Genomic DNA, 55,854 nt, shown 5'->3' with positions numbered 1-55,854 from the left:
ATCACCTGCCGCTCCGAATACGTCTCCAACTACGTCGCCTTCCTGCAGATGAAGGACCGCGCCGGCATCGAGATCGACGTCGTACCGGACGACGAGCACGGCCAGATCGACGTCGCCGTCCTTGAGAACATGGTCGCGCCGAAGACCCGGTTGATCGCCATCACCCACGTGCCGACCCAGGGCGGGCTGGTCAATCCGGCCGCGGCCGTCGGCGACGTCGCCCGCCGCTTCGGCATTCCGTACCTGCTCGATGCCTGCCAGTCGGTCGGCCAGCTCGATGTGAACGTCAAGGAAATCGGCTGCACCATGCTGTCGGCGACCGGGCGGAAGTACCTCCGCGGCCCGCGCGGCACCGGCTTCCTCTGGGTCGACCGTTCCGCGATCCCGGAGCTTGAGCCGCCCTTCGTCGATCTCGCCGCCGCCGACTGGCTCGACGCGGAGAGCTTCGAATGGAAGCCGGACGCAAAGCGTTTCGAGAACTGGGAGCGCTACGTCGCCGGCCAGATCGCCCTCGGCGTCGCTGCCCGCTATGCCGCAAAACTCGGCATGGGGGCGATCGAGGCGCGGGTGAAGATGCTGGCCGATACGCTCCGGCGCGAGCTTGAAAACATCCCCGGCGTGTCGGTGCACGACCTCGGCGCCGAGAAATGTGGCATCGTCACCTTCCTGAAGGCGGGCGAGGCGCCGGCCGACACCCGCCAGCGGCTGTCGAAGCGCTCGATCAACGTCACCCACAGCCAGGCCCGCTCCGCCCAACTGGACCTGCCGCGCCGAGGGTTCGATGCCCTCGTGCGCGCCTCGGTCCATTATTACAATACGGAAGCAGAGATCGAGGCGTTCTGCCGCGCGGTGCGGGACGATTGATCCGGGAAGGGGGCTTGGCGGTCCAGCAGATGTTGGGGGCATGGTCGAGTTCTTTTGGATCCACTTGCGCTTGCCACACCCTCGGTCGTCACCCCGGCCCCCGAGCCGGGGCCTATTGCCCATCTCAACGCGGTATGCCGTCGGTTCGCGAGAGAGGGCATATGCTCCGGGTTCGGCCGCGCCAAGGCCTGATGCGGGCTACTGCGTCGAGAGGGGCAACGGATCCCGGCTCTCCGCTGCGCTCCGGCCGGGATGACGGTGGTTGGCTGGTTGCTTGAGAACTGCAACGCCATTGCGGGCGGAGCGACGCTGTCTAGAGTGGCGTTGCGTAGTGCGCATAGGGAGGCATCTCGGGATATGAACATCGCGACCCTTGATACGCCCGTCGGCCGCCTCGGTGTGGCGGAGGAGGACGGCCGGATCACGCGCGTCATCTGGGATGCAGAAGCGCAAGGAAAACGCACAGCCGTTCTGGAAGAAGCCCTGCGCCAGCTCGCCGGGTATTTCGAGGGCCGGCGGACGGCGTTCGACCTGCCGCTGGCTCCGGCCGGCAACGCCTTTCAGCAGCAGGTCTATTCGGCAATGCGCGCCATTCCCTTCGGCGAAACCCGCAGCTACGGGGACATCGCCAGGGACCTCGGCGTGGCCGCACAGCCCGTCGGCCAGGCCTGCGGGTCCAATCCGATACCGGTCATCATTCCCTGCCACCGCGTCGTCGGCAGCCATGGCCTCGGCGGATTCTCCGGGGCGGGCGGCGTGGAGACGAAAATCCGGCTTCTGAAGCTGGAAGGCGCCTATTCGCTGCTGCTCTAGGGCAAGCGCCCCTATCGCTCGCAGCCGGCCAGCGTTTCCTCAATGAGGTGGTCGACGACGGCCTCCAGCGCCTCCTGGGTGCTGGCGCCGGCCTCGATGGCGCCGTTGTAGACGGCGAGCTGGCGGTCGGCCGAGGTGCCGTCGGCGATGATCGCGCGGGCGTGCTCGACAGAGGCAAGGCACCCGAAATGCTCGGCGTCCTCGCGGGTCAGCTCCAGGATTTCATCGAGAAGATCGGAAAACGGCACGCAACATCCGCGCCCGAAATCGACCAGTTCGCCGGTGATGCCGTCGCGCTGGGCGAGCCACCGGTTCTGGTCGATGAGAAAGCCCGGATATTGCCGCCAACGCTGGTTCTTGCCCTTCAGCCGCCACAGCATCCGGGTCAGGCACCGGAACAGGGCGGCGATGGCGAGTGCGTCGTCGAGCCGCGTGCAGACGTCGCTGACCCGCATTTCCAGCGTCGGGAATCGCGCGGAGGGGCGCAGGTCCCACCAGATCTTGGTCGCGTCCTCGATCAAGCCGGCCTCGACCAGGATGTCGACGGTGCGGTGGAATTCGCTCGGACTGGCGAAGGTGTCCGGCAGGCCCGTACGCGGCAGTTCGTTGAAGACGGAGAGCCGGTAGGACCGCAGCCCCGTGTCGCGGCCGCGCCAGAACGGCGACGAGGTCGACAGCGCCAGCAGGTGCGGCAGGAAATAGGTGAGTTGCGACATCAGGTCGATGCGCAGCGCCTCGTCCTCGACCCCGACATGGACATGCATGCCGCAGATCAGCAGCCGCCGCGCCACCACCTGCATGGTCTTGGCCAGTTCGTTGTAGCGCTCCTTGTCGGTGTGGGACTGCTGGTCCCATTCCGCGAAAGGGTGAGTCGAGGCGGCAATCGGGGCCAGACCGAACTCCGCCGCGTTCTCCGCGATCATCCGCCGCAGGCGCGAAAGTTCACGCCTGGCGTCTTTCATCGTCTCGCAGACGGGCGTTCCGATCTCGATCTGGCAGCGCAGGAACTCCGGACTGACGGCGCCGGGGCGTGAATCCTGGCACGCCTTCAGCAGATCGGCGGGCGGATCGCTGGCCAGAGCCCGCGTTTTGCGGTCGACGAGGAGGTACTCCTCCTCGATTCCGACGGTGAAGCTGGGCTCGGACGACGTCATGCTCGCCATGGTGCAACAAACGGCAGCCTGCCGCCACCACGAATTTGCCCGCATATCCCGTTGAAGCGACGGGCGAATTCCGGATCGCCGCAGGCATGGCATATCGGCGCCCGCGGGATCTGTTGCGGCGGCTGCGAGGCGCGCGGGCTCACATCGGTGGACGGCACGGCTACAGCCCAGGGTTAAGCAGGAAACGGGCCAGTTATGGCAAGAAATGACTGCGACATATGAACACTTTCTAGAACCATTATGAAATCGAAATACATAGCTGAAGTAGATGTTTATGGAGTTTATTCGAACGTTTCTAAGGTGTCAATGCGGTCCCTCAATGCGTTCAGTTCGGAAGGGTTCTAATATCACACCGTCCGCAAGCGTATGCGAATTCGCAACCAAACAAGGAGACGACAATGTTCGGGAAAGCCACGGGGCTGTGCGCGGTATTTGCCGCCACCATGCTCGCAGCAGGCTCGGTAGCTCTGGCAGACGATGCTCTGCTGAATGAGGCCAAGGAGTATTTCAAGCCGATTCCGTCGGTAGTACCTGCGGTCAAGGACAACGCCGTCACCCATGAGAAGGTCGAGCTGGGCAAGATGCTCTTCTTCGATCCGCGGCTCTCCTCCTCGGGCCTGATCTCGTGCAACACCTGCCACAATCTCGGCATGGGCGGTGACGACAACCTGGAGACCTCGATCGGCCATGGCTGGCAGAAGGGCCCGCGCAACGCGCCGACCGTTCTCAACGCCGTCTTCAACATCGCCCAGTTCTGGGACGGCCGCGCCGAAGACCTGAAGGCCCAGGCCAAGGGCCCGGTCCAGGCCGGCGTCGAGATGGCCTCCACGCCGAAGCGCGTCGAGACCACCCTGAAGAGCCTGCCGGAATATGTCGAGCGCTTCACCCGCGCCTTCCCGGGCGAGGCCGATCCGGTCAACTTCGACAACATGGCCAAGGCCATCGAGGCCTTCGAGGCGACCCTGATCACCCCCGCCTCGCGCTTCGACCAGTTCCTGGAAGGCAATGTCGCCGTCCTCAACGATGAGGAGAAGGAAGGCCTCCAGCTCTTCATGTCCAAGGGCTGCGCCTCCTGCCACAACGGCGTCAATGTCGGCGGCGACGGTTACTATCCGTTCGGCGTCGTGGAGAAGCCGGGCGCCGACATCCTGCCGGCCAACGACAAGGGTCGCTTTGCCGTGACCCAGACGGCGGACGAGGAATACGTCTTCCGCGCCGGCCCGCTGCGCAACATCGCCCTGACCGCTCCGTACTTCCATTCCGGCATGGTCTGGGATCTGGAACAGGCCGTCGCCATCATGGGCACCGCCCAGCTCGGCGAAGATCTGTCCCCGGAAGAAACCAAGGCCATCACCGCGTTCCTGAAGACGCTGACCGGCGAAATGCCGACGGTGACCTATCCGGTCCTGCCGGTGGAAACCGCCGACACGCCGCGTCCAGAAGCCATGATCGCCAAGTAAGGAGTTGATGAGACCGCGCCCGGGACAGTCTCCGGTCCCGGGCGCACCCCGGTCCTCCCTCCGGCGCCCGCGCCTCCCCACCCGCTCGGCCGGAAGGAGACACCCAAGGGCCCGCACGCTTTTCCAAGGCGTGCGGGCCCGTTTTTTTGTCGCGTCGGCCACCACGCCGCGGTTTCTTGCAATTGTCGGCACGACAAAAAAGGGATATCAATGAAATTACAATCAAAAATTGTAGATGGCGTGACCGCCTCGGCAGGGCCGGGCGGCGCGGATCCGAAACGCAGGCACCTGCTTTGGGAGGCAAACACCATGGCCGAGGGCCGCAGCGCATCCATGCCCTGGAAGAGGATCGATCTGTCCGAGGCCGATCTGGCGACGGCGACGGCGTTCTGTTCGCTGGCACCGTTCGGGTATTCGGAGGTCTGGCCGGGCGACGTCCCGGGCACCTGGTTCTTGATGGTTTCAGGCGTCATGCCGTGCAAGAACATGGTGATCCAGCTCCGACCGATGGTGTACGTCCAGCCGCCGGACTACTGGGCGATCGAGGTCGTGGGGTGTGTCGAAGACGGCTGCCTGGAGATGCCGGTGACCTACGCCATCTGGATCGACGTTACCGACTACCGCGGCACGGACGGCATCGAGGTCGTCGGCGCCAACGGCACGCAGAAGCTGGATATCCCCGGCTAGCCGCGGCGGCGCGCCCACCCCGCATCGAGCCGATGCGCCGCCCCCCGCCAGCCGGGCCGGCGCGCGCGTCGGACATGGTTGCGGCATCCGAAACCGGACAGTAGGGTGCACCGCCCATTGCTGGCGGCGTTCGCCATGCTTCCTGGGACGCAGACCGCGCCGGCGATCGAATGGTCGCATCGCGGTGCGCGCCTGCCACCGACCTGTTCTGCCGGGACATCCTGAATGACGACCGATACCTTCCGCGACACCGCGCGCGGCATGCTGGCGATGGCCGGCTCGGCGGCGCTGGTCGGCGTCACGACGCTGATCGCCAAGGTGCTCGGCGTCGGCGAGCCCGGCATCGCCGGCCTCCATCCCTTGCAGGTCAGCGCCGGCCGCTTCGCCTTCGCGCTGCTGGCGCTCCTCGTCGTCATCGCGCTCCGCCCGTCCGCACGGCCCGACTTCGTCGGCGCCCGCTGGCGCTGGCATGTCGGCCGCTCGCTGTGCGGCTGGCTCGGCATCACCTCGATGTTCGCCGCCGCCGCCCGCATGCCGCTGGCCGAGGCAACGGCCATCAGCTTCCTCAGCCCGCTCGTCACCATGGCGCTCGCGGTCCTGCTCCTGAAGGAGAGTTCGGAGATCCGCAAATGGGCCGGCGCAGCGCTCTCCATGGCCGGGGCGCTGATCCTGCTGCAGCCGGGCACCGAGGCGTTTCGGCCGTCCGCCTTCCTGGCGCTCGCCGCCGCCGCCTTCATGGGGACGGAGGCGATCTTCATCAAGCGCCTCAGCGGCAGCGAGCCGCCCTTGCGCATTCTCCTCATCAACAACGCCATCGGCGCCACCGTCTCGGCGCTCGCCGCGGCAACGGTCTGGACCGCGCCAGCGCCCTCCCAATGGATGCTGCTCGCCGCCCTCGGCACCGTCATGGTGTCGGCCCAGGCGCTGTTCATCCAGGCCATGCGGCTCGGCGATGCCAGCCTCGTGATACCGGTTTTTTACATGGTGCTCGTGTTCGCCGCGGTCTATGATTTCCTGCTCTTCGGCGTCGGCCTCAGCCTGACTGCGCTCGTTGGCGCGGCGCTGATCGTCGCCGGGGCACTCTTCATTGCGCTGACGACACCGTCGGCGGCGCATCGACGGCGGGTCTAGGGTCCGCTCGATCGACACGGGTGCGAAAGACGCTGGCGCGGCGGCGAATGCCGGCGCCGGACAAGGGCGTTTTCGCCCCGCAGGTGTGGCCAAAGGAGGTCCGCCTGTGTATAACCGCGCGGCGCGACGAAATGCCGTTCCGAAGGAAAAAACGGCCCCCGCGCGCATTCCGATCAATTCATTCGGACGGACCTTGAGATGAATACCCAGTGGAGCCCTGCAAGTTGGCGCGAAAAACCGGTCCAGCAGATGCCGGACTATGCGGACAAGGAGAGCCTTGCCGAGGTCGAGAAGCTTCTGTCGACCTTTCCGCCGCTGGTTTTTGCAGGTGAGGCCCGCAAACTGAAGGCGGCACTCGCTCAGGTCGCCAGTGGCCACGGTTTCCTGCTCCAGGGCGGCGATTGCGCCGAAAGCTTCGCCGAACACCATGCCGACGGGATTCGCGACTTCTTCCGCGTCTTCCTGCAGATGGCGGTCGTGCTCACCTATGCCGCCGCCTCGCCGGTGGTGAAGGTCGGCCGCATCGCCGGCCAGTTCGCCAAGCCCCGCTCCGCCGCCTTCGAGACCCAGGGCGAGCTGGAGCTGCCGAGCTATCGCGGCGACATCGTCAACGACATCGCCTTCGACGCGGACTCCCGCGAGCCCGATCCGCGGCGCATGGTCATGGCCTACCGCCAGGCGGCGGCGACGCTGAACCTCTTGCGCGCCTTCGCCCAGGGCGGCTATGCCAATCTCGACCACGTGCACCAGTGGACGCTGGGCTTCGTCAAGGGCAGCCCGCAGTCGAGCCGCTACCAGGTGATCGCCGACCGCATCACCGAGACGCTGGCCTTCATGCGCGCCTGCGGCGTCGATCCGGACAGCACCGCGCAGCTCCGCTCCACCGACCTGTTCACCAGCCACGAGGCCCTTCTTCTTGGCTACGAGCAGGCGCTGACCCGGATCGATTCCACCAGCGGCGAGTACTACGCCACGTCCGGCCACATGATCTGGATCGGCGACCGCACCCGCCAGATCGACCACGCCCATATCGAGTTCGCCCGCGGCGTGAAGAACCCGATCGGCCTGAAATGCGGGCCCTCGCTCGACCCGGAGGACCTGATCCGGCTGATCGACGTCCTCAACCCGGCCAACGAGCCGGGCCGGCTGACGCTGATCTCGCGCTTCGGCGCCGACAAGGTGTTCGACCACCTGCCGCAGCTCATCCGCGCCGTGGAGCGCGAGGGCCGCAAGGTGCTGTGGTCCTGCGATCCGATGCACGGCAACACGGTGAAGGCCAATTCCGGCTTCAAGACGCGGCCGTTCGACCGTGTGCTGGCCGAGGTGGAGAACTTCTTCGCCGTCCACCGCGCCGAAGGCACCCACGCCGGCGGTATCCACATCGAGATGACCGGCTCCAACGTGACGGAGTGCACGGGCGGTGCCAAGGCGATCTCCGACGACGACCTGTCGGCCCGCTACCACACCCATTGCGACCCGCGGCTGAATGCCGACCAGGCGCTGGAGCTGGCCTTCCTGATCGCGGAGAATTTGAAGCGCGAGCGCGACACCCATCCGGAGCGCCACATCGCGGCCCAATAGGCGTGCACTCCGAACGGCATTGACGACTTTCCGGTCTGAACGCTCGGAGGATATGGGTAAGACGGCCCTTCCGCTGGCACCATCCGTCGCGGTCAATGCCATTCGACTAAAAGAGGGCGCGGTCCTGACGATCGCGCCCTTTGTCTCGTCACGAAGGGGGATACGGACATGGACACCACGGACAAGCGCACCGGCTCGTGCCTGTGCGGTGCCGTCACCTACGAGATCGCCGGCCCGGCGCGCCAGGTTGTCGCCTGCCACTGCAGCCAGTGCCGCAAGCAGTCCGGCCACTACGTCTCGGCGACGCAGGTCCCGATGGACGCCCTGACGATTACCGGCGCCGAAAACCTCACCTGGTATTCGGCGTCGGACACGGCCCGGCGCGGCTTCTGCCGGACCTGCGGCTCGCAGCTCTTCTGGGAGCCGGCGGGCGGCGAGACCATGTCGGTCTTTGCCGGCACCCTCGATGCCCCGACCGGGCTTTCGACGGTCGCCCACATCTTCGTTGCCGACAAGGGCGACTACTACGAGATCGGCGACGGCCTGCCGCAATATGACGTGACCATTGACGCCGACGAGCGGGCCGCGATGACCACTCCGACCGGTCGGGACGGGGAGGGCGGCCCTTCCCGGTGAACGATGTTTTCACATCCCGGGGTTTGGTAGAAGGCCGGGCTGCATCCTATCTGAAGGCGGAACGCTTCCATTGATCCCATGAGGATTCTGCCATGGCCCGCCAGTTGCCGCTTTTCATTTCCCACGGCGCCCCCGACCTGGTGCTGCGCGACACCCCCGCCCGCGACCACCTGAAGGCTCTTGCCGAGAGCCTGCCGCGGCCGCGCGCCATCGTCTCCGTCTCGGCCCATTTCGAGACCCGCCGGCCCGCCGTCGTCGTCGACGATGCGCCGGGCATGATCTACGACTTCGGCGGCTTCGATGCGCGGCTCTACGAGATGGTCTATCCGGCCCCGGGCGACCCGGCGCTCGCGAGCGACATCGCCGGACGCCTTGCCGCCGCGGGCCTGCCCGTCGATCAGGTCCGCGACCGCGGCTACGACCATGGCACCTGGGTGCCCCTGAAGCTGCTCTTCCCGGACGCCGACGTGCCGGTCGTCCAGCTCTCCGTGCAGCCCTACGAGGACCCGGCCCACCACCTCGCCATGGGTCGGGCGCTGGCCCCGCTCGCCGACGAGGACGTCCTTGTCGTCGGCACCGGCGCGCTCACCCACAATCTGCGCGAGGCGTTCCGGCACGGCCGCGACGATCTCGGCGGGCCGGCCCATGACTGGGTCAAGGGCTTCGCCGACTGGTTCGCCGACCGCCTTGCTGCCGGTGCCGTCGACGACCTCCTCGACTACCGGGAAAAGGCGCCCTTCGCGCTGCAGAACCACCCGACCGACGAGCATCTGTTGCCGATCTTCGTTGCCCTCGGCGCTGCGGGTCCGGACGTCATCGGCCGCCGCATCCATTCCTCCGCGCAGTACGGCGCCCTCGCCATGGACTGCTTTGCCTTCGGCACCGCTGCGGAAACGGCCGGCATTTCGACCGAAGTTGAATCGATTTGTTAACCATATGAATCGGCGCCTCAGGAGCGGGCGGCAAGGGATTCAAACGACTCGCCTTTTCGCCCGCTCTTGAATCACTTTCTGAAGGTTTTGGCGGCGTAAAACCGGCGTTTTGCGCCGCCTTCTTGAATCAGTTCTTCAAGGGGCCGGGCCCGCGTTGAATCGATTTGTGAACCAATTGAATCAGCGTCTCATGGTGCCGCTCGCGCCTGAATCGGATTGTGAGCCCGTTGACTCACTTCCTCACCAACGGTCCCCGACGCGACTGGCTTGATTGCCTTTTCGCCAGCCAGACACCCTCCCGTCACTCCGGCCTTGAGCCGGGGCCTATTGCCCCTATCCACGCGGTATGCCGCCGGCTGGGATTCTTCGTTTTTTGCGTGGAGTGGCGTCCTACCCTGAACGGCGACGGACTACCGTTTCGAGACGGGCATTGGATACCGGGTCTCCGCTTCGCTCCGCCCGGCATGACGACGGAGTCTTGCGCTGGTGTGAGCAACGACGAGCCCGCAGGGCTCGCAAGGGCAACCGCCCGCCGGCCGGTCAGGCCGCCCCCGCGGAGGCCAGCGAGCGTAGGGAGCGCTCGGCCGTGAGCGCAAAACCAAACCGCGACTGATCACCGCCCGCTAACGGCCATGAGCCCGCCACGCCACGCACCCACCCCCGAATCCCATTGTCCCGTCCCGCGCCCCGCGCTAAACGGGGACCATGACCCAACCGATCACCGACACCTTCCGCTTAGCGCTCGCCCAGCTCAATCCGACCGTCGGCGACATCGCCGGCAATGCGGCGAAGGCGCGGGCCGCGCGCGCCGAGGCGGCGGCCATGGGCGCCGACATGGTGCTCTATACCGAGCTGTTCATTGCCGGCTATCCGCCGGAGGACCTGGTGCTGAAGCCGGCCTTCATCGAGGCCTGCGAGGCGGCGGTGCGGGACCTTGCCAAGGACACCGCCGACGGCGGTCCGGCGATGCTGATCGGCTCGCCCTGGCGCGACGAGGGCGGCCTCTACAACGCCGTCTGCCTGCTTGACGAGGGCAGGGTGGTCACCACCCGCTACAAGGTCGACCTGCCGAACTACGGCGTCTTCGACGAAAAGCGCGTCTTTGCCGCCGGGGGCCTGCCGGGGCCGATCGAATTCCGCGGCCTCTCGCTCGGCGTGCCGATCTGCGAGGACGTGTGGACCGACGAGGTCTGCGAGTGCCTGATGGAGACCGGCGCGGAAATGCTGCTGGTCCCGAACGGCTCGCCCTACTGGCACGAAAAGACCGACCTGCGCCTGCAGGTGATCGTCGCCCGGGTCGTCGAGACCGGCCTGCCGCTGGTCTATCTCAACCAGATCTGCGGCCAGGACGAGCTGATCTTCGACGGGGCCTCCTTCGGCCTCCATGCCGACCGCTCGCTCGCCTTCCAGATGCCGGACTTCGAGGAGGTCGTCGCGCTCACCGTCTGGAAGAAGGATGGGGACGCTCCCTGGCGCTGCGTGGAGGGGCCGATGGACCCGCTCCTCGACCGCGCCGCCTCCGACTGGAACGCCTGCGTCCTCGGCCTTCGCGACTATGTGGAAAAGAACGGCTTTCCCGGCGTCGTCCTCGGCCTTTCCGGCGGCATCGATTCCGCCGTCTGCGCCGCAATGGCCGTCGATGCCCTGGGGCCGGACCGCGTCCACTGCATCATGATGCCCTACCGCTATACCTCGTCGGAAAGCCTCGACGATGCGGCGGCCTGCGCCGAGGCCCTCGGTGTGCGCTACGACATCGTGCCGATCGCCGAGCCGGTGGAAGGGTTTTCCGACGCCCTGTCGGCGCTCTTTGCCGGCCGCGATCCGGACGTGACGGAGGAGAACATCCAGTCGCGCACCCGCGGTACGCTCCTGATGGCCGTCTCCAACAAGTTCGGCTCCATGGTGGTGACCACCGGCAACAAGTCGGAGGTCTCGGTCGGCTACGCCACGCTCTACGGCGACATGAATGGCGGCTTCAATCCGGTCAAGGACCTCTACAAGACCGAGGTGTTCCGCCTTGCCGCCTGGCGCAATGAGTACCTTCCGAAGGGCGCGCTCGGGCCGGCGGGCGAGGTGATCCCGAAGAATATCATCACCAAGGTGCCGACGGCGGAGCTGCGCGAGAACCAGACCGACCAGGATTCCCTGCCGCCCTATGAGGTGCTCGACGACATCCTGCAGTCGCTCGTGGAAAACGAAATGCCGGTAAACGACATCGTCGCAAGGGGCCACGACCGCGACCTCGTCCACCGCGTCGAGCACCTGCTCTATGTCGCCGAGTACAAGCGCCGCCAGGCGGCGCCGGGCGTCAAGGTGACAAGGAAGCATTTCGGCCGCGACCGCCGCTATCCGATCACCAACCGGTTCCGCGACCGCAACGGCGCGACGGCCAAAGGCCCGAAAGCCACGTCATGAGCGCTACCGTCCGCTTCGCGCCGTCGCCGACCGGCCATATCCATATCGGCAATGCCCGCACCGCCCTCATCAACTGGCTGGAGGCGGTCAGGACCAACGGCACCTTCCTCCTGCGCTTCGACGACACCGACAAGGAGCGCTCCCGGCCCGAATTCGCCGAGGCGATCGAGACGGACCTGCGCTGGCTCGGCATCGCGCCGCACCGGACCATCCGCCAGTCCGAGCGGCTTGCCACCTATGACGCCGCCGCGGAAAAGCTGAAGGCGGCGGGCCTCATCTATCCCTGCTACGAGACGCCGGAGGAGCTTGAGCGCCGCCGGCGCCTGCGCCGGGCGCAGGGCAAGCCGCCGGTCTATGACCGCGCCGCCCTGAAGCTGACGGACGCCGAAAAGGCGGCGCTGGAAGCGGAGGGGCGCAAGCCCCACTGGCGCTTCCTCTTACCGAACTACGACGGCGATCCGGCCGAGATCGCCCGCCGGGACATTGCCTGGGACGATCTCTGCCGCGGTCCCCAGAGCGTCGACATCGGCTCGCTCTCCGACCCGGTGCTGATCCGCGAGGACGGCAGCTATCTCTACACGCTGCCCTCCATCGTCGACGACATCGACTGCGGCGTGACGGAGGTCCTGCGCGGCGACGACCACATCACCAACACGGCGGTGCAGCTCTGCCTGTTCGAGGCGCTGGGCGCGACCCCGCCGCGCTTCGGCCACCACAATTTGCTCACGACGGCAAGCGGGGAGGGGCTGTCGAAGCGCCTCGGCTCCCTCTCCATCGGCGCGCTCCGCGAGGCCGGCTACGAGCCGCTGGCGGTCGCCGCCCACGCCGTCCTCATCGGCACCTCCCATGCGGTTGCTCCGGTGGCATCCCTCGACGAGCTTGCCGGCATCTTCGACCTGGACGGCATCTCGCGGGCGCCGGCCCGCTTCGATCCGGAGGAGCTGAAAAGCCTCAACGCCCGCATGCTGCACGGCCTCGACTATGCGGAGGTCTCCGACCGGCTCGCCATTCTCGGCATCACCGAAGGCGAACCCTTCTGGGACGCGGTGCGCGGCAATCTGGAGGTCTTTTCAGATGTTGCGGACTGGCGGCAGGTGGTGGATGGCGGCATCGATCCGGTCGTCGCCGAAGAGGATCACCCGTTCCTGAGCGACGCGCTGGACCTGCTGCCGGAAGAGCCGTGGGACGAGACGACCTGGAAGCAATGGACGTCGGCACTGAAAGAAAAAACCGGACGCAAGGGCAAGCCGCTTTTCATGCCGCTGCGGCTGGCGCTCACCGGCCTCGATCACGGCCCGGAGCTTGCCCGGCTCTTGCCGCTCATTGGTCGGCGAAAAACGATGTCCCGACTTGGCGGACCCGCTTGACGGGGGCAGCCTCCGCCTCGTCCGCTTTGCCGGCCTTCAGCTCTTCGGCGCGCTGTGCCAGCACATCCGTGAAGCCGCCCTCAAGATTGAAGATCGTGTCCGGGTCGGTGTCCTGAGGCAGTTTCGGGTCGGGTACGCGGGCGGTCTTCACCGCCGGCAGGCTTTCGCGGAAGATGCTCTCGTCCGGGCCCTGGAAGGATTCGCCGGAAAGGGTAATCTCGCGCAGCCCCGTGCCGTCGCCATGGACCGGGATCTTCTTCAGCGTGCTGGTGATCTGGCCGCAGGTGCATTCCGGCTTGAAGCTGTCGCGATAGGCAAAGGCGGTCGGCAGCTCGGTGTAGGGCTCGCCGTCGACCGAGATCATGTCTTCCGATTCCTCGCCCGGATTGCGGTGCACATAGAGCCGGACATCGGCCGACGGGCACATCGCCGCGCAGACCGCCTGGTCGCGGGCGAATTTTTCCTGGGTGGTGCGGAAGCTGATCGGGAAGTAGTAGCCGTCGCAGGTGCGCACGCAGAGGGTCCGGTAGTTGCCGTAGAACCCCGGCAGGTAGCGCCGCTGGCCGAAGGACTCGCCGTCGGCGTTTTCGTCCTCGAACGTCCAGCGGTCGGTGACCCGGTCCGTGCCCGCCTGCCAGCGCCCGCTCCGTTCGTCCTCAAGCCGCACGGCGCGGACCCTCGCCGAAGAGCGCTCGTTCCGCTGGCCGCCGAAGAGGAGGCCGAGGAGACCGCGTCTGCGTGGCTCGGACGAGGACACCCGCAAGCGGCCGTCGTCGCCGGCACGGGCCTCGCGCGTTGCCGCCCGGCCGCAACCGATGCGGCGCATCTTGGCGCGAATGCGCGCCGTCTTGCGGCCGCCGCCGCCACTGGCATGGCGATCGCGTCCGCGTTCCAGCTTGGCGAGATTGGCTTCCATGCGGTCGATCTTGACCATCAGCGCGTTGCAGCCCGCCTGCGGCTGGCCGAACAGGCTGCCGGTGCAGCGGCCGCGCCGTGCCTGGGAGCGCGCGCGCTTCAGCGCCTGGCGCTGCTTGCCGACGGCCCGGTTCCACTTGTCGAATTTGCGCGACTGGCCGCGCGCGCCGGCCGCTTCCGCCCGGGCGAGCTGGGCTTCCAGCCGGGCGCAACTGGCGCGCTGGGCCGCCGCCTCGGACGACAGCGCGCCGAGCGCCGTTGCGGCGACGACGCCTGCAAGCAGAAAGGCCAGTGGCCGGTCGATCGACATATTCCGGGTCCCGTCCCGAACGCGTTACTTCATACCCACGGGCGGCCGTTCGGTCGCGATCGTCCCCTAGTCGGGAAAGACACAAAAACGCGCCGGATCCTACCCCAGGGTCCGTCGCATGCCGTCCGGCAACGCCACGCCATTGGACAATTCGGCCAATGTCGATGGGGGAAGTATGCCGGCAGCGGGGCCGGCGCGCAATTAAAGGCGGAAAACGCGGTAAACCGTTCTTTACGGGCACCGTATACCGCGGCTACTCGGCATCGGGCTGGACGTCCGGATGGGCGGCCTTGAAGGCTTCGATGTCGGCGCAGCGCTTGTCGATCGCGACGATCTTCGGAAAGGCGTCGAGCGGGACCTTGAACCGCCGCGCATTGAAGACCTGCGGCACCAGATAGAGGTCGGCCATGCCGGGCGCCTCGCCGAAGCAGAAGGGCGCCTCACCGAGAAGCTGCTCGATGGCGGAAAATCCCTGGTGGACCCAGTGCGCGTACCAGGTCGTCACGGCGTCCTGGTCCTGGCCGAACGGGCCCTTCAGATAGGCAAGGGTCGAGCTGTTGTTGAGCGGATGGATGTCGCAGCCGATGATCGCGGCTATCGCCCGGCATTTCGCCCGGGTCTCGGCGTCGGTGGGCAGCAGCGGCGGCTCCGGATAGCGCTCGTCCAGATATTCCAGGATCGCCAGCGACTGGATCAGGCACGTACCGTCGTCCAACTCCAGCGTCGGCACCCGCTTCTGCGGATTGATCGCGGCATATTCCGGCGTCAGGTGCTCGCCGCCTCCGGCGACGAGGTGCACCGGCCGGTAGTCGTAGGAAAGGCCCTTCAGCGCCAGCGCGATGCGCACCCGGTAGGCCGCCGACGAACGGTAATAGCTGTAGAGCTTCATGGCCGTGCCTCGCGTTTTGCCTCGCCGGAGGCCGGCCGGTCTTCGCCGGCGATCTCCTCGGCGACCCGTGCCGCCGTCTCGCCGAGGCGCTGCAACGCCGTTTCCAGCACCGCAATGTCGCTCGCCTGCAGTTCCGCCGCAAGCCGTTCGGAAAACGCCCGGGCGAGCGGCACCAGTGCCGCATAGGTCGTATCGCCCTTTGCCGTCAGCGACAGGAAGGTAGCGCGCTTGTCGAGCGGGTTCGCGCGCTTTTCGATGAAGCCCTTGCGGAGCAGCGAGGCGACGGCCCGCGAGACCTTGGTCTTGTGCATCTGGCTGTGCAGCCCGACGTCCTTGGCCGTCATCGTCTGGTACTGGCCGAGGGTGGCGATTACCCGCCACTCCGGAATGCCGATGCCGTAGCGCTCCGCATAGAGCCGCGACAGCGCCAGGCTGACGGTCTCGGCGGCAACGTTCAGCCGGTAGGGCAGGAAGGATTCCAGCCGCAAGCCATCGTCGGCGGCCCGGCCTGTGCCGGGCGCGTCACGTGTTCCCCTGGTCAAGTGTCGCCTCGTTTTTGGGTCGTTGGACGTTTCCTAAGCGACAGAGCAAAAACGCGCAACTCCGCGCGCATTGACATTGGTTACAGTCGAAACTAATTATCGGGGTGCGTCAAGCCGCCGCGCCCTGTGGGGCTGCGCGCCAGCGCCGGCAGAGACCGGCGGGAACCAAGGGCCCAGCGAAACAACGGGCCAGGCAATGAGGGCAAAAGGGAGGGAACAATGTCGTCCAACTACATCTCGTTTCCGCGCATCGAGGGTGCCGCGTCGCGCCAGGCCCATGTCGACCTGCCGGAGGGAACCTTCGAGCGCGAGCTCGGCAAGGAAGGTTTTTTCGGCCCGGCGACGATGATGTATCACCGCCACGCGCCGACCGGCTGGACCAATTGGTCGGGCCCCTTGCGCCCGCGCGCCTTCGACCTCAACACGCTGACGGAGTGCGGTGAGACGCTCTGGGACGCACCGGCGGTGCTCTCCAATGCCTCGACGCTGATCCGGCTGTGGCGGGTGACCAAGCCGATGGACTATCTCCTGCGCAACGGCGACGGCGACGAGCTTCTCTTCATCCACGCCGGCAGTGGCTCGCTTTATTGCGACTATGGCCATCTGCGCTTTGCCAAGGGCGACTACGTCGTGCTGCCGCGCTCCACCATGTGGCGCATCGTGCCCGACGCGCCGGTGATGCTGCTCGCCGTGGAGGCCACCGGCACCACCTACCGCACGCCCGACCGCGGCATGGTCGGCCGGCACGCCGTCTATGACGAGGCGATCCTCGACACGCCTGTGATCGACGAGGCCTTCAAGGCCCAGCAGGACGAGAACGAGTGGCACGTCCTCATCAAGCGCATGGGCGAGGTCTCGACCGTCATCTACCCGTTCAATCCGCTCGATGCCGTCGGCTGGCACGGCGACCTTTCCGTGGTGCGGCTGAACGTGACGGATATCCGCCCGCTGATGTCCCACCGCTACCACCTGCCGCCGTCGGCCCATTCGACCTGGGTCGCCGGCCGCTTCGTCATCTGCACCTTCGTGCCGCGGCCTTTCGAGACCGACCCGGGCGCCCTCAAGGTGCCGTTCTTCCACAACAATGACGACTATGACGAGGTCATCTTCTACCATGACGGCGACTTCTTCAGCCGCGACAACATCCATCCGGGCATGATGACCTTCCACCCCTGCGGCTTTACCCACGGCCCGCACCCCAAGGCCCTGTCGCGCATGTACGAGCAGGCCAAGCCGATGACCGACGAATATGCGGTGATGATCGACACCCGCGATCCGCTGACGCCTGGTGCCGGGGCGCAGGCGACGGAGTTCAAGGACTATGCCCGCTCCTGGAACGTCGAAGACGGCCCGGTCCGCCCCCCGGCGCGCCCCAACGCCGCCGAGTAAAAACGGAACGAAACGCCCTCCCGGCGCATTCCGCGGGTGTCCTCCGCCCGATCCAGAAACAGCATTGGTAGCCGATGAAACTCGCAAGCCTCAGAGACGGAACCCGCGACGGCCAGCTCGTCGTCGTCACCGACGATCTTTCCCGCTACACCCCCGCAGGCGCCGTTGCCGGCACCCTGCAGGCCGCCCTCGACAACTGGGCTGCGGCAGAGCCCGGCCTTGCGGACCTCGCCGACCGGCTGCTCCTCGGCCAGATCGAGGGCATGGAATTCGACGAGGAGGCGTGCCTGTCGCCGCTGCCGCGCGCCTATCAGTGGGCCGACGGCTCGGCCTATGTGAATCACGTCCAGCTCGTCCGCCAGGCCCGCGGCGCGGTGCTGCCGGAGAGCTTCTGGACCGACCCGCTGATGTACCAGGGTGGCTCCGACAGTTTTATCGGCCCGCGCGAGGCGATCCCGCTTGTCAACGAGGCCTGGGGCCTCGACTTCGAGGCCGAGGTCGCGGTCGTCACCGACGACGTGCCGATGGGCGTCTCCGAAGAGGCGGCGGCCGGCCACATCAAGCTGATCATGCTCGTCAACGACGTCAGCCTGCGCGGCCTCATCCCGGGCGAACTCGGCAAGGGGTTTGGGTTCTTCCAGTCGAAGCCCTCATCAAGCTTCTCGCCCGTTGCCGTCACGCCCGATGCCCTCGGCGAGGCCTGGGACGGCGGCAAGATCACGCTGCCGATGCGGGTCGATTACAATGGCGAGATCTTCGGGCGCCCGCGCTGCGACGTCGACATGACCTTCGAATTCCCGCGGCTGATCGCCCACGCCGCCCGCACGCGCCCGCTCGCCGCCGGCACCGTCATAGGGTCGGGCACGGTGTCCAACCGCGACGTCGACGGCGGCGCCGGACGCCCCGTCAAGGAAGGCGGCGTCGGCTATTCCTGCATCGCCGAGATCCGCATGATCGAGACCATCGCCGACGGCAAGCCCTCGACCCCCTTCATGCGCATCGGCGACCGTGTCCGGATCGAGATGCGCGACGACAAGGACAACAGCATCTTCGGCGCCATCGACCAGACGGCGGTTCAGTACGTCCGGAACAGATCAGAATAGGCAGAAGCCGCCACAGGCTCGCCTGATACCCATAAAAAGGAAAAGCCCCATGGCCAAAGCCTTCGCCTCCGTCGGCGACATGGAAGAAAAGAACGTCAGCTTCACCGAGATCGGCCGCGACCTCTATGCCTTCACGGCAGAGGGCGACCCCAACACCGGCGTCATCATTGGCGATGATTCCGTCATGGTCATCGACACCCAGGCGACCCCGGCGATGGCGGACAAGGTGATCGAGAAGATCCGCTCGGTCACCGACAAGCCGGTCAAATATGTGGTGCTGTCGCACTATCACGCCGTGCGCGTACTCGGCGCCTCCGCCTATCATGCCTCCGAGACGATTGCCTCGGACCTCACCCGCTCGCTGATCGTGGAGCGGGGCCAGGAGGACTGGGACTCCGAATTCGGCCGCTTCCCGCGCCTCTTCCAGAATGCCGAGAGCATTCCGGGTCTCACCTGGCCGACGGCGACCTTCGCCACCTCCATGTCGGTCTTTCTCGGCACCCGCGAGGTGCGGCTGATCCATCTCGGCCGCGGCCACACCATGGGCGACATCGTCGCCTGGGTGCCCGATTCCGACGTCATGTTCTCCGGCGACCTCGTCGAATACCACTCCGCCTGCTATTGCGGCGACGCGCACCTTCAGGACTGGCCGAAGACGCTGGAGCGCCTCGCCCAGATGAACCCCAAGGCGCTGGTGCCGGGCAGGGGCGATGCGCTGACCTCGTCCGACCAGGTCCATGAGGCTGTCGCGCTCACCCGCGATTTCCTCGCCGCGCTTTACGGTTCGGTGTCGTCCGCGGTGGCCAAGAAGATGACCCTGAAGGAGGCGTTCGAGGCCTGCCGGGCGGAGATGGACCCGCGCTTCGGCTCCTACGCCATCTACGAGCACTGCCTGCCCTTCAACGTCGCCAGGGCCTATGACGAGGCCTCCGGCATCGCCCATCCGCGCATCTGGACGGCCGAGCGCGACCAGGAGATGTGGGCCGAATTGCAGGGCTAGGCGACCGGCGCGGACGGGGCGTCAACGCGTCGCTTGGCTCGAAAAACGGCCCCGTCTCGCAAACGTCACCGGGCGGTCCCATATGGAATTGCGGGAAAAGGGAACCGGTTGCGCGCCGATCGGTTCTTCTTGCAGTGATTTCCATCAAGAGAGGATTGTCCATGTTTCGACACATGATGAAGGGACTGCTGGCCGCCATTGTCGCCGCCGCGGTCGCCGCCCCCGCGCTTGCCGCCGAGCCGGACCTGATCTTCAAGAAGTCGACGGTCTGGAAGATGCTGACGCCGGACCACAAGCTGGCGGTCTACGGCCTCGACGACCCGCTGATCGACGGCGTCGCCTGCCACTATTCGGTGCCGGAAAAGGGCGGCGTCTCGGGCATGCTGGGCGTTGCCGAGGAGGTCTCGGACATATCGCTCGCCTGCCGCCAGGTCGGCCCGATCACCTTCAAGGAGAAGTTCGACCAGGGCGACGAGATGTTCCGCGAGCGCCGCTCGCTGTTCTTCAAGAAGATGCGCATCGTGCGCGGCTGCGACCTGAAGCGCAACGTGCTCGTCTATCTGGTCTATTCCGACAAGCTGATCGAGGGCTCGCCGAAGAACTCCACCTCGACCGTGCCGATCATGCCCTGGGGCGACCAGCCCGCGCCGCGCTGCTCCGACTGGGTCGACGACTGAGCGGGGCCCCGGCGTATCGAATTTTCAATGGGAAAAAGAGACGGCGTCCGGGACACCGGGCTCCGTTTTGCGTCAGGGTTTCTTGATGGAGCCGACGATGTCGCCGCATTGGTCCTGGGAGGTCTGGCAGACGGCGCTCTGCGCCTCCGCGAAGGTCTTTTGCGCGTTGCCCTTGTCGGCCATGGAGACATAGGCCGCCGGCCCGGCGAAGAACGCGGCGAACACGATGGCGACGAGCGCGATCCTGGCAAAGTCGCTGGCGCGCGCGCCGCGCCGGCGCTCGCCGCGCGCAAGCACATGAACGGGACTTTCGGACGAGAATGTCGGCATCGCGTGGGCGGCTCGAACGGACATCTGCTGGACCTCCTGATACGCAGTGAACGCCGGAAGGGATAGCGCACCGCGCCTGAATTCGCGCTGAGATCGCCATTCAGGAATCGTTCATGGCAGTTAACACCACGTTAAGTATTAGTGCCACGGAGCGACCAAAGGTGACACTGCGGCAATTGCGCCTTGACCTTGACCGCGAAATCGGCAAAACGATGGCTATGAACACGGCCACGCCGACTTCGGCGACCTGCATTATCTGCAAGATTATCGACGGCTAGCGATCACGCTGGCTGCGGCCGTTCCTTCGACTCCATGACGAAAAGCGAACGCCCCGGTCAGCCGGCAAGGGGTGAGTCATGCCAGACGGGCACAATACCGGCGCCAGGAGCCTGAAGCTCTACAATACGTTGAGCCGGGAAAAGGAAGCGTTTTCGCCGATCGATCCGGCGAATGTGCGCATGTATGTCTGCGGGCCGACGGTCTACGACTTCGCCCATATCGGCAATGCGCGCCCGGCCATCGTCTTCGACGTCCTTTTCCGGCTCTTGCGGTACCTCTATGGCGCCGACCACGTCACCTATGTGCGCAACATCACCGACGTCGACGACAAGATCAACGCCCGCGCCGCCGAACGCGGCATCTCCATCCGCGAGTTGACCGAAGAGACCGCGCGCGTCTACCACGAGGACATCGACGCCCTCAACGTGCTGCGGCCGACCGTCGAGCCACGGGCGACGGAGCACATCGCGGAAATGATCGCGATGGTCGAGAAGCTGGTGGAAAACGGCCACGCCTACGCCGCCGACGGCCATGTCCTCTTCGACGTGCCGTCCATGGACGATTACGGGCGGCTGTCGCGGCGGTCCCTCGATGAGATGCAGGCCGGTGCCCGGGTCGAGGTCGCGCCCTACAAGAAGGACGCCATGGACTTCGTCCTGTGGAAGCCGTCGGCGGACGGCGAGCCCGGCTGGGACAGCCCCTGGGGCCGCGGCCGTCCGGGCTGGCACCTGGAATGCTCGGCGATGAGCTGGAAGCATCTCGGCAAGGAATTCGACATCCATGGCGGCGGCATCGACCTGCAGTTCCCGCACCATGAGAACGAGATCGCCCAGTCGCGCTGCTGCCACGGCACCGACGTGATGGCCAATTACTGGCTCCACAACGGCTTCCTGCAGGTCGAAGGCGAGAAGATGTCGAAGTCGCTGGGCAACTTCATCACCATCCACGACCTGTTGAAGGACTGGCCCGGCGAGGTCCTGCGCCTCAACATGCTGCGTACGCACTATCGCCAGCCCATCGACTGGACGGCAAAGGGGCTCACCGAGACGGCAAAGATCCTCGATGGGTGGTACGATGCTATCGGCGATGCCGCTCCGGCGGCCGAGCCCGACGCGGAGGTCGTTGCCGCGCTCTCCGACGACCTCAACACGCCGAAGGCGATCGCCGCGCTCCATGGCCTTCGCGCCGCGGCAAAGGGCGGGGAGGGGGCGGCGTCCCTGAAGGCAAGCGCCAACCTCATCGGCCTTCTGGAAGAGACCGCGAGCGACTGGACCGCCCGCACCGCCGCCGAGCCGGAGGTCGATGCAAGCGAAATCGAGCGCCTCATCGAGGCCCGCCGGACGGCGCGCGCCGGGAAAGACTTTGCCGAGGCCGACCGCATCCGCGACGACCTTGCCGCAAGCGGCATCGTCCTCAAGGACGGGCCGGAGGGAACCACCTGGGAGGTACGGCGATGAGCCACCACGTGATCGACCACATCTCGCTGAACGTTGCCGACTACGAGCGCGCCAAGGCGTTCTATGCGCAAGCGCTCGCTCCGCTCGGCTTTTCGCTGGCCATGGAAGTGACCGCGGAAATGACCGGCTCCTTCGATGGCGCCGGCCTCGGCGTCGACGGCAAGCCGTTCTTCTGGCTGATGGGAACCGGCCGGCAGACGCCGATCCAGCACATCGCCTTCGGCGCGGAGAGCCGTGCCCTGGTCGACGCCTTCTATGAAGCGGCTCTGGCCGCCGGCGGCACCGACAACGGCGCGCCGGGCCTCCGGCTCCACTACCACCCGAACTACTACGGCGCCTTCGTCCTCGACCCGGAGGGGCACAACATCGAAGCCGTGTGCCACGCGCCCGAGTGAGCGCCGACGAAAGACCGAAACGATGAGCCAGAACGCGGAAAATACCTCGACGGGCGGCTGCCAGTGCGGCGCCGTGCGGTTCCGCGTCGACAGTCCGCTCGGCGAGGCCTCGATCTGCCATTGCCGCATGTGCCAGAAGGCGTTCGGCCATTTCTACGCCCCGCTCGTCAGCGTCGATGCGGACCGCGTCACCTGGACGAGGGGGCAGCCGAAGCGCTTCCGGAGCTCCAACCACGCCACCCGCGGCTTTTGCCCCGACTGCGGCACGCCGCTCACCTATGAGGCCCCGGACGGCCTGGCGCTTGCGATCGGCGCCTTCGACCGTCCGGTTGAAATTATGCCGACCGTTCAGTTCGGCATCGAGGCAAAGCTGCCCTTTGTCGACGGGATTCCCGCGCTGCCCGAAAGGCGCACCGAGGACGATAGGGAAGCAGCCCCGTTCCTCGACACAGTGACGAGTTACCAGCATCCCGACCGGGATACCGAGACCTGGACGCCCCCTGCGAACGGGACCGAAGGTCAGAAGGACTAGGACATGACCAGCCAAGCGACCAAGGAACGCCTCTACCTCTTCGACACCACCCTGAGGGACGGCGCACAGACCAACGGCATCGACTTTTCGCTGGAAGACAAGATCGCCATCTCAGAGCTCCTGGAGCGCGTCGGCGTCGACTATGTGGAGGGCGGCTATCCGGGCGCCAACCCGACCGACACCGCGTTCTTTGAGAAAAAGCGCACGAAAAAGGCGGCCTTCACCGCCTTCGGCATGACCAAGCGCGCCGGCCGCTCGGTCTCCAACGATCCGGGCCTCCGGCTCCTCCTCGATGCCAAGTCCGATGCCATCTGCTACGTGGCGAAATCCTGGGACTACCACGTCAAGGTCGCCCTCGGCACCACCAACGAGGAGAACCTGGAGGGCATCCGCCAGTCCGTGGAAGCTGCGATCGAGGTTGGCAAGGAGGCGCTGGTCGACTGCGAGCACTTCTTCGACGGCTACAAGGCCAATCCGGACTATGCCATCGCCTGCGCCAGGGCGGCCTATGAGGCCGGCGCCCGCTGGGTCGTCCTGTGCGACACCAATGGCGGCACGCTGCCTCACGAGGTCGAGGAGATCGTGACGACCGTCATCGAGCACATCCCCGGCGACCATCTCGGCATCCACGCCCACAATGACACGGAGCAGGCCGTCGCCAATTCGCTGGCCGCCGTGCGCGCCGGCGTTCGCCAGATCCAGGGCACCCTCAACGGCCTCGGCGAGCGCTGCGGCAACGCGAACCTCACCTCGCTGATCCCGACCCTGAAGCTGAAGCCGGAATATGCCGACCGCTTCGAGACCGGCATCACGGATGCCGCGCTCGCCGACCTCACCAACGTCTCCCACGTCTTCGACGAGATGCTGAACCGGGCGCCGGACCGCCACGCTCCTTACGTCGGCTCGTCGGCCTTTGCCACCAAGGCCGGCATCCACGCCTCCGCGCTGCTGAAGGACCCCAAGACCTACGAGCATGTGGAGCCGTCGACGGTCGGCAACAAGCGCCGCGTTCTGGTCTCCGACCAGGCCGGCAAGTCGAACCTTCTGGCCGAACTGGAACGCCTCGGCATCGCCGTCGACAAGAGCGACCGCCGCCTCGATGAGCTCCTGCGCATCGTCAAGGAGCGCGAGTCCACCGGCTATGCCTATGAGGCGGCCGATGCGTCCTTCGAGCTGCTCGCCCGCCGGGTCCTCGGCGAGGTGCCGAAATTCTTCGACATCAAGAGCTTCCGCGTCATGGTCGAGCGCCGCTTCAATGCCATCGGCGAGCTGATCACCGTCTCGGAGGCCGTGGTAAAGGTGGAGGTCGGCGATCGGCTGTTCATGTCGGTGGCCGAAGGCAACGGTCCCGTCAACGCCCTCGACATCGCGCTGCGCAAGGACCTCGGGCCCTACCAGCCGCTGATCGAGGACCTGGAACTGGTCGACTTCAAGGTCCGTATCCTCAACGGAGGCACCGGCGCCGTCACCCGCGTCCTCATCGAAAGCCGCGACAACGGCACCGGCGATCGCTGGTTCACGGTCGGCGTCTCGTCGAACATCGTCGATGCCTCGTTCCAGGCGCTGGTGGACTCCGTCGTCTACCAGCTCATCCAGAAGACCAGGGGCGAGGTCCGTCCGATCGCCGCCTCGGCCTAACCCGGTGGCGGTCGGCACGGCGGGAGCGCCGGGCAGCGAGGCAGACAGCATTCGCGCCGGATTCATGTCCGGCGTGACTGCCTATGTGCTGTGGGGCTTTTCGATCATCTTCTACAAATGGCTGGCCCATGTGCCGGCCAGCGAGGTGATCGCCCACCGCATCGTCTGGACGGTTTTCTTCGTCGGTCTGTTCCTCGTCGCCTTCGGGCGTGTGGGCGAGGTCTTGCTGGCGCTGCGCGACCGGCGGGTCCTGCTGCGCCTGTTGCTCTCGGCCTCGATCATCGGCATCAACTGGCTGGTCTTCGTCTGGGCGATCGCCCAGAATCAGGTGCTGGCGGTCAGCTTCGGCTATTTCATCAATCCGCTGGTCTCGGTAATGATCGGCTTCCTGCTGCTCGGCGAGCGGCTCTCCACTGGCCAGCGCATCGCCATCGGCCTTGCCGTCGTTGCCATCGTCATTCAGGCAACGACGCTGCATGGCTTCCCGTGGATTTCGCTGTTCCTCGCCTGCTCCTTCGCCGCCTATGGCTATGTCCGCAAGCTGACCCCGGTCGGCGCCTCGCCGGGCCTTTTCATCGAGACAATGCTGATCCTGCCCGTCGGCATCGCCTATGTCGTCTGGCTGGAGGCGACCGGCACGGGCCATTTCACCGACAGTCCGGTGGACGTGGCACTGCTCCTCGGTACCGGCATCGTCACCTCGCTGCCGTTGATCCTCTTTGCCTTTGCCGCCCGCCGGCTGACCCTGACGGTGGTCGGCCTCCTGCAATATCTGGCGCCCTCGATCCAGTTCGCGCTCGCCGTCCTCGTCTATGGCGAGCCGCTGTCGCCGGAGCGGTTTGCGAGTTTTGCCCTGATCTGGGTCGCCCTTGCGGTTTTCACGCTTGCGTCCTGGCGCAAGAGAAGGCCGCCGGAGCCGGTCAAGACGGTGTGAATGGGGCGATGTGGTTTCTTCGGTAACTCTGCCGTCATCGCGAGGAGGCCGACAGGCCGACGCGGCGATCCACATGGCGCCGGCAGCAGGCGCTTTGGAACTTCGTACTCTCCCGCTCGCCCACCACTCAGCCGTCACCCCGGCCTTGAGCCGGGCCTATTGCCCCCGTCAACGCGGTATGCCGGTCGTCGGGAACAAGAGGCCGTGGCGCGATTGACGGTCAGGTGACAAATCGAGATGGCACACCGTGGTGAGGCGGGCAATAGGCCCCGGGTCGAGGCCTCGCCCCGCCCGGGGTGACGGGAGAGTGAAGGGCGATGTAACGGAGGGCGCCCTTACAACCTCTTGATCGCGTCCGGATCGCCGGCCCGGTCGAGGGCCGCCTGGGGCGTCTCGCGCACGGCCTCGGCGAGCCGCGGAACGATGTCGGCGACATGGTCGGCGACGAGGTAGCCGACATTGTAGGGCGGGCGGATGAAGGCGGCGGCCTTCATGTGCGCCAAAAGGTCGATCAGCGGGTCCCAGAAGCCGCCGATATTGGCGAGCAGAACCGGCTTCTCGTGCTGGCCGAGCTGGGCCCAGGTCATCATTTCGACGACCTCCTCCAGGGTGCCGATACCGCCGGGCAGCGCCACGAACGCCTCGGACCGCTCGAACATCAGCCGCTTGCGCTCGTGCATGTCGGCGGTGACGATGAGCTCGTCGACCGCATCCAGCATGATCTCGCGCTTGTTGAGGAATTCCGGGATGATGCCGGTGACCGCACCGCCATTGGCGATCACGGACTTGGCGACCGCGCCCATCAGGCCGATCGAGCCGCCGCCATAGACGAGGCGGATGCCGGCCTCGGCGAACAGCCGGCCGAGCTCGGTCGCGGCATGGTGAAAGCTGCGGTTGACGCCGTCGGCGGACCCGCAATAGACGCATATGCTTCGAATCTCGGCCATGAAACGTCCCTTCGCACCCGCTCGGTGCGCCGTCAAGGGGCTCGTTCCGCGCGCTGCGACGGCCCTAGCATACTGCGCCGTGCCTTGCGATCGGCAGATTTCCGGTTTATCGATCAAGGGGAGACCGACTTCGCCGAAGCGACAACGATTCGCGCCGCTGTCGGCGACCCCGGCGATCGGATGAAGGATCGGCCGGGACGGGTGCCGGCGGCGCGCCAACCAACGGAACTCCGATGTCGAAAATTGCCCTGATCTGGTCCGCGATCGCCGTCGGCGGCACGGCGGCAACCGTCGGCGCGCTGGTCGCCACCGGCGTCATCGATATCGACCGCCTGACCGGAAGCCCGCAGACGACGCCGGCCCCGCTCACCTCCGATGCGGGCACCGCCACCCCGGGCAGCGGCAAGACCGCCGAGGCGCCGCAAAAGGCCGCGCCGGCCGATACGGGCGCGGCGAAGGGGACCATCACCGAGGCGCGCGCGCCGGAGCCGGACGCAAAGACCGCCGAGACGCCCGCCGCATCGCCGCCGAAGAAGAAGCCGAGCTTCGACATCGTCCGCGTCGAGCCGACCGGCGATGCCGTCGTCGCCGGCCAGTCGGAGCCCGGCGCCATTGTCGCGGTCCTCTCCAACGGCACCGTCGTCGGCAAGACCGTCGCCGACCCGACCGGCGCCTGGTCGATGGTTCTGGAAAAACCGCTTGAGCCCGGCGACCACGACCTCTCCGCTTCCTCAAAGAAATCCGAGGACGACCCGGAGGAGACCGAATCCGACGACCGCATCGCCGTGTCGATCCCCGAGGACGACGCCGAGGAGCTGCTGGTCGTCATGAGCAAGCCCGGCGAGCCCGCCCGCGTGCTGCAGAAGCCGAAGGCAAAACCCGGCACCGAGGTGGCGGCGGCCGAGCCGGCTGCGCCCGCGGAGCCGGCCGGGCAGGAGGCCGCGAGCGCCGAACCCACGACGGGGGAGGCCGCGCCGTCCGGCGCGGCAGAGCAACCGTCCGCGCCGCAGATCGCACTTGCCGAACCGGCTGACACGCCTGAGGCACCGGCAAGCGTTGCAGGTGCGTCGGCCAAGACCGTCACCGTCGAAGCGGTGGAGACCGAGCGCGGCAGGCTGTTCGTCGCCGGCGCCGCCGAGCCCGACGCCGATGTGCGGGTCTATGTGGAGGACGAGTTCGTCGGCACGGCCAAGGCCAATGCCGATGGCCGCTGGCTGCTGGAGGCGCCGAAGGATCTCGCCACCGGCCAGCACCGGGTCCGCGCCGATCAGGTCGCCGACGAGGCCGGCACGGTCGTCGCCCGCGCCGAGGTGCCGTTCCAGAAGGACGAGAACGCCGTCGTGCTGACGCCGCTGGAAATCGCCTCCGGCGGCACGGAAGGGGACGCCGGCAGCATCACGATCGCCAAGGTGCCTTCCGTCATCATCCGCAAGGGCGACAATCTCTGGCGCATCTCCCGCCGGCGCTACGGCGAGGGCGTGCGCTACACCACCATCTACGCCGCCAACAAGGAACAGATCCGCAATCCGGACCTGATCTATCCGGGCCAGGTCTTCATGGTTCCGGAAGGCGACGTCGGCTGGAGCACCAACTGATCCGACCCGCCCTGGCGGTCTGACGGCGGAGCATGCGCGCCTGTGCGTGCTTGATTTTTCCGCGCGCCGGCATAGTTCAGGGCTGTTGAATATGAAGCTCTCCCGGCGCGGGTCCGAACGCTGAAAGTGAAGCGGGCCGGGCGCCGAAACACCTCGGCAGAGCGGCGGCGCCTGGTGGCCCGCCGCTTTGTCACCTCTGCGAGGCCTCCAGTTTGAACCCTATTTTCCGCGACACCCGCGGCCGGTCGCCGCTAGCGCGCCCGGCGTTGTCCCGCTTTTTCCCCGCCCGTTTGGCGTCCGGTTCGAGGGGGCCGTCGGCATGACCATGGCCGCCTCAAGCACACGGCGCACCAACAGCGCCAACGCCGCCCCGGAATCGGCCGTGCGCACCGTGCGCAACCTGTGGCCCTATATCTGGCCGCACTCCCGCTCCGACCTGAAGGCCCGGGTGCTGATCGCGATCGTCTTCCTGGTGATGGCCAAGATCATCACCGTGCTGGTGCCCTACAGCTACAAATGGGCGACGGACGCCCTCGGAAAGGCCGGCGGCGAGACTGCGAGCCTTCTCGCCGTGCCGGTGATGCTGGTCGTCGCCTACGGCGTCGGCCGCATCATGATGATCGGCTTCAACCAGCTTCGCGACGCGGTCTTTGCCAAGGTCGGCCAGCACGCGGTGCGCCGGCTCGCCAACGAGACCTTCGTGCACATGCACCAGCTCAGCCTGCGCTTCCACCTGCAGCGCCGCACCGGCGGCCTGTCGCGGGTCATCGAGCGCGGCATCAAGGGCATCGAGGTCATCGTCCGCTTCACCATCCTCAACACCCTGCCGACGATCCTGGAACTGACGCTGATGGCGGCCGTCATCGCCTATCAGTTCTCGGTCTCCTATGTCGCCGTGATCGCCGTGATGGTGGCTATCTACATCTATTTCACCATCCGCGCCTCCGACTGGCGGATCGCCATCCGGCGCGAGATGAATGAGTCCGACACCGACGCCAACTCCAAGGCGATCGACTCCCTGCTCAATTTCGAAACGGTCAAGTATTTCAATAACGAGAAGCTGGAATCCGACCGCTTCGACCGCTCCATGTCCGGCTACGAGACGGCCGCGGTGAAGACGCTGACCTCGCTCGCCTGGCTGAATGCCGGCCAGTCGGTGATCTACACCACCGGCATGGTCATCTGCATGGTGCTGTCGGCGCTCGCCGTCCTTAACGGCACCCAGACGGTCGGCGACTTCGTCATGATCAACGCCCTGTTGATCCAGCTCTTCATGCCGCTCAACTTCATCGGTACGGTCTATCGCGAGATCAAGCAGGGACTCACCGACATCGAGGAGATGTTCAATCTCCTCGGCGTCGCCCCGGAGATCGTCGACAAGCCGGGCGCGCCGGACCTGAATGTTGCCGCCGGCGCCATCCGCTTCGAGAACGTCTCGTTCCACTACGATCCCGAGCGGCCGATCCTGAAGAACGTCTCGTTCGAGGTGCCGCCCGGCAAGACGGTGGCGATCGTCGGCCCATCCGGCGCCGGCAAGTCGACCATTTCCCGGCTGCTGTTCCGCTTCTATGACGTCACCGGCGGCGCCATCCTGATCGACGATCAGGACCTGCGCGACGTGCACCAGGCGAGCCTCAGGGCCGCCATCGGCATGGTCCCCCAGGACACCGTCCTCTTCAACGACACCATCAGCTACAACATCCGCTACGGCCGCGCCAATGCCACCGAGGAAGAGGTGCACGAGGCCGCGCGGATGGCCCAGATCGCCGGCTTCATCGAGACCCTGCCGCAGGGCTTCGACACCGAGGTCGGCGAGCGCGGCCTGAAGCTTTCCGGCGGCGAGAAGCAGCGCGTGGCCATCGCCCGCACCATCTTGAAGGCGCCGCCGATCCTGGTCCTTGATGAGGCCACGTCCGCGCTCGACACCCACACCGAACGGGAAATCCAGGCGGCGCTCGACACCGTCTCGCGCGGCCGCACCAGCCTCGTCATCGCCCACCGCCTGTCGACCGTGGTCGGCGCCGACGAGATCGTCGTCCTTGAAGCTGGAACGATCGTCGAACGCGGCACCCACGGCGCGCTCCTCGACAAGAACGGGCTCTACGCCTCCATGTGGGAGCGCCAGCGCGAGGCCGACGAGGCCGAGGAGCGGCTGCGGATCGCCCAGGAAGAGGAATATGCCCTCGCCAAGGCCGGCGAGGAGGCCGATCCGGACCGGGATCGCGACCGCGATGCGGCCCACGAGCCGGACGCCGAACGCATGTCGCGCTGAGGAGCGGCCTTCACAAGGGCGGTCCGCCATGGCAAACCGGTGCGCCGGCGTGGCCCAGGAATGCCGTCCGGACGAAGGGAGCCCCTAGACCGCCCATGTCCTCGCTGATCGACACGATTTCCAAGACGCTGACGCCGATCCATCCGGAAGGCCGTCCGTTCATCGCCATTGCCGGCGCCGCAACGCTGCTGATCGGCTGGTTCGTCACGCCGATCTTCTGGATCGGCCTCATCCTCACCGGCTGGGTCGCCTATTTCTTCCGCGACCCAAAGCGCGTGACGCCCGTTGCCGAGGGCATGGTGGTGTCGCCGGCCGACGGCCGCGTCTCCTTCATCGGTCCGGCGACGCCGCCGCCGGAGCTGGGCCTTTCCGAAAAGCCGCTGACCCGCATCTCCGTCTTCATGAGCGTCTTCGATGTCCATGTGAACCGCGCCCCCGTCGGCGGGCGGCTGGCACGCGTCGCCTACAAGGGCGGCATCTTCCTCAACGCCGACCTCGACAAGGCGAGCGAGGACAATGAGCGGAACGGCCTCATCATCGAGACGGCGGCAGGCACTCGGATCGGCGTCGTCCAGATCGCCGGCCTCGTGGCACGGCGCATCGTCTCCTTCAAGAAAGAGGGCGAGACGGTGGAGATCGGCGAGCGCTTCGGCCTCATCCGCTTCGGCTCGCGGCTCGACGTCTATCTGCCGGACGGCGTGCGCCCGCTCGTCTCGGAAGGCCAGCGGGCAATTGCCGGCGAGACGCCTTTTGCCGACCTCACCGGCCGCACCCAGGCGCCCGTTTCCAGCCGGATCGACTAGGGCAGGGCACCGATGATGGACTGGCTGTTCCCCCCCTTCGACCCCGGCCGCCGGCGCCGCTCCAGGCGCTACCGCTTCCGACGCCTGCCGTTGCGGGTGATCCTGCCCAATGTGGTGACGCTGCTCGCCCTTTGTTCGGGCCTCACAGCCATCCGCATGGCGCTGGAGAGCCGCTTCGGCTGGGCGATCGCCGCGATCCTGCTCGCAGCCCTGCTCGATGCCGTCGACGGCCGTGTCGCCCGGTTGCTCAAGGGCACCTCGCGCTTCGGCGCAGAACTCGACTCGCTCGCCGACTTCGTCAATTTCGGCGTCGCCCCGGCGATCATCCTCTACATATGGCTCTTGAACGAGGCGCGCGGGCTCGGCTGGATTGTCGTCCTCATTTTCGCGATCGCCGCGGCCCTGCGGCTCGCCCGCTTCAATGTCTCCCTCGACGATGGCGCTGACCGAAGACCCTGGCAGGTGGATTTCTTCGTCGGCATGCCGGCGCCGGCCGGTGCCCTGACCGTGCTCCTGCCGGTCTATCTGGCACTCCTCGGCCTCATCCCCGCCGACGTCTATATCGTCGTGCCGGTGATCCTCCACATCCTCTTCACCGCCTTCATGATGGTCTCGAACCTGCCGACCTATTCCGGCAAGCGGATCGGCGCCCGGGTCCACCGCAACGTGGTTCTGCCGCTGCTGGTCGCCGTGGTGATGACGGTGGCTCTCGTCGTCTCCTATCCCTTCGTCATGCTGTCGCTCGGCGTCCTTGCCTATCTGGTGACGCTTCCGGTCGCCTGGCACGACTATCGACGGCGGATGGCCCGCGACACGGAGAAGGCAGCGGGCAAGGCGAAGGGCAAGGGCTCCTGACGGGCATTGACGACCTTCGGTTCAAGGCGCTCGGATGATGTGAGGAACGAGGCCTTGCCGGTTCTTCTAGCGGTTCCGGTCAATGTCCGTTTCTATCAAAGACCACTCTGCCAGCTCTTCACCGCATCGATGGGATAGACCAGCATCAGCACGTTGAGCGTGAGATTGTCGCGGATGACGAGGCCGACGACGATCTCAAAGACGATGGCGAGAGCGATGGTGACGGCCACCGGCAGCCTCAGCGCCAGATAGAAGCCGAGGAGCATGAAGGCCAGGTCGCTGAGGGAATTGATGACGCTGTCGCCGAAATAGTCGAGCGAGATCGTCGCCTCGCGGTAGCGGTTGATGATGAAGTCGGAGTTCTCGAAGATCTCCCAGGCGGCCTCGATGACGATGGCGACAAGGGCGCGGGCGCCGATCCGCCAGCCGGGCAGGGCGAGCCCCGTCAGCCAGTAGAAGATCATGCCGTGGATGATGTGCGAGGGCGTGTACCAGTCGGAGAGGTGCTGGGAGTTCTCCGAGGACATGACCACGCCGTGCCAGAGCTTCACCGTGCCGCAGGTGCAGATCGGGTTGCGGCCCATGGCAAGAAGGATCGCCGCCGTCAGCGCGATCAGCCCCGCGCCGGCGATCCAGTAAAAAGCCGGCGATCTCGCTGCGAACCACGTCTTCATGCGCACCCTCCGGGAAAGTCGGTGACCGGCCTATAGCCGACTTGCCCCCTTGCGGGAACTGTGGTGGGTTTTTCTCCGTCATTTTGCCGATGGGGAGACGAGGGAATGGAAGGCCTTTTTTCGATCGACGCCTGGTTCACGCTGGCCATGCTGGTGCTGCTGCAGGCCGTGCTCGGCTTCGACAACCTGCTCTACATCTCGATCGAATCGAAGCGGGTGGCGCTCGACCGCCAGGCCTTCGTGCGCCGCGCCGGCATCGGCATCGCCATCGTCCTGCGCCTGATCCTGCTCTTCGTGGTCATGCGGGCGATCCAGTATTTCCAGGAGCCGTTCGCCAGCATCAACTGGCCGGGCATCGTCGAGGGCTCGTTCAACGTCCACACGATCATCGTGCTGGTCGGCGGCGCCTTCATCATCTACACGGCGATGAAGGAGATCTCCCACATGCTGATCATCGAGGAGATCGGCGACCACAAGGCCCGCACGCCGCGCTCCGTGGCCAGCGCGATCACCTGGATCGTCGCCATGAATCTCGTCTTTTCCTTCGATTCCATCCTCTCCGCCCTGGCGCTCACCAAGGTGTTCTGGATCATGGCGGCGGCCATCGTCATCTCCGGCCTGATGATGATCTTTCTGGCCGACTACGTGTCGGAATTCCTGAAGAAGAACCGCATGTACGAGGTGCTCGGCCTCTTCATCCTGTTCATCGTCGGCGTCATGCTGTTGTCCGAGGGCGGCCATCTCGGCCACCTGCACCTCTTCGGCTATGTCGTGGAACCGATGGCCAAGTCGACCTTCTACTTCGTCATCGGCGTCATGGTCGTCATCGACATCGTCCAATCCCGCTACCAGAAGAAGCTGCGCATGCAGGCCGACATCGAGCGCGGCAAGCCGGTGAAGCCGGCCTGAGGGAGCGGTCGATGGTCGAGATACGACAAGACCCGCTGGAGGGGCCGGAAATCCTGCAACTGCTGGCCGATCACATGGCTTTTGCGGTCGAAACGACGCCGTTGGCGGCCCGGCACGCCCTTGACGTGGAAGCGCTCCGGCACCCCTCGATCACCTTCTGGAGCATGTGGGACGGCGCCGAGCTTCTCGGCTGCGGGGCGCTCAGGGAACTCGATGCCGCACATGGCGAGGTCAAATCCATGCACACGGTGAAAAGACACCGGGGCAGGGGGCTGGCGAAGAAAATGCTCGCCCACATCGTCGCCGAAGCCAGAACCCGCGGCTACCGCCGCCTCAGCCTCGAAACCGGCTCCTTCGCGGCCTTCGCCCCCGCCGTCGCCCTCTACCGCAGCGCCGGCTTCACCGAGCGCGACGCCTTCGGGGATTACACGGCGGGCCCGCTGACGGTGTTTTTGACGTTGGAACTGGACTGAGGCGCCCCCACACTCTCCCCGTCACCCCGGGCGAAGCGAAGCGGAGACCCGGGGCCTATTGCCCCTGTCGAATCCGTAGCCCGTTGCGGATCGAACACGGCCTCGCCCCGCGCGCTCGCCGCATTCCTGCCCGGACGGGCATACCGTGCAGAGACGGGCATTAGGCCCCGGCTCGGCGGCCGGGGTGACGGGGAGAGTGTGAGGCGTCCCGGGTCGTTCCCAAACAAAAGAAAAAGCCCCGGGCGCGGACGCCCGGGGTCTCCTCGTTTCGCCATCTCACCGATTGTCGAGCTGTGCTCGCACCGTGCGGATGCCGAGCGGCGAGATCTCGTAGGGCTTGCCGCCCTTGGAGAGGATCAGGCGCCGCTTCTTCAGCCGTCGGAAGGTGTCGAGCTTGCAGTCGGCAAGGCGCCAGCCGTCGCGGTTGAGGCAGTCGACGTCGACGATTTTCTTATCGTTATCGTCGCGTATGACGCGGATCCGGCCGCCCTGGGCGAGGGCGTGCAGGATCCGCTGTTCGGTCCTTGAAATGTTCATCGGAACACATCCCGGTAAGCCTTTGTCGGAAAGGCACGGGAACGGCGCCGGGGTCGGTCGGAAAAAGACGCGGAAAGAACGCCCGGGCGCATCGCCGGTCGGACGGACGGGATCGGTGTGGGGATCGGAAAAAGCCCACAAACAACCCTTCGGCCCGGCCAGGTGCCGTGCCGTTTCTAGAAAACCCCCGCCGCGCTTTCGGGCGGGGTCTTACCGGGCTGTCTTGTCGAGGCGCATAAAGGCTCCAAAGGGAATGGCCGCTGAAATACGCCCGCCGGTTGCGCCGGTCAAGCGTCGTTCTTTCCCACCGGGCCGCATTGCGCTAAAGGAAAGCGAGAGACCCACCGAACGACTCTGATCAAGGCTCGGCAATGACCCTCGTCGATACCCGCAACACCAATCCCAAGAACCTCGTCAAGGGCGCCACCGGCGACTGGGAAATCATCATCGGCCTGGAAGTCCACGCCCAGGTGCAGTCCGAGGCGAAGCTCTTTTCCGGCTCGGCGACCGAGTTCGGCGCCAGCCCCAACGACCACGTCTCGCTGGTCGATGCGGCGATGCCCGGCATGTTGCCGGTGATCAACGAGGAATGCGTCAAGCAGGCGATCCGCACCGGCCTGGGACTGAAGGCCCAGATCAACAACAAGAGCGTCTTCGACCGCAAGAACTACTTCTATCCGGACCTGCCCCAGGGCTACCAGATCTCCCAGTTCAAGCAGCCGATCGTCGGCGAGGGCGAGGTTATCCTGGAAATGGACGGCGGCGAGGAGATCCGCATCGGCATCGAGCGCCTGCACCTGGAACAGGACGCCGGCAAGTCGATCCACGACCTGCACCCCTCCAAATCCTATGTCGACCTCAACCGGTCGGGCGTCGCGCTGATGGAGATCGTCTCCAAGCCCGACATGCGCTCCTCCGACGAGGCCAAGGCCTATATCTCCAAGCTGCGCACGATCCTGCGCTATATCGGCTCGTCCGACGCCGACATGGAAAAGGGCAATTTGCGCGCCGACGTGAACGTCTCGGTACGCCGGCCCGGCGAGGGCTTCGGCACCCGCTGCGAGATCAAGAACGTCAACTCCATCCGCTTCGCCGGGCAGGCCATCGAATACGAGGCGCGCCGCCAGATCGGCATTCTTGAAGACGGCGGCTCGATCGACCAGGAAACCCGCCTGTTCGATCCGTCAAAGGGCGAGACCCGGTCGATGCGCTCCAAGGAGGAGGCGCACGACTACCGCTACTTCCCGGACCCGGACCTTTTGCCGCTGGAGTTCGACGACGCCTATGTGGAGGCCCTGAAGGTCGGCCTGCCCGAACTGCCGGACGAAAAGCGCGCCCGCTTCATCGCCGACTACGGCCTGTCGCCCTATGACGCCGACATCCTCGTCGTCGACCGGGAATCCGCCGACTTCTTCGAAAAGGTGGCCAAGGGGCGCGACGCCAAGCAGGCCGCCAACTGGGTCATCAACGAGCTGTTCGGCCGCCTCAACAAGGAAGGCCGGGACATTTCGGAAAGCCCGGTCTCGGCCGAGCAGGTCGGCGGCGTCATCGACCTCGTCAAGGACGGCACCATCTCCGGCAAGATCGCCAAGGACGTCTTTGAGATCGTCTGGGCCGAGGGCGGCGACCCGGCGGCAATCGTCGAAGACCGCGGCATGAAGCAGGTCACCGACCTCGGCGCCATCGAGAAGGTCGTCGACGAGGTGGTTGCCGCTAATCCGGAGAAGGTCGAGCAGGCACGCGAAAAGCCGGGCCTCGTCGGCTGGTTTGTCGGCCAGGTGATGAAGGCCTCGAGCGGCAAGGCCAACCCGCAGGCTGTCAACGAGCTCTTGAAGAAGAAGATCGGCATCGACTGATCGGCCGCAAGCGGGGCCGTTTCGGCGCGCCCCGCACGCCGCCGATAGCCTGTCGCGTGCACCACGCGCGGGCACCCCGGCCGCGTTTTGGTCGGAAATATCCTACGGAATAATAAGTAGTTTTCACAGGACCCGGTTTTTCGGGGGCGCGGCCGCCCGCCGCAGCGCGCGCCGCTCCTTTCGCAGCGCAGGCGGCAGCAATCTCGAAATCCGTCACCCTGTTGTAATGAAACCGGATTTCACTATATGGCACTGCAACAATTTAGCTCGCAAAGAATCGGAACCAAATCCGTGTTCCGACGTTCTGCTGGTACTTCGTTTCGTGTTTTCGCCGCATTCTTGGCTCTACGCTAGTGGCTGCAAGGGGCTTTCAACCCCTGCTTGGGCGAAATTTAGTCGGGGGTGTTACTGATGGACCGTCGCCGGTTCCTGCAGTCCAGCGTTAGCTTTTTGAGTCTGGCCGGGGGCATGTCGCTCCCGCTTTCCCATGCATGGGCGGCCACGACCAGGCCGGAGGCCGGCGAGGCCTTCTCGTTCGATATCCTGACCGAGCACATGCGTGCAAAGGCCAAGGAGGCATGGAAAAAGCCGGAATCGCCGTTGCCGGAAAAGGTGCAGTCGCTCACCTATGACCAGCACCGCGCGATCCGCTTCCGTCCCGACCATTCCCTGTGGCGCGGTACCGGCGCGCGCTACCAGCTCCAGGCCTTCCATCCCGGCTGGCTGTTCAAGCAGCCGGTGACGATCTACGAGGTGCGCGACGGACGGGCCGATCCGGTCGCCTTTTCCGGCCACGATTTCCGCTACGACGCGCCGCTCGACGAGACCGAGTTCGACAATTTCGAGATGCCGGGCGTTGCCGGCTTCCGCCTGCACTATCCGCTGAAGCGGCCGGACTATATGGACGAGGTCGTCGCGTTCCTCGGCGCCAGCTATTTCCGCGCCCTCGGGCGGCAGTCGGTCTACGGCCTGTCGTCGCGCGGCCTTGCCATCGACACGGCGTCGTCGGAGCCGGAGGAGTTTCCTGCCTTCACCGCGTTCTACATAGCCCCGCCGGGCGTCGACGAGCGCACCATCCGCCTGTGGGCGAGCCTTGAGAGCCCGCGCGTCACCGGCGCCTATGCTTTCGAGATCACGCCGGGCGATGAAACCGTCGTCGACGTCACGGCCCGACTCTTTTTCCGGAACCGGATCGACCGTCTGGGTGTTGCCCCCCTGACGAGTATGTACCTGTTCGGGGAAAACGACGACCGTGGCTTCGATGACTACCGCCCCGAAGTGCATGACAGCGACACGCTGGTCATCCTCAACGGCAATGACGAGCAGGCCGTCCGGCCGCTGCGCAATCCGGGATCGCTGCGCGTCAGCTTCTTCCGCGTCGCCAATCCCAAGGGCTTCGGCCTTGCCCAGCGCGACCGCGAATTCGGCAACTACCAGGACCTTGAGGCGCATTACGAACGGCGCCCGACGGCCTGGATCGAGCCGCTCAACGACTGGGGGCAGGGCCGGGTGGTCCTCGCCGAAATCCCCAGCGACAGCGAGACCAACGACAACATCGTCGCCTTCTGGCAGCCGGCCAAGGAGCCGGAGGCGGGCGACGAGAGGGAATACCGCTACCGCATGCGCTGGGGCGACCGCACCGGCGCCACCGACCTTGCCGAGGTCATCGCGACCCACACCGGGCACGGCGGCGTCGCCGGCCTGGAGATCGACCCGGAAATGCGCAAGTTCGTCGTCGATTTCCGCGGCGGCGTGCTTTCCAACCTGCCGACGGATGCGGCCGTCAAGCCGCATCTGGAGGCTTCGAACGCCGAGATCGTTTCCACGGTCGTCCAGCGGATGCCGCATGACGACTGCTGGCGCCTCATCGCCGATGTGCGCCGCTCCAGCGACGATCCGGTGGAATTGCGTGCCTATCTGACTTTCGAGGACGCTCGTTTGAGCGAAACCTGGCTTTATCAATGGAGTGTAGAATGACCCTTCTGGAGATTGACACCCCGCCCGAGACCGATGTCGCCCGTCTTCCCGACGCGGCAGAGCGGACCGAAGCGGTCGCTTATGGTGTCTGGCTCGCCCGGCTTGGCCGCGGTGACCTGGCGCCGTCTGCGGCCCCGGAGATGATCCACGACGCGGCCGGCCGCCTCGGCCTTGAGGACGTCGACGCCTATGCGGTGGCGACCGGTACTGCCGAAGACGGCACCATCAGGGCCATCGAGGCGGCGCTCGACATGCCGCCGCCGCGTGCGCCGATGGTGATGCCGGCCCAGGAACTCGGCTGGCAGCCGCGGGAGATTTCCGTTCCGGTGCTGTCCTGGCGCCGCATCCGGGTGCGCGCCCGCTAAGGCGCGCATCTCCCATTCAGACATCAGGACTTCAGGACCACCGTGCGCGCCCCGTTCCAGCCGACGCCAGAACCCATTTCGATCCACATCCGTCGCCTCGGCGCGGTCGTGCTGACCGTCGTGTTGACGGCGATCGCCATGGGGCTGTTCCTCGACGTCGTCGCCTCCGACGGGTTCGACGTGCTCGATGCCGTGCGCGTCGTGCTCCTGGCGGCGACGACCGGCTGGCTCGCCTGGGGCGCCTGCACCGCTTTCCTCGGCCTCATCTTCCCGATGGAGCCGCGCAAGATGCCCGACGACTGGGACGGCCCGCAGCAGCGCGTGGCCGTCCTGATGCCCATCTACAATGAGGACGCTTCGGCGGTTTTTGCCAACGTGCTCGCCATGTATGAGGAGATCCGCGCGAGCGGCCATGGCGACGCGTTCGATTTCCACATCCTGTCCGACAGCACCAACGAGGAGCGGGCCGCAGAGGAGCAACGGCTCTATCGCGACGTGCTGACCCGGTTCGGCGCCGGCAACCGCATCTTCTATCGCCGCCGTACGGAAAACAGCGGCCGCAAGGCCGGCAACATCAAGTCGTTCGTGACGACCTCCGGCGGCGCCTACGGGTCCATGCTGGTGCTCGACGCCGACAGCGTCATGAGCGCGGAAACGATCCTTGAAATGGTCCGGCGCATGGACGCCGACCCCAAGCTCGGCCTGTTGCAGACCCTGCCGGTCGTCACCGGCCAGTCGTCGCTGTTCGGCCGCGCGCTGCAGTTCTCCGCCGCCCTCTACGCGCCGATCTTCACCCGCGGCATCGCCGCCCTGCAGGGCCGCCAGGGCCCGTTCTGGGGCCACAATGCGCTGATCCGCATCGAGGCCTTCGCCGGCTCCTGCGGCCTGCCGACCCTGCCCGGAAAGCCGCCCTTCGGCGGCGACGTCCTCAGCCACGACTTCGTCGAGGCCGCCCTCCTTGCCCGCAACGGCTGGAAGGTCCGCGTCGATCCCGACCTCGGCGGCTCCTATGAGGAAGCCCCGGCCAACCTTCTGGAATACGCCAAGCGCGACCGCCGCTGGTGCCAGGGCAACTTGCAGCATTCCAAGATCATCGGCACGCCCGGCATGCCCTATTGGAGCCGCACCTCGCTGGTGCAGGGGATCCTCTCCTATCTCGCCTCGCCGATGTGGGCGCTGTTCCTGATCGCCAGCCTGATGGCCGTCATCGTTGCGCCGGCGCCGGTCTATTTCCCGATCGAGGGCAGCGGCCAGCCGGTGTTCCCGCAGCCGGAGCGCAACAAGGCGATCATCCTGGTGCTCGGCATCATCGCCCTTTTGGTGCTGCCGAAGGCGCTCATCGTCTGGCGCGGCCTCGTCCAGGAGAACCTGAAGCCGTTCGGCGGCAAGGCGGCGATGGCCTCCAGCGCCGTCATCGAACTGGTGCTGTCCAGCATCGTCGCGCCCATCAACATGATGTTCCAGACCCGCTCGGTTCTGCAGGTGCTCAGCGGCCGCGACAGTGGCTGGCCGGCGGCCAACCGCTCGGACGGCTCGGTCGGCCTGTGGACCGGCCTGAAGGCCACCTGGTGGATGATGCTGACCGGCACCGCGGCGATGGCCGTCGCCTGGTTCTTCGCCCCCAAGCTGCTGGTCTGGCTGTGGCCGGTGGCGGTGCCGCTGATGCTCGCCCCCGTCGTCATTTCGCTGACCGCCGCGCCTTCCGTCGGCCGCGCCGCCGCCAGGGGCCGCGTCCTGCTGACCCCGGCCGAAACCGGGCCGGAGGCAGTCCTCGGCCGGGCGCGTGCGCTCCACCAGGTGCTCGCCGGCGCCGGCCCGCTCGCGGTCGGTGAGGAGACCGGCGCTCCCGCAAGGGTGATGGAGGAAACGGCGGCCTGAGGCTGGAAATGTCATCGTCCCCCGCTATCCTCTGCCGCTGAACGCGCCGCACGGCGTGGCTGGACATAAGGGGACAGGGACGATGCAGCAGACGACACCGATCGAGCTTTTCTACTGGCCGACGCCGAACGGATGGAAGATCTCCATCATGCTGGAAGAGCTCGGCGCGCCCTACAATCTCAACCTGATCAATATCGGCCAGGGCGACCAGTTCAAGCCGGAGTTCCTGGCGATCTCGCCGAACAACCGCATGCCGGCGATCATCGACCCGGAAGGCCCGGATGGATCGCCGATCTCGGTCTTTGAGTCGGGCGCGATCCTCCTTTATCTCGGCCGCAAGTTCGGCCGGTTCTACCCCGCCGACGAGCGCGGCCGGGTCGAGGTCGAGCAATGGCTGATGTGGCAGATGGGCGGGCTCGGCCCGATGGCCGGCCAGGCCCACCACTTCCGTCAATACGCGCCGGAAAAGGTGCCTTACGCCATCGACCGCTACACCAACGAGGTCAACCGGCTTTACGGCGTCATCAACAAGCACCTCGCCGACCGGGAATACCTCGCCGGCGACTATTCCATCGCCGACATGGCGTCACTCGGCTGGATCCGTCCCTACGAGAACCAGGGCCAGGACATTGACGACTTCCCGCACCTGAAGCGCTGGTTCGAGGCCATGAACGCCCGCCCGGCCGTGCAGCGCGGCCTGGCGGTCGGCAAGGCGGAGCGGGAAAAATTCAATCTCTCCGCCGACAAGGGCGCCCAGTCGGTGCTGTTCGGTCAGCGCGCGCGGGACTGACACCCACGCCCGAGGCAAGAAAAAAGGAGCGGTGCCGGGCGCCGCTCCTTGTCTTTTTGTCGTTATTTTCCGTGATCAGTAGCCGTTGACGCGCTGCCAGTATTCGTCCTGGCAGATCGACGGCGCCTTCTTCAGACAGGCCGTCAGCTTCATGCGGCCGTCGCCGACCAGCGTGATGGTCGGTGCCATCCTGAGGCCGTGCTTGGGATGGTAGGCACGGCCCTTCCACTCGTTCGGACCGGTCTTGACGACCTTGCGCATGATGCGCGCGCCGAGGAGCTTGCGGTCGCGGCGATCCGGGTTCGGGTGGTTGACGTCCCGCACTTGCGGACCCGGCACGCCGTCCTGGGCGTCCATCTCCACGATGTCGCCGCAGATGCCGGTGGCGCAGGTCGTGACCTCCACGGTGGCGCCGTGCGGCGTCTTCCAGAAGCCGAGGATGGCGTCGTCGCCCCGTTGCGCGAGCGCCGGCGACAGCGACAGCGCGCCGAAAAGCGCGGCGGCGGCCAGGACGGCGGTGGAGGCGGTGCGTGCGATCATGTCGGTATCTCCGCAAGTGTAGGAGGATGTCTGGGGGGCAACGGTCCGTTGCTCTGTCGGGCCGGACCCTAGGGGCCGGGCCATGAACCGGCCATGAACCGGATGATCAGCTTTCTTGCAGACAAAACTGTGGCGGCACCGGCGGCGTCCTCGGGCGATGGCCGGCGAAAAAAAACGTCCCCGCCGGCGGGGTTCATCGTTCGATGTTTAACAGTCGGTTTCAGGTATTGCTCGAATTGAATCGGCAAGGCCTTGAGTCCTTTCGGCTTTCCGGCGATTCAATCTGAATCCATCGTAAATTTTACGAAGCATTTTAGGTTTGTTTTTCAAAAATTAAGCTCAAAGATTAACCCGTGATTCAAGGGCCTTGGGCACACTCACCCCATCAAACGCGGGCAGAAGCCCAATAGAAGCGACATCGAGAACTGATGAAACGGGAGTAGTGTTCGATGGCTCGATTTGAAATCAACAGTGCCGACCTTGCCGCGATGGGTCACGACGATGCCAGCGGCGACATCTTCTTCCGCCTCGGCATGATGTGCTCCATCGGCCGCGAGGCCGAGCCGGATCTCGTCTCCGCCCACAAGTGGTTCAACCTGGCGGCGATGAAGGGCAAGCGCGAGGCGGTGCAGTATCGCCAGGAGGTCGCCGGAGAACTGTCGGCCGCCGAGATCGCCGACGCCCAGCGCTCGGCCCGCGAGTGGCTGCGCACGCACTGACACAACAAGAGGGCGCCCGCCGACCGGCGAACGCCCCCCTTGTCTATCGTTGCACCTGGTGCAGCGAGCGATCAGACGGCCGGCATCCGGTCGATCATCTTGTCCAGCGTGACCGGATAGTCGCGCACACGCACGCCGGTGGCGTTGTAGACCGCATTGGCGACCGCAGCGGCAACGCCGCACAGCCCTAACTCGCCGACGCCCTTGGCCTTCAGCGGCGACGATATCTCGTCGACCGTGTCCAGGAAGATCACTTCCTGCTCGGGGATGTCCGCATGGACGGCGACCTCGTAGCCGGCAAGGTCGTGATTGGCGAACATGCCGCGACCCGTATCCAGCGCCATTTCCTCAGACAGCGCCGCGCCGACGCCCATGGTCATGCCGCCGATCACCTGGCTGCGCGCCGTGATCGGATTGAGGATGCGCCCGGAATCGGCGACCGCCACCATGCGCCGCACGCGAATCTCGCCGCTGCCGCGATGGACCGCCACCTCGACGAAATGGGCGCCGAAGGTGGCCAGCTTGTAGCCCTTCTTGAAATCGCCGAATGTCATGGTGTCCTCCGCGACGATCTCGCCCTCAAGGTCGGCAAGCGCCGTGTCGGTGTCGCCGGCAATGACCCGGCCGTCGCGGAATTCCGGGTCCTCGACCTTCAGTTGCTCGGCGATCTTTTCGCGCAGCGCCAGGCACGCGGCATAGACGCCGGCGGTGGAGCTGGCCGCGCCGAACTGGCCGCCGGAGCCGGACGAGACCGGATAGGCGCTGTTGCCGAGGCGCATTTCCACGTCCTCGACCGTCAGGCCCATCACCTCCGCCGCCGTCTGGGCGAGGATGGTGTAGGAGCCGGTACCGATGTCGGTCATGTCCGTCTCGACGACGAGCTTGCCGCCCGAAAGCCGCACCCGTGCGCCGGAGTTCAGCGTCGGCGCGCCGCGATAGGCGCCGGCCATGCCGTGGCCGATCAGCCACTGGCCCTCGCGCTTGCCGGCAGGTGTCCGGTTGCGGTCCTGCCAGCCAAAGGCCTCGGCGCCGCGCTTCAGGCATTCCACGAAATGCCGCTCGGAAAAGGGCTGGTCCGGATCGGACGGGTTGACCTTTGTGTCGTTGACGATGCGGAACTCGACCGGGTCCATCTCCAGCGCCTCGGCCATCTCGTCCATCGCGACTTCCAGCGCCATCAGTCCGGAGGCTTCGCCGGGCGCGCGCATGTCGGAGGCCTCCGGCAGCGACATCTCGATGATGTGGTGCTGCACCCGGCGGTTGGGCGCGGCGTAGAAGAACGGCGTCTGCGCCGTTGCGTTCTCGCCGCGCCCGCCCGGCAGGGAGTGCGAGGCGACCTCGTGCCAGATGCCGGTCAGCTTGCCGTCGGCATTAGCGGCGAGGCGGATGCGCTGGACGGTGGCAGACCGGTGGGTGGTGTTGTTCATCATGAACGGCCGCGGCAGGGCCAGCTTGACCGGCGCCTTGGCCGCGCGCGAGCCGATGGCGGCCAGCACCTCGTCGGCCCGCAGCCACAGCTTGCCGCCGAAGCCGCCGCCGACATAGGGGCTTTCCACGCGGATGGTGTCAGGGTCGATGTCGAAATTGGTGGCCAGCGACTGCCGGTTCCATTCGATCATCTGGTTCGAGGTCCACACGGTCATCTCGCCGCCGTCCGACCAGTCGACGATCGCCGCATGCTGCTCCATCATCATGTGGCTCTGGGACGGGGTGCGGTACATCTGGTCGACGACCGCCGCGGCGCTTCGGAAGGCGCCCTCCACGTCGCCGACGAGGGTGCCCGGCTCGCCCGATCCCTGAACGCGCTCGAAGGCAGCGTCGAGATCGAAATCGGCCGGATCGCCTTCCTCATACTCGGTCTTGATGAGGGCGGCAGCGGCGCGCGCCTGCTCGAACGTATCGGCAACGACGACGGCGATGGCCTGGTGGTAGTGCTCCACCTTGTCGCCGCCGAAGAGGCGGGCAACGTTGTAGTTCCAGATGCCGAGCGGCTCGATGTCGAGGGTGGTCACGACCGCGCGCACGCCGGGCGCCGCCCTGGCGGCTTCCGTCTCCATGCTGAGGATGCGCCCGTGCGAGATGGCGCTGCCGACGGGATAGCCATAGAGCTGTTTCGCGACCACGTCGTGCCGTTCATAGGCGTAAGGCGCGGTTCCCGTGACCTTCAGCGGCCCGTCGACCCGGTGGAGCGGCTTGCCGACCACGCGGGCGGTGTCGAAGAGGTTCTTTCCTGCCGGTTGATTGAACTCCATGGGATTACTCCTCTGCCAGCATGGCCGCGAGCGTGCGCTCGGCCAGGGTGATCTTGAAGGCGTTCTCTTCCGTGGGGCGGGCACCGTCGAGGAGCTTCGCCATCACCGCGCGCGCGCCGTTCGGCAGCTCCGCGTCGGCCTCAGGGGAACGCCAGGGCTTCGGGGCGACGCCGCCGAGCGCGACACGTCCGCTGCCGTCCGGCTGGCGGATGAGGGCGACCGAGACGAGCGCAAAGGCGTAGGACGCCCGGTCGCGCACCTTGTGATACTTCTGTTCGCCGCCGACAGGGGCGGGCAGCGTCACTGCGGTGATCAACTCGCCGGGCAGGAGCGACGTCTCCTTGTCGGGCGTGTCGCCAGGAAGGACGTGCAGGTCTTCCAGCGCGATGCGGCGCGTCATGCCGGTCGGCGTCACGGTCTCCACCGTGGCATCGAGCGCCCGCATGGCAACGGCCATGTCGGAGGGGTGCGTCGCGATGCAGGAATCGGACGTGCCGATGATGCCGAGCTGGCGCGAGAACGCACCTTCGGAGAGCGCCGCACAGCCGGAGCCGGGCTCGCGCTTGTTGCAGGGCTGGGCCGGGTCATAGAAATACGGGCACCGCGTGCGCTGCAGCAGGTTGCCGCCGGTCGTCGCCTTGTTGCGAAGCTGGCCGGAGGCGCCCGCGGCGATCGCCCGCGTCAGCAGCGGATAGTCACGGCGGATGCGTTGATCGGCGGAGAGCGCGGTGTTCGTCACCAGCGTGCCGATGCGCAAGCCACCGTCCTCGGTCTCTGTGATCTCGTCGAGGCCGAGCCCGTTGACGTCGATGATGTGCACCGGCGCCTCGATCTCAAGCTTCATGAGGTCGAGCAGATTGGTGCCGCCGGCGAGGAATTTTGCGCCCTCGACCTCGGCGGCGCGGGCCGCGGCCTTGGCCGGATCGGTCATTTTTTCGTAGGAAAAGGCTTTCACGACTGTTCCTCCGCGACCTGGGTAATTGCGGCAAGGATGTTGGAATAGGCGCCGCAGCGGCAGATGTTGCCGGACATGCGCTCGCGGATCTCCGCATCGGTGAGGGCGATCGCGGCGGTCAGGTCGTCGGTGACGTGCGAGGGAATGCCGGCCTTGATTTCCTCAAGCACGGCGCGGGCCGAGGTGATCTGCCCTGGCGTGCAGTAGCCGCACTGGAAGCCGTCATGCTCCAGGAACGCGGCCTGCATCGGGTCCATGTTGTCCGGCGTGCCGATGCCCTCGATGGTCTCGATCTTGTCGCCGTCATGCATGGCGGCAAGGCTGAGGCAGGAATTGACGCGGGTGCCGTTGACCGTGCAGGTGCAGGCGCCGCACTGGCCGTGGTCGCAGCCCTTCTTGGTGCCGGTGAGGTGCAGATGCTCGCGCAGCGCATCGAGCAGCGTCGTGCGGTTGTCGAGGGTCAACGCGTGCTTTTCGCCGTTGACGGTGAGCGTCACGGTACTGGTCTCCGGGCCGACCGGGGCAGCACCGCCGGAACCGCCCGTTGCGGCGTTCGCCTTGTCGACGCCGAAGCGGCCGAGGGCAGCGGTCACCGCGCCCGCCGCCGTTCCGGCGAGCAGGGTCCGGCGCCGGAGCTCGAATTGGATGGGTGGGCTCATGGAAAGTCCTTCCTGTCGGTCCGCGTCATTCAGACGGATGCATATGTAAAAGGGTAGGGTGCCCGCCCGGTGTCTGTAGTTCTGCCTGGCTCATTGCACTTATCGATCTCACTCATGGAACCGGACATGGCGCCGAGCGTTTAAAAGCATTGGAATGCGTCCGGCGCCCGCCGGGATGCCGTTTTCCGAGCCGTCCCATTCATGAGCGGCATTCATCTCTCAATGCCATTTGCCGCGCCTACACGGCGCCGCAAGGCGGTATTATCTGTGCTTCAGACGATTTCTCCGGATGGCGGAAGGCGGCTCGCGCTGTGTGCGGAACGCATTTGCGGCCTGCTTGCGGCGGTTTGAGGCCGCTCCTGCCGAAACGGAAAGCCAGAAAGGGAGACCCGACATGAGCAACAGCGACAAGACCCTTTGCGTCGTCGGCGCCAGCGGGCTCGTGGGCTCGCACATCGTCAAGGCGGCGCTGGCGGCCGGCTACCGCGTCAAGGGCACGCTCAGGAACGCCGCAGACCCGCAAAAGGCGCCCTACCTGATGGCGCTGCCCGGCGCGGCGGAGCGATTGGTCCTCTATTCCGCCGACATGGCGACGAGCGCCGACTTCGACGCGCCGCTTGCCGGCTGCGACGCCGTGTTCATCGCCTGCCTCGTACCGATCTATGCCGGCCGCGACGGCACGCCGGCCCGCGAGATGGACGAGGATCGGGGCTGGTCCGAGATCATCCGGCCGATCGAGGACGGCTGCCTCAACATCATGCAGGCCGCCGACCGGCAGGGCGTCAAAAATGTCATCGTCTGTTCCTCGACCAGCAGCACCAATCCGCGCGAGCCGGTGGCGGTGAAGAACGAGATCGACCACCCCTCCGACCTCCAGCACCAGCTTTCCCAGAAGAAGTACACGGCGGCAGAAAAGACCGTGATGGAGGCCTCGGCCAAGGCCTTTGCCGAGGAGCACGGCCAGCGGCTGGTGATCTTCCTGCCGACCATGATGCTGGGCCCGACCATCCTTCCCGAACATGCGAACCGCTCCTTCCACAAGGCGCTCGCCGATATGCTGGAGGGCAAACAGGGCTGGCACGACCAGGTGCCGGCCGGCTCCATGTCCGTCTCGCATCTCGACGACGTGGCGGCGTTGTTCCTGGCCGGCTATGAGAACCGTGATGCCTCCGGGCGCTATTTCGCGGTCTATGACAGTTGGCCCTGGCGCGACATCTACGCCGAGATCGCCAAGGACGTTCCCGTTTCGGCGCTGCCGGCCCCTCTTAAGGGCGAGCCGGAGACGCCGACCGGGTTCGACTTCACGCGCCGCGACAGCCTCGGCGTCACCCTTCGCGACATTCCGACGACGCTGAAGGAGACGCTCGACTGGCTGAAGACCAAACCCTTCGGCTGAGGCGGAGATTGCCGCCAACGCCCTTCTTCCCAAGACCCCGACATTTGAAAGGACTCATTATGTCGACAGACAAACCCGTATGGTTCGTCACCGGTTGCTCGACCGGTTTCGGCCGCGAAATCGCCAAGCTGCTGCTCTCGCGCGGTTTTCCGGTGGCGATGACTGCCCGCCGCCTTGAGAGCATCGCCGACCTCGTCGAAGGCAACGAGGACCATGCCCTTGCCCTCACACTCGACGTCACCGACCCGGCGATGATCGACAAGGCCGTTGCCGACGCCGAAGCCCGTTTCGGGCGCATCGACGTTCTCGTCAACAATGCCGGCTACGGCTATTTCTCGGCCATCGAGGAGGGTGAGGACGCGGAGATCCGGCGCCAGTTCGAGACCAACGTCTTCGGCCTCAACACGCTGACCCAGAAGGTGCTGCCGGGCATGCGCGCCCGCCGCAGCGGCCACATCTTCAACTTCTCCTCCATCGGCGGGCTGATCGCCTATCCGGCGCTCGGCTACTACAACGCCACCAAATTCGCCGTCGAGGCGCTGTCCGAGGCGCTGGCGAAAGAAGCCGCGCCGCTCGGCATCAAGGTGACGATCGTCGAGCCGGGCGGGTTCCGCACCGACTGGGCCGGCCGCTCCGTCATCGAATCCAAGACCGTCATCGACGACTATGCCGAGACCGCCGGCGCCCTGAGGAAGGGCCTGAAGGAAGGCTCGGGCCACCAGGACGGCGATCCGGTGCGCCTGGCCGCGGCCGTCCTCACCGCCTATGAGGCGGAAAACCCGCCGCTGCGGCTCTTGATGAGCGCGCAGGCCTATGGCCGCGCCATGGACCGCCTGGAGGAGCTGCGCGACAACTTCGAGACCTGGAAGGACCTGACGCTATCCACGGACTATCCCGAAGGCGAATAGGTCGGGCCGCACGGTCCATTGGACAAAAAGAAAGAGCCGGGCGACATCCCTGTCGCCCGGCTCTTTTCGTTCCCGCTACATCCGGTAGCCGGGCTTCTTGTAGAGACGTTCCGGAAACGCCTCGATGTCCGGATCGAAGACGTCCTCTTTCCAGCGTTCCGCCGGGACCTCTTCGATGGCGACCGAGACCGGGTCCCGGCCGTAATCGAAAATCTCCATGACGTTCCTGGTGATGGCTTCCGCCAGGCGCCTCTTCTGGTCCTCGCTCTTGCCGGGCCAGGCCTTGACGATGACGTGGGGCATGGGTGGGGTTCTCCTCAATGAAAGGCCGGGCCTGGCGTGCCGCCGGGCCCGGTCCGTGGGCAGGGGTGTTCGTGTCGGGCGGGAAAGCCCGACCGCATTACAGGAAGGCGCCGTTGTCGACCTGGATGACCTGGCCGGTGACGGCCTTGCCCATCTCGCTGGCAAGATAGAGCGCGGCATAGGCCTGGTCGCGCGGTTCGGTCATCGGCACGGTGGTGTTGGTGTATTTGTCGGAGAATTCCAGCATCACGTCGCCGCCTTCCTGCTCGCCGGCGGCCCAGGCGCGCGCGGCGTCCGTGTCGGTGACGCCGGGGGCGATCGCGTTGCAGCGGATCCTGGTGCCGGATAGGCGGATGGCGATGTTCTTGGTCATCGTGTTGAGGCCGCCCTTGGTCGAGGTGTAGGCGACGCCGCAGATCGGCAGGGTGCCGTTGACCGAGGAGACGTTGATGATCCGGCCCTCGTTGCGCGGCATGAAGTGCTTCACCGCCTCGCGGCAATAGCGGAACGGGCCGACGAGGTTCAGTTCCATGATCTTGGCGAAATGCTCGTCGCTCGCCTCCTCGATGGCGACCATGTCGCCGGAGCCGGCATTGTTGACGAGGATGTCGACCTGGCCATAGGCCGAGATCGCCTCCTTGAAGACGCGCGCGGGCGCTGCCGGGTCGGCGGAATCGGCGATGATGCCGATGGCCTTGGCCCCCTTGGCGCGGATGCCTTCCACGGCCTTGTCGAGGCGCTCCTTGCCGCGCGCGGTCAGCACCACATTGGCGCCTTCCTCGGCAAAGAGCTCGGCAATGGCAAGGCCGATGCCCTTGCTGGCGCCGGTGACGATGGCGGTTTTGCCGTCTAGGAGGTTCTTCATCTGAGGTCCTTTCATGTGCAATTCCGACGGGTCCGGCGATGCGGTCTCTTCCGGCGCCTGTCGCGCGCCGGTTGCCGGAGTCCAGAAAATGTCTGTTGGGTCTCGGCCGGTGCTGCGCTCAGCGCTCGGTGTCGCGCGGCAGCACCTCGACGGTGGCGGCGCGGGTGCGCTCCGAGATCATCGGCGGCAGGTAGCGGCTGTCGGGGTATTTTGCGCGATAGGCTGCGTCGATCTTGTCGTTGAGGGCGGCGTCGGCGGGCGCGAAGGCGACGTCGAGAGTCGTACCATCGACCTTGATGGCGCCGGCCTTCTGTTCCATCGCGGCTTTGTACCAGCGCGATTTCCGGCCGTTATACGGCCGAACATAGAGCGAGCCGCCGACGGTGACGAACCAGATATAGGTCGGCGTGCCGAGCGTCTCGCCGTCCTTGCGGAACGGCGCGATCCGGAAATCCCCGGCCTTGGCGATCTCGTCCAGTTGCTGTTTTTCCCAAGCCATCTTGAACTCCTGTCATGCCGCAAGGCCCGGCGCCGATCCGGCGCTTTGCCCCTTGGATGTCTGGAGCGGCCTTGGCTTTGTGATTGTTTCTATTGATGTAAGTCGCCGGAGCGGGCGGCATTAGGCCGCGCAGGATGCAGACGCTCATGACGGACATTCATAAGTCCGTGCCGTTTTCCCGAGGCAGGGGATGATGGCGCGGGAGGGTCGAGGGCCGCCCGTCTGCGACGTCGGCGAAAACACGCAACTGCCCCGGGCGCCGCTTTTTCGCCCGGCCTGCAAGATCGCCCTTGCCAATCTTTGGAGTGACGTGTACTTTGCATTATAAAGTTATTTGCACCTGCGTGGGATCGGCATGGGCGAATTCGACAAGGCCTTGACGGACATTGCCAATATCCGCAGCCAGCTTGCCGCCGGCACGCTGTTTCGCGGCTTCGGCCCTGCGGTGATCGCGACGACCGGCGGGCTGGCGCTCGTCGCTGCCGTTGCCCAGGCGACCTGGCCGGCAGCGCTCGCCGACGATCCGGTGCGGTTCGTTGTCTGCTGGATCGTCGTCGCCGTCGTTGCGGCGGCGCTCGTCGGCGTGGAGATGTTTGCGCGCTCCCGGCGCCTCCATGGCGGCATGGCCGATGCGATGATCCTTGCCGCCGTCGAGCAGTTCCTGCCGGCCGGGGTCGCCGGCGCGGCGGTGACCGCGGCGGTGCTGAAATACGCGCCCGACTCCATCTGGATGCTTCCCGGCCTCTGGCAGATCCTTGTCGCGCTTGGCCTTTTCGCCTCCTTGCGCAGCCTGCCGCGCTCCATCGGGCTCGCTGGCGCCTGGTACCTCGTTGCCGGGATCGCGGTCTTCATCCTCGCAAGCACCAGCCGCGAGCTTTCGCCCTGGATGATGGGCGTCCCCTTCGCCCTCGGCCAGGGCCTGATGGCGATCCTCTTACGCAGCGCCAATGGAGGCGACGATGGCCAAGCGATCTGAGGACGCGCCCTTTGCCTATGACGGGCTCGACCGGGTGTTTCACGAAAAGGCTAGGCTCGGCATCGTCACGTCGCTGGTCGGCCACCCGAAGGGGCTGGCCTTTTCCGACCTGAAACAGCTTTGCGGCCTCACCGACGGCAATCTCAGCCGCCACATCCAGGTGCTGCAGGACGCCGGGCTGGTCGCCGTCCACAAGGGCTATGAGCGCAATCGCCCGCACACCAGGTGCGAACTCACCGACCTCGGCCGCAAGCGTTTCGCCGACTATCTGGCCGTGCTGGAACAGGTGGTCAGGAACGCGGCCGACGCCGCGGAACGCAGCAACGAACCCGATCCGGGCAAGCTCGGACTGAAGCCGGTCTGAAGACTCTCTGAGGAGGGTAGCCGGGACGAAGATACACGCAACGACAGACCGCCTGAGACAGGCGGCGCCAGAAGCGTCTGAAGGCAACGCGCTTCGGCGCATCGGATCTGGACAAACGCAACGATCCGATGCGCCAACGACAAGAGAAAGGGCAGGGGGTGCGCTTCACCGCGGACGCGCCGCGTTCGGGGTGTTTTTTTGGAAAGGAGCTTTGCAATGCAAAGTTATTTACGCAAAAGAGACCACGTCGCCGTCATCATGGACGGCAACGGCCGCTGGGCCCTGCAGCGGGGCCTGCCGCGCCCATACGGCCATGTGGAAGGCGTCAACGCCGTGGAAGCCGTCGTCCGTGCCGCGCCCGACCTCAACATCGGCACCCTGACGCTCTATGCCTTTTCGTCGGACAACTGGCAGCGGCCGGCGGCGGAGGTCGATGCGCTCTTTGAGCTGTTCCGCCAGTATTTCCGCACCCGGCGCCCGGACCTCATCGACAATGGCGTCCGCCTGACGGTGATCGGCCGGCGCGACCGCCTGCCCGAAGGCCTTGCGGACGAGATCGCCGGGCTCGAAGCCGATACGAGGGCCGGAAGACGCCTGCACCTGCGGATCGCCCTCGACTACTCCGCCCGCCACGCTATCCTCGAGGCGGCATCGTCGGCGCGAGGCGACACGCCGCTCACCCCGGAGACCTTCGCGCGCCATCTCAAGGGCGGCGTCTCCTGTCCCGACGTCGACCTTCTCGTCCGCACCAGCGGCGAGCAGCGGCTGTCCGACTTCCTGCTCTGGGAATGCGCCTACGCCGAACTCTATTTCACCCCCTGCCTCTGGCCCGACTTCGGCGCCGAGGAGCTGGCAACGGCGATGCGTGACTACCGCCGCCGCAACCGCCGCTTCGGTGGCCTCGCCGAGCAGCCCTGTCGCGAAACCGTCGCTTCACACGAACGGCATGGCGGCGCTTGCGATGGTGCACCGGTGCGGGGTCATGTCCATCCGGCAGGCCAAGAGGCGATGGCAGGAGGTGCGGAATGACAAACCTGTACCCCGCCCGCTCGGTGTGCATGGCGCAGACACCCGCGCTTCGAGAGGCCTCGCCGGCGCCCTCAGGGCATGCGGGTATGCCCGTCCTGCGCATCCTGCTCATCAACGTCACGCACCCGGCCATCGGCAGCCGCATCCCGGACGACCACCTGCCGCCGCTCGGCCTGCTTGCCATCGGCGGCCCGCTGATCGACGACGGCCACGAGGTGCGCCTGATCGATGCCGACCTTGCGCCGACGCCGACCCGGGCGCTCGTCGAGGCCGTGGTCCATTTCGATCCCGACATCGTCCTGTTCGGCCATTCCGGCTCGACCTCCGGCCACCCGGTCATCGCCGAGGTCGCGGCAGCGGTTGCACGGGCCCGCCCGGACATCGCCATCGTCTATGGCGGCGTCTACCCGACCTACCACTGGCGCGAAGTCCTGCTCACGGAACCCCATGTGACGGCGATCGTCTGCGGGGAGGGGGAGGAAACCACCCGCCGGCTCGTCCGGGCGATGGCGCAGCGCCAGCCGTTCGACCATCTGCCCGGACTGGCGTTCCTCAGCGACGGCCGGCCGGTGCGCACCGCTCCGGCGCCGCTGATCGGCAATCTCGACGCCTACCGGATCGGCTGGGAGCTGATCGACCACGCGCGCTACAGCTATTGGGGCGGGATGCGCGCCGTCGTCGCCCAGTTCTCGCGCGGCTGCCCGCACCAGTGCACCTATTGCGGCCAGAACCTCTTCTGGAAGCGCTGGCGGCACCGGGACCCGGTCGCCTTTGCCAGGGAACTGGCCCGGCTGCACCGCGAGGAGGGGGTCAAGGTCATCAACCTCGCCGACGAGAACCCGACGTCGTCGCGCCGCGCCTGGAAGGCGTTCCTGGAAGCGCTCATCGCCGAGGACGTCGACCTCACCCTCGTCGGCTCGACCCGCGCCGGCGATATCGTCCGCGACGCCGACATCCTGCACCTCTACCGGAAGGCCGGCGTCATCCGCTTCCTGCTCGGGCTGGAAAACACCGATGCGGCCACCCTTGAGCGCATCAGGAAGGGCTCGACCACGGCGACCGACCGCCAGGCCATCCGGCTGCTGCGCCGCCACGGCATCATCTCCATGGCGACCTCGGTCGTTGGGTTCAGGGAGGAAGCGGACCGGGACTATTGGCGCATGCTGCGCCAGTTGCTCGCCTACGACCCCGATCAGGTCCAGATCCTCTATGCGACCCCGCATCGCTGGACGCCCTATTTCGACGAGGAGGCGGACCGGACCACCATCCAGCCCGACCAGCGCCGCTGGGACTACAAGCACCAGGTGCTGGCGACGCAGCAGATGGCGCCCTGGCGGGTTCTCGTCTGGGTGAAATTCATCGAAGCGGCCCTGCAGTGCCGGCCGAAAGCGCTCTGGCGCACCTATCTGCAGCCGGACCGGGAGCAGCGCCACGCGATGCGCTGGTACACCGCCATGGGACGCCGCGTCTGGCCCTATGAGATCGTCTCCTTCTTCCGCGAGCGTCGCATCAGGGACGGACCGTCGCTCCGGGCCTTCTGGACCCGCACGCCGGGGCGGCAGGTCGCGGAACGGCCGGAAGGCCTTCCTGTCCAGGAAATGCCGGCCCCTCGGATGTCGCAGCTTCCCTGAGCAAATGACGCCGGGCCGCGCACCTGCCGCGGCCCGCTCTTGCCCCGTGCCTTGTTCCGGATCGGCGGTGCGTTCTATAACGCCGCATTGACCACCGCGCATGTCCGGGCAACGCTTGAGGACCTGTCCGAACGGGATCGCGGCCGACCAGTGTCTCAGCAATCGGAGTTCGGGATGCGACCGCGCGTTGCGCTCATCCTCTTTGTCGCGGTTGTCCTTCATGCATCCGCCGTGGTTGCGCAGGAGGTCGTGCAGCCGAGCCGGGAGATCACCGAGTCCGGGTCCGCCTACCTGAAGTCCCTGCGGCTGCGGGGCATCGATACCGACGCCGTCTACTACGATCCGTTCGGCCCGCGTCCGCCGCTGGAAACGAGCCAGCAGCCGGAGCCCCCGTCGAAGGAGTGGACGGCCGGGGACTGGAGCGCTCCGCGGATCATCGTCGTCGTGGTCACGGCGTCCATCCTCGCGGCCCTCGGCTATCTGCTGGCCCGCTATGGCGGCGGCATCTCCGTCTCACTGCGCCAGGAGGCGGCGAATCCCGGGCGATCCCGCCGCCGGGCGCGCGGCGGCGAGGAGAGCGAGGCGGAGCCCGTGCCGGGCACGCTTGAGGCATTGCTGCGGATCGCCGACAGGCGCCGCGCCGTCATGCTGCTGGCGCAGTCGGCCCTTCTGCGGGTGCTCGGCGCCCACGGCGTCCTGCCGCAGCGAAGCTGGACTGCCCGGGATGCCCTCAGCCACATTCCCGCCGGCCAGGCCCATCTGGACGCGCTCCGCGCGCTGGTCTTTGCCAGCGAGCGGGTGCATTTCGGCGGTCGCGACGTCAGCGAGGGCGAGTTCGACGCGCTTGTCGAAGACATCAGGCCGCTGTTCGGGGCGACCGGCCCATGAGCGCGACAACCATCACCGGCCGGCCCCGGGGGCCGCGCGCCGAGACGGTCCTGATCGCGGTCTTCGTCGTCCTCGTCGTCGGCATCGTCGGCTACGGGCTCACGCTGCGGCAACAGGCGCTGCGCAGCTCAACGACCGGGTTCGACGGCCTGCAGGCGTGGCTCTCCTCCGACGGCCTCAGCGCGCAAGGGTTCTCCGGCGGCTGGCAGATCGACCAGAGCACCATCGGCCTCCTGGTGCTGCCGATCTACGACACCCGGCCGGACAAGGCGCGCCCGACGCCGGAGACGAGCGAGCAACTGCTCCTCCAGCAGGACGAGAACGACCTGACCTACACTGTCATCCGCGACAAGGCGCGCCGGGTCGATGCCCTGATTGCCCTGCCGAAATGGCGCAGCGCCATGCGCCTGGAGCGGCTCGGCCACCCCCTGCTGCGTGTCGAGCCGTCCCGCCTGGAGGCCATGCTGCGGCAGTTGATCGGCGCCCGCACGGCCCGGATC

The 55,854-nt window shown here is 66.4% G+C and carries 54 protein-coding genes and 1 pseudogene (2 of these 55 cut by a window edge); 40 read left to right on the top strand and 15 right to left on the bottom strand.

Translation table 11 applies throughout. From position 1 onward, the window contains the following. Together M2319_RS19045 and M2319_RS19040 are read left to right on the top strand one after the other, a co-directional pair. Positions 1-864: the 3' portion of an aminotransferase class V-fold PLP-dependent enzyme gene (locus M2319_RS19045; RefSeq protein ID WP_264603048.1), read on the top strand. It extends 312 nt beyond the left edge of the window; only the last 864 of its 1,176 coding nucleotides appear in the window; the start codon falls outside the window, past its left edge; its stop codon occupies positions 862-864. 357 nt (positions 865-1,221) lie between these two features. Then, entirely contained in the window at positions 1,222-1,677 is a 456-nt protein-coding gene (locus M2319_RS19040; RefSeq protein WP_264603047.1) for a methylated-DNA--[protein]-cysteine S-methyltransferase, read from the top strand. A gap of 11 nt (positions 1,678-1,688) precedes the next feature. Here the strand turns inward: M2319_RS19040 and M2319_RS19035 are convergent, their stop codons facing one another. Next, positions 1,689-2,831, bottom strand: coding sequence for a carboxylate-amine ligase (locus tag M2319_RS19035; RefSeq protein WP_264603046.1), 1,143 nt, complete (start codon positions 2,829-2,831; stop codon positions 1,689-1,691). A 407-nt stretch (positions 2,832-3,238) separates the two neighbouring features. Here M2319_RS19035 and M2319_RS19030 point away from each other — a divergent pair, with 407 nt between their 5' ends. The 8 genes from M2319_RS19030 (at position 3,239) to gltX (ending at position 13,049) form a co-directional block, all read left to right on the top strand. Further along, positions 3,239-4,300 (top strand): cytochrome-c peroxidase, encoded by a 1,062-nt coding sequence (locus M2319_RS19030; protein WP_406682219.1) that lies wholly within the window; start codon positions 3,239-3,241, stop codon positions 4,298-4,300. Between the two features lie 333 nt (positions 4,301-4,633). Continuing rightward, complete coding sequence (locus M2319_RS19025; protein ID WP_264603045.1) at positions 4,634-4,987, top strand: hypothetical protein; 354 nt, start codon at positions 4,634-4,636, stop codon at positions 4,985-4,987. 225 nt (positions 4,988-5,212) lie between these two features. Then, positions 5,213-6,118, top strand: a complete 906-nt coding sequence (locus tag M2319_RS19020; RefSeq protein WP_264603044.1) for a DMT family transporter — start codon at positions 5,213-5,215, stop codon at positions 6,116-6,118. A 198-nt stretch (positions 6,119-6,316) separates the two neighbouring features. Next, positions 6,317-7,699 (top strand): class II 3-deoxy-7-phosphoheptulonate synthase, encoded by a 1,383-nt coding sequence (locus M2319_RS19015; protein ID WP_264603043.1) that lies wholly within the window; start codon positions 6,317-6,319, stop codon positions 7,697-7,699. 168 nt (positions 7,700-7,867) lie between these two features. Beyond that, a complete protein-coding gene (locus M2319_RS19010; protein ID WP_264603042.1) occupies positions 7,868-8,335 on the top strand; it encodes a GFA family protein in 468 nt (155 codons plus the stop codon). 92 nt (positions 8,336-8,427) lie between these two features. Continuing rightward, the gene (locus M2319_RS19005; protein WP_264603041.1) at positions 8,428-9,267 is read left to right on the top strand and encodes a DODA-type extradiol aromatic ring-opening family dioxygenase; all 840 of its coding nucleotides are present in this window, start codon (positions 8,428-8,430) and stop codon (positions 9,265-9,267) included. A 705-nt stretch (positions 9,268-9,972) separates the two neighbouring features. After that, positions 9,973-11,682 carry an NAD+ synthase gene (locus M2319_RS19000; protein ID WP_264603040.1) on the top strand — a complete coding sequence of 570 codons (1,710 nt, stop codon included), beginning with the start codon at positions 9,973-9,975 and terminating at the stop codon, positions 11,680-11,682. Next, on the top strand, positions 11,679-13,049 hold the full coding sequence (gene gltX, locus M2319_RS18995) for a glutamate--tRNA ligase (protein ID WP_264603039.1): 1,371 nt from the start codon (positions 11,679-11,681) through the stop codon (positions 13,047-13,049). The genes M2319_RS19000 and gltX overlap by 4 nt, the downstream gene beginning before the upstream one ends. Here the strand turns inward: gltX and M2319_RS18990 are convergent. From M2319_RS18990 to M2319_RS18980, 3 genes are all read right to left on the bottom strand, one after another. Continuing rightward, positions 13,003-14,274, bottom strand: coding sequence for a DUF2865 domain-containing protein (locus tag M2319_RS18990; protein ID WP_264603038.1), 1,272 nt, complete (start codon positions 14,272-14,274; stop codon positions 13,003-13,005). The genes gltX and M2319_RS18990 overlap by 47 nt on opposite strands. Positions 14,275-14,527: 253 nt before the next feature. Further along, entirely contained in the window at positions 14,528-15,163 is a 636-nt protein-coding gene (gene maiA, locus M2319_RS18985) for a maleylacetoacetate isomerase (protein WP_264603037.1), read from the bottom strand. After that, positions 15,160-15,705, bottom strand: coding sequence for a MarR family winged helix-turn-helix transcriptional regulator (locus M2319_RS18980; RefSeq protein WP_264603036.1), 546 nt, complete (start codon positions 15,703-15,705; stop codon positions 15,160-15,162). The genes maiA and M2319_RS18980 overlap by 4 nt, the downstream gene beginning before the upstream one ends. A gap of 219 nt (positions 15,706-15,924) precedes the next feature. On the opposite strand from M2319_RS18980, the gene M2319_RS18975 reads away from it, so the two are divergent. The 4 genes from M2319_RS18975 (at position 15,925) to M2319_RS18960 (ending at position 19,874) form a co-directional block, all read left to right on the top strand. Continuing rightward, complete coding sequence (locus M2319_RS18975; RefSeq protein ID WP_264603035.1) at positions 15,925-17,094, top strand: homogentisate 1,2-dioxygenase; 1,170 nt, start codon at positions 15,925-15,927, stop codon at positions 17,092-17,094. Between the two features lie 74 nt (positions 17,095-17,168). Next, entirely contained in the window at positions 17,169-18,197 is a 1,029-nt protein-coding gene (locus M2319_RS18970; protein ID WP_264603034.1) for a fumarylacetoacetate hydrolase family protein, read from the top strand. A 49-nt stretch (positions 18,198-18,246) separates the two neighbouring features. Further along, a complete protein-coding gene (locus M2319_RS18965) occupies positions 18,247-19,197 on the top strand; it encodes an MBL fold metallo-hydrolase (protein ID WP_264603033.1) in 951 nt (316 codons plus the stop codon). A gap of 161 nt (positions 19,198-19,358) precedes the next feature. Beyond that, a complete protein-coding gene (locus M2319_RS18960; RefSeq protein ID WP_406682218.1) occupies positions 19,359-19,874 on the top strand; it encodes a CreA family protein in 516 nt (171 codons plus the stop codon). A gap of 72 nt (positions 19,875-19,946) precedes the next feature. On the opposite strand, the gene M2319_RS18955 is transcribed toward M2319_RS18960, so the two are convergent. Next, positions 19,947-20,228: a hypothetical protein gene (locus tag M2319_RS18955; protein WP_264603032.1), complete on the bottom strand. Its 282-nt coding sequence runs from the start codon at positions 20,226-20,228 to the stop codon at positions 19,947-19,949. 89 nt (positions 20,229-20,317) lie between these two features. Here M2319_RS18955 and M2319_RS18950 point away from each other — a divergent pair, with 89 nt between their 5' ends. The 6 genes from M2319_RS18950 (at position 20,318) to rarD (ending at position 25,439) form a co-directional block, all read left to right on the top strand. Then, positions 20,318-20,482: a hypothetical protein gene (locus tag M2319_RS18950; protein ID WP_264603031.1), complete on the top strand. Its 165-nt coding sequence runs from the start codon at positions 20,318-20,320 to the stop codon at positions 20,480-20,482. A 78-nt stretch (positions 20,483-20,560) separates the two neighbouring features. Beyond that, positions 20,561-21,940 carry a cysteine--tRNA ligase gene (gene cysS / locus M2319_RS18945; RefSeq protein ID WP_264603030.1) on the top strand — a complete coding sequence of 460 codons (1,380 nt, stop codon included), beginning with the start codon at positions 20,561-20,563 and terminating at the stop codon, positions 21,938-21,940. Positions 21,941-21,948: 8 nt separating this feature from the next. Beyond that, positions 21,949-22,335: a VOC family protein gene (locus tag M2319_RS18940; RefSeq protein ID WP_264603090.1), complete on the top strand. Its 387-nt coding sequence runs from the start codon at positions 21,949-21,951 to the stop codon at positions 22,333-22,335. A gap of 22 nt (positions 22,336-22,357) precedes the next feature. Beyond that, positions 22,358-22,867, top strand: coding sequence for a GFA family protein (locus M2319_RS18935; RefSeq protein ID WP_264603029.1), 510 nt, complete (start codon positions 22,358-22,360; stop codon positions 22,865-22,867). A 3-nt stretch (positions 22,868-22,870) separates the two neighbouring features. Next, positions 22,871-24,505, top strand: a complete 1,635-nt coding sequence (cimA, locus tag M2319_RS18930; RefSeq protein ID WP_264603028.1) for a citramalate synthase — start codon at positions 22,871-22,873, stop codon at positions 24,503-24,505. A gap of 64 nt (positions 24,506-24,569) precedes the next feature. Then, complete coding sequence (gene rarD / locus M2319_RS18925) at positions 24,570-25,439, top strand: EamA family transporter RarD (protein WP_264603027.1); 870 nt, start codon at positions 24,570-24,572, stop codon at positions 25,437-25,439. Positions 25,440-25,774: 335 nt separating this feature from the next. Here the strand turns inward: rarD and M2319_RS18920 are convergent, their stop codons facing one another. Continuing rightward, complete coding sequence (locus tag M2319_RS18920; protein WP_264603026.1) at positions 25,775-26,386, bottom strand: LOG family protein; 612 nt, start codon at positions 26,384-26,386, stop codon at positions 25,775-25,777. Between the two features lie 233 nt (positions 26,387-26,619). Between M2319_RS18920 and M2319_RS18915 the strand changes: the two genes are divergently transcribed. The 4 genes from M2319_RS18915 (at position 26,620) to M2319_RS18900 (ending at position 31,911) form a co-directional block, all read left to right on the top strand. After that, a complete protein-coding gene (locus M2319_RS18915) occupies positions 26,620-27,981 on the top strand; it encodes a LysM peptidoglycan-binding domain-containing protein (protein ID WP_264603025.1) in 1,362 nt (453 codons plus the stop codon). 325 nt (positions 27,982-28,306) lie between these two features. Beyond that, entirely contained in the window at positions 28,307-30,253 is a 1,947-nt protein-coding gene (locus tag M2319_RS18910; protein WP_264603089.1) for an ABCB family ABC transporter ATP-binding protein/permease, read from the top strand. 95 nt (positions 30,254-30,348) lie between these two features. Beyond that, positions 30,349-31,056 carry a phosphatidylserine decarboxylase gene (locus M2319_RS18905; protein WP_264603024.1) on the top strand — a complete coding sequence of 236 codons (708 nt, stop codon included), beginning with the start codon at positions 30,349-30,351 and terminating at the stop codon, positions 31,054-31,056. Positions 31,057-31,071: 15 nt separating this feature from the next. Then, the gene (locus M2319_RS18900) at positions 31,072-31,911 is read left to right on the top strand and encodes a CDP-alcohol phosphatidyltransferase family protein (protein ID WP_264603023.1); all 840 of its coding nucleotides are present in this window, start codon (positions 31,072-31,074) and stop codon (positions 31,909-31,911) included. Positions 31,912-32,006: 95 nt separating this feature from the next. On the opposite strand, the gene M2319_RS18895 is transcribed toward M2319_RS18900, so the two are convergent. Then, entirely contained in the window at positions 32,007-32,585 is a 579-nt protein-coding gene (locus tag M2319_RS18895) for a DUF2585 domain-containing protein (RefSeq protein WP_264603022.1), read from the bottom strand. A gap of 105 nt (positions 32,586-32,690) precedes the next feature. Between M2319_RS18895 and M2319_RS18890 the strand changes: the two genes are divergently transcribed. Next, positions 32,691-33,494 carry a TerC family protein gene (locus M2319_RS18890; protein WP_264603021.1) on the top strand — a complete coding sequence of 268 codons (804 nt, stop codon included), beginning with the start codon at positions 32,691-32,693 and terminating at the stop codon, positions 33,492-33,494. An 11-nt stretch (positions 33,495-33,505) separates the two neighbouring features. After that, positions 33,506-33,967: a GNAT family N-acetyltransferase gene (locus M2319_RS18885; protein ID WP_264603020.1), complete on the top strand. Its 462-nt coding sequence runs from the start codon at positions 33,506-33,508 to the stop codon at positions 33,965-33,967. 276 nt (positions 33,968-34,243) lie between these two features. Here M2319_RS18885 and M2319_RS18880 read toward each other — a convergent pair whose 3' ends face one another. Then, positions 34,244-34,504 carry a YjhX family toxin gene (locus M2319_RS18880; protein ID WP_264603019.1) on the bottom strand — a complete coding sequence of 87 codons (261 nt, stop codon included), beginning with the start codon at positions 34,502-34,504 and terminating at the stop codon, positions 34,244-34,246. 371 nt (positions 34,505-34,875) lie between these two features. Here M2319_RS18880 and gatB point away from each other — a divergent pair, with 371 nt between their 5' ends. The 5 genes and pseudogenes from gatB (at position 34,876) to M2319_RS18855 (ending at position 41,370) form a co-directional block, all read left to right on the top strand. Further along, positions 34,876-36,360 carry an Asp-tRNA(Asn)/Glu-tRNA(Gln) amidotransferase subunit GatB gene (gene gatB, locus M2319_RS18875; RefSeq protein WP_264603018.1) on the top strand — a complete coding sequence of 495 codons (1,485 nt, stop codon included), beginning with the start codon at positions 34,876-34,878 and terminating at the stop codon, positions 36,358-36,360. A gap of 468 nt (positions 36,361-36,828) precedes the next feature. Further along, positions 36,829-38,337, top strand: coding sequence for a glucan biosynthesis protein (locus M2319_RS18870; protein WP_264603017.1), 1,509 nt, complete (start codon positions 36,829-36,831; stop codon positions 38,335-38,337). Further along, positions 38,334-38,702: a hypothetical protein gene (locus M2319_RS18865; protein ID WP_264603016.1), complete on the top strand. Its 369-nt coding sequence runs from the start codon at positions 38,334-38,336 to the stop codon at positions 38,700-38,702. The genes M2319_RS18870 and M2319_RS18865 overlap by 4 nt, the downstream gene beginning before the upstream one ends. A 21-nt stretch (positions 38,703-38,723) precedes the next feature. Continuing rightward, a pseudogene (gene mdoH, locus M2319_RS18860) lies at positions 38,724-40,580 on the top strand (glucans biosynthesis glucosyltransferase MdoH); the annotation flags it as partial. Between the two features lie 82 nt (positions 40,581-40,662). After that, on the top strand, positions 40,663-41,370 hold the full coding sequence (locus tag M2319_RS18855; RefSeq protein ID WP_264603015.1) for a glutathione binding-like protein: 708 nt from the start codon (positions 40,663-40,665) through the stop codon (positions 41,368-41,370). A gap of 75 nt (positions 41,371-41,445) precedes the next feature. On the opposite strand, the gene M2319_RS18850 is transcribed toward M2319_RS18855, so the two are convergent. After that, the gene (locus M2319_RS18850; protein ID WP_264603014.1) at positions 41,446-41,910 is read right to left on the bottom strand and encodes a DUF2147 domain-containing protein; all 465 of its coding nucleotides are present in this window, start codon (positions 41,908-41,910) and stop codon (positions 41,446-41,448) included. 449 nt (positions 41,911-42,359) lie between these two features. Between M2319_RS18850 and M2319_RS18845 the strand changes: the two genes are divergently transcribed. Next, positions 42,360-42,629, top strand: a complete 270-nt coding sequence (locus tag M2319_RS18845; RefSeq protein WP_184443369.1) for a hypothetical protein — start codon at positions 42,360-42,362, stop codon at positions 42,627-42,629. A 71-nt stretch (positions 42,630-42,700) separates the two neighbouring features. Here the strand turns inward: M2319_RS18845 and paoC are convergent, their stop codons facing one another. Genes paoC through paoA form a run of 3 tightly spaced genes read right to left on the bottom strand, consistent with a single transcriptional unit; the run spans position 42,701 to position 46,495 of the window. Next, positions 42,701-44,881: an aldehyde oxidoreductase molybdenum-binding subunit PaoC gene (gene paoC / locus M2319_RS18840; RefSeq protein WP_264603013.1), complete on the bottom strand. Its 2,181-nt coding sequence runs from the start codon at positions 44,879-44,881 to the stop codon at positions 42,701-42,703. Between the two features lie 4 nt (positions 44,882-44,885). Beyond that, complete coding sequence (locus M2319_RS18835; protein ID WP_264603012.1) at positions 44,886-45,836, bottom strand: FAD binding domain-containing protein; 951 nt, start codon at positions 45,834-45,836, stop codon at positions 44,886-44,888. Then, positions 45,833-46,495 carry an aldehyde dehydrogenase iron-sulfur subunit PaoA gene (gene paoA / locus M2319_RS18830; RefSeq protein ID WP_264603011.1) on the bottom strand — a complete coding sequence of 221 codons (663 nt, stop codon included), beginning with the start codon at positions 46,493-46,495 and terminating at the stop codon, positions 45,833-45,835. Before paoA ends, M2319_RS18835 begins: the two co-directional genes overlap by 4 nt. Before the next feature lie 394 nt (positions 46,496-46,889). Here paoA and M2319_RS18825 point away from each other — a divergent pair, with 394 nt between their 5' ends. Continuing rightward, positions 46,890-47,891 (top strand): NAD(P)H-binding protein, encoded by a 1,002-nt coding sequence (locus tag M2319_RS18825; protein ID WP_264603010.1) that lies wholly within the window; start codon positions 46,890-46,892, stop codon positions 47,889-47,891. A gap of 59 nt (positions 47,892-47,950) precedes the next feature. Beyond that, the gene (locus M2319_RS18820; RefSeq protein WP_264603009.1) at positions 47,951-48,799 is read left to right on the top strand and encodes an oxidoreductase; all 849 of its coding nucleotides are present in this window, start codon (positions 47,951-47,953) and stop codon (positions 48,797-48,799) included. A 75-nt stretch (positions 48,800-48,874) separates the two neighbouring features. Here M2319_RS18820 and M2319_RS18815 read toward each other — a convergent pair whose 3' ends face one another. The 3 genes from M2319_RS18815 to M2319_RS18805 all read right to left on the bottom strand — a co-directional run bounded on the left by M2319_RS18815 (position 48,875) and on the right by M2319_RS18805 (position 50,466). After that, a complete protein-coding gene (locus tag M2319_RS18815) occupies positions 48,875-49,102 on the bottom strand; it encodes a tautomerase family protein (RefSeq protein ID WP_264603008.1) in 228 nt (75 codons plus the stop codon). Positions 49,103-49,199: 97 nt separating this feature from the next. Beyond that, positions 49,200-49,982: an SDR family NAD(P)-dependent oxidoreductase gene (locus M2319_RS18810; RefSeq protein ID WP_264603007.1), complete on the bottom strand. Its 783-nt coding sequence runs from the start codon at positions 49,980-49,982 to the stop codon at positions 49,200-49,202. Positions 49,983-50,085: 103 nt separating this feature from the next. After that, positions 50,086-50,466 (bottom strand): DUF2255 family protein, encoded by a 381-nt coding sequence (locus tag M2319_RS18805; RefSeq protein ID WP_264603006.1) that lies wholly within the window; start codon positions 50,464-50,466, stop codon positions 50,086-50,088. A 355-nt stretch (positions 50,467-50,821) separates the two neighbouring features. Here M2319_RS18805 and M2319_RS18800 point away from each other — a divergent pair, with 355 nt between their 5' ends. The 6 genes from M2319_RS18800 to M2319_RS18775 all read left to right on the top strand — a co-directional run. After that, the gene (locus tag M2319_RS18800; RefSeq protein WP_264603005.1) at positions 50,822-51,442 is read left to right on the top strand and encodes a hypothetical protein; all 621 of its coding nucleotides are present in this window, start codon (positions 50,822-50,824) and stop codon (positions 51,440-51,442) included. After that, positions 51,426-51,806, top strand: coding sequence for a transcriptional regulator (locus M2319_RS18795; protein ID WP_264603004.1), 381 nt, complete (start codon positions 51,426-51,428; stop codon positions 51,804-51,806). Before M2319_RS18800 ends, M2319_RS18795 begins: the two co-directional genes overlap by 17 nt. Positions 51,807-52,022: 216 nt before the next feature. Continuing rightward, positions 52,023-52,835 carry a di-trans,poly-cis-decaprenylcistransferase gene (locus tag M2319_RS18790; protein ID WP_264603003.1) on the top strand — a complete coding sequence of 271 codons (813 nt, stop codon included), beginning with the start codon at positions 52,023-52,025 and terminating at the stop codon, positions 52,833-52,835. A 95-nt stretch (positions 52,836-52,930) separates the two neighbouring features. Further along, positions 52,931-54,466, top strand: coding sequence for a magnesium-protoporphyrin IX monomethyl ester anaerobic oxidative cyclase (bchE, locus tag M2319_RS18785; protein WP_264603088.1), 1,536 nt, complete (start codon positions 52,931-52,933; stop codon positions 54,464-54,466). A 174-nt stretch (positions 54,467-54,640) separates the two neighbouring features. Then, positions 54,641-55,354 carry a DUF4129 domain-containing protein gene (locus tag M2319_RS18780; protein WP_264603002.1) on the top strand — a complete coding sequence of 238 codons (714 nt, stop codon included), beginning with the start codon at positions 54,641-54,643 and terminating at the stop codon, positions 55,352-55,354. After that, positions 55,351-55,854, top strand: the beginning of a protein-coding gene (locus M2319_RS18775; RefSeq protein ID WP_264603001.1) for a hypothetical protein. 813 nt of this gene lie beyond the right edge of the window; 504 of the gene's 1,317 nt are visible here — the first part of the coding sequence; its start codon is at positions 55,351-55,353; its stop codon lies off the right edge, out of view. The genes M2319_RS18780 and M2319_RS18775 overlap by 4 nt, the downstream gene beginning before the upstream one ends.

It is taken from the genome of Rhodobium gokarnense (assembly GCF_025961475.1).
In the GTDB taxonomy this organism is placed as follows: domain Bacteria; phylum Pseudomonadota; class Alphaproteobacteria; order Rhizobiales; family Rhodobiaceae; genus Rhodobium; species Rhodobium gokarnense.
This window is presented reverse-complemented; position numbering and strand designations above follow the sequence as displayed.

Coding starts and splice junctions, on each gene's coding strand:
- M2319_RS19040 (WP_264603047.1), top strand. CDS start 1,222: ATGAACATCGCGACCCTTGATACGCCCGTCGGCCGCCTCGGTGTGGCG.
- M2319_RS19015 (WP_264603043.1), top strand. CDS start 6,317: ATGAATACCCAGTGGAGCCCTGCAAGTTGGCGCGAAAAACCGGTCCAG.
- maiA (WP_264603037.1), bottom strand. CDS start 15,163: ATGAAGCTCTACAGCTATTACCGTTCGTCGGCGGCCTACCGGGTGCGC.
- gltX (WP_264603039.1), top strand. CDS start 11,679: ATGAGCGCTACCGTCCGCTTCGCGCCGTCGCCGACCGGCCATATCCAT.
- M2319_RS18800 (WP_264603005.1), top strand. CDS start 50,822: ATGGGCGAATTCGACAAGGCCTTGACGGACATTGCCAATATCCGCAGC.
- M2319_RS19030 (WP_406682219.1), top strand. CDS start 3,239: ATGTTCGGGAAAGCCACGGGGCTGTGCGCGGTATTTGCCGCCACCATG.
- M2319_RS18825 (WP_264603010.1), top strand. CDS start 46,890: ATGAGCAACAGCGACAAGACCCTTTGCGTCGTCGGCGCCAGCGGGCTC.
- M2319_RS18905 (WP_264603024.1), top strand. CDS start 30,349: ATGTCCTCGCTGATCGACACGATTTCCAAGACGCTGACGCCGATCCAT.
- M2319_RS18915 (WP_264603025.1), top strand. CDS start 26,620: ATGTCGAAAATTGCCCTGATCTGGTCCGCGATCGCCGTCGGCGGCACG.
- M2319_RS19035 (WP_264603046.1), bottom strand. CDS start 2,831: ATGACGTCGTCCGAGCCCAGCTTCACCGTCGGAATCGAGGAGGAGTAC.
- M2319_RS18820 (WP_264603009.1), top strand. CDS start 47,951: ATGTCGACAGACAAACCCGTATGGTTCGTCACCGGTTGCTCGACCGGT.
- M2319_RS18880 (WP_264603019.1), bottom strand. CDS start 34,504: ATGAACATTTCAAGGACCGAACAGCGGATCCTGCACGCCCTCGCCCAG.
- M2319_RS18935 (WP_264603029.1), top strand. CDS start 22,358: ATGAGCCAGAACGCGGAAAATACCTCGACGGGCGGCTGCCAGTGCGGC.
- M2319_RS18890 (WP_264603021.1), top strand. CDS start 32,691: ATGGAAGGCCTTTTTTCGATCGACGCCTGGTTCACGCTGGCCATGCTG.
- M2319_RS18990 (WP_264603038.1), bottom strand. CDS start 14,274: ATGTCGATCGACCGGCCACTGGCCTTTCTGCTTGCAGGCGTCGTCGCC.
- M2319_RS18910 (WP_264603089.1), top strand. CDS start 28,307: ATGGCCGCCTCAAGCACACGGCGCACCAACAGCGCCAACGCCGCCCCG.
- M2319_RS19005 (WP_264603041.1), top strand. CDS start 8,428: ATGGCCCGCCAGTTGCCGCTTTTCATTTCCCACGGCGCCCCCGACCTG.
- M2319_RS18805 (WP_264603006.1), bottom strand. CDS start 50,466: ATGGCTTGGGAAAAACAGCAACTGGACGAGATCGCCAAGGCCGGGGAT.
- M2319_RS19020 (WP_264603044.1), top strand. CDS start 5,213: ATGACGACCGATACCTTCCGCGACACCGCGCGCGGCATGCTGGCGATG.
- M2319_RS18780 (WP_264603002.1), top strand. CDS start 54,641: ATGCGACCGCGCGTTGCGCTCATCCTCTTTGTCGCGGTTGTCCTTCAT.
- M2319_RS18790 (WP_264603003.1), top strand. CDS start 52,023: ATGCAAAGTTATTTACGCAAAAGAGACCACGTCGCCGTCATCATGGAC.
- paoA (WP_264603011.1), bottom strand. CDS start 46,495: ATGAGCCCACCCATCCAATTCGAGCTCCGGCGCCGGACCCTGCTCGCC.
- gatB (WP_264603018.1), top strand. CDS start 34,876: ATGACCCTCGTCGATACCCGCAACACCAATCCCAAGAACCTCGTCAAG.
- M2319_RS18955 (WP_264603032.1), bottom strand. CDS start 20,228: ATGTCCGTTCGAGCCGCCCACGCGATGCCGACATTCTCGTCCGAAAGT.
- M2319_RS18865 (WP_264603016.1), top strand. CDS start 38,334: ATGACCCTTCTGGAGATTGACACCCCGCCCGAGACCGATGTCGCCCGT.
- M2319_RS18810 (WP_264603007.1), bottom strand. CDS start 49,982: ATGAAAGGACCTCAGATGAAGAACCTCCTAGACGGCAAAACCGCCATC.
- M2319_RS19025 (WP_264603045.1), top strand. CDS start 4,634: ATGCCCTGGAAGAGGATCGATCTGTCCGAGGCCGATCTGGCGACGGCG.
- paoC (WP_264603013.1), bottom strand. CDS start 44,881: ATGGAGTTCAATCAACCGGCAGGAAAGAACCTCTTCGACACCGCCCGC.
- M2319_RS18815 (WP_264603008.1), bottom strand. CDS start 49,102: ATGCCCCACGTCATCGTCAAGGCCTGGCCCGGCAAGAGCGAGGACCAG.
- M2319_RS18950 (WP_264603031.1), top strand. CDS start 20,318: ATGGCAGTTAACACCACGTTAAGTATTAGTGCCACGGAGCGACCAAAG.
- M2319_RS18920 (WP_264603026.1), bottom strand. CDS start 26,386: ATGGCCGAGATTCGAAGCATATGCGTCTATTGCGGGTCCGCCGACGGC.
- M2319_RS18900 (WP_264603023.1), top strand. CDS start 31,072: ATGGACTGGCTGTTCCCCCCCTTCGACCCCGGCCGCCGGCGCCGCTCC.
- cimA (WP_264603028.1), top strand. CDS start 22,871: ATGACCAGCCAAGCGACCAAGGAACGCCTCTACCTCTTCGACACCACC.
- M2319_RS18895 (WP_264603022.1), bottom strand. CDS start 32,585: ATGAAGACGTGGTTCGCAGCGAGATCGCCGGCTTTTTACTGGATCGCC.
- M2319_RS18965 (WP_264603033.1), top strand. CDS start 18,247: ATGGCCAAAGCCTTCGCCTCCGTCGGCGACATGGAAGAAAAGAACGTC.
- M2319_RS18845 (WP_184443369.1), top strand. CDS start 42,360: ATGGCTCGATTTGAAATCAACAGTGCCGACCTTGCCGCGATGGGTCAC.
- M2319_RS18850 (WP_264603014.1), bottom strand. CDS start 41,910: ATGATCGCACGCACCGCCTCCACCGCCGTCCTGGCCGCCGCCGCGCTT.
- M2319_RS18870 (WP_264603017.1), top strand. CDS start 36,829: ATGTCGCTCCCGCTTTCCCATGCATGGGCGGCCACGACCAGGCCGGAG.
- M2319_RS18975 (WP_264603035.1), top strand. CDS start 15,925: ATGTCGTCCAACTACATCTCGTTTCCGCGCATCGAGGGTGCCGCGTCG.
- M2319_RS18885 (WP_264603020.1), top strand. CDS start 33,506: ATGGTCGAGATACGACAAGACCCGCTGGAGGGGCCGGAAATCCTGCAA.
- M2319_RS18960 (WP_406682218.1), top strand. CDS start 19,359: ATGTTTCGACACATGATGAAGGGACTGCTGGCCGCCATTGTCGCCGCC.
- M2319_RS19010 (WP_264603042.1), top strand. CDS start 7,868: ATGGACACCACGGACAAGCGCACCGGCTCGTGCCTGTGCGGTGCCGTC.
- M2319_RS18795 (WP_264603004.1), top strand. CDS start 51,426: ATGGCCAAGCGATCTGAGGACGCGCCCTTTGCCTATGACGGGCTCGAC.
- M2319_RS19000 (WP_264603040.1), top strand. CDS start 9,973: ATGACCCAACCGATCACCGACACCTTCCGCTTAGCGCTCGCCCAGCTC.
- rarD (WP_264603027.1), top strand. CDS start 24,570: ATGTCCGGCGTGACTGCCTATGTGCTGTGGGGCTTTTCGATCATCTTC.
- M2319_RS18855 (WP_264603015.1), top strand. CDS start 40,663: ATGCAGCAGACGACACCGATCGAGCTTTTCTACTGGCCGACGCCGAAC.
- cysS (WP_264603030.1), top strand. CDS start 20,561: ATGCCAGACGGGCACAATACCGGCGCCAGGAGCCTGAAGCTCTACAAT.
- M2319_RS18970 (WP_264603034.1), top strand. CDS start 17,169: ATGAAACTCGCAAGCCTCAGAGACGGAACCCGCGACGGCCAGCTCGTC.